The sequence below is a fragment of the Scytonema hofmannii PCC 7110 genome, assembly GCF_000346485.2.
Taxonomy (GTDB): Bacteria; Cyanobacteriota; Cyanobacteriia; order Cyanobacteriales; family Nostocaceae; genus Scytonema; species Scytonema hofmannii.
Window position 1 is genome coordinate 115,344 of the sequence record NZ_KQ976354.1, and the last position, 57,671, is coordinate 173,014.

The window sequence follows — 57,671 nt, forward strand, 5'->3', positions numbered from 1 at the left end:
AAACAATGCTGTGCAACTTGAGGAAGAGAGGGATCGCCCCAGGAAACAAATGCCGCCGGTTCATTCATATCATGCCAAAATCCTGCTACTCCTACATCCAGCAGATAAGCATATTGACGGCTCCACCAAGCCCGAACCTTGGGATTAGTAAAGTCAGGAAATACCAACGGACCTGCCCACACTGAGGCGATCGCTAGCTCTCCAGTGGGGTAGGTACAAAAGCCGTTCAGGACTTGTCCCTCTAGAAATAAGTTGCTCTTACGGGTAAATTTAATTCCAGGGTTATTAATTGCAATGAACCGCACACCTTTTTTTACCAGTTCTTGGGTAAAACTGTTGAGATTGGGAAAGCGTTTGGGGTCAATCGTAAAAGCTCGATACCCAACTTGACAATCGATATCGAGATGAATAGCACTCAAAGGTAAATTATGGGTTTGAAATGCCTTGACTTCTTGGCGAACGTTTGCTTCTGTGCGGTATCCCCAGCGTGACTGGTGATAGCCTAATGTCCAGCGAGGGGGTAACGGCGCACGTCCTGTTAACTGGGTATAGTGTTCCATCAGTTGTGACGGCTCACCCACTGTCATGTAGTAACGGAGCGAACCGCCTGCAAAAATAGCACTCGCTATATCGGCAAATGTAAATTCAGCGCGAAACGAGTTTTCATAAAAAATTAGGTAGCTACCTCTATCGTGCAATCCTAAGTAGACTGGAATGCAAATGTAGATTGGATCTGTACCTGGTGTGTACCTACCCCCAGGATCTTTATTCCACATCTGGTAAGTTTTATGCTTTTGCAGTTCATCCTTAGCGGCGCGTAAATTTAAAGAAGATGCCCGTTCTCCTAACCCATAAATGCGTTCTTCTGATTGTAAAGAAGCTTGATGTATCCATGTTTCTCCTTGTCGCTGGGGCGGTAGTTCTTCTCTGAGGATTTGCCCAGCGCGATCGCAAAACGTGAGGCTGCCATTTCTACCAACAATAACGCTCAAACCGTCACTGGCGATCGCCCAATCATTTCCCAATTCTGACAAGGTTGTTTCAACAGTCTCCCAATCCTGATTGGCAATTGCATAGGGGATGGGTGGAAGACCAGGAAACCAGTTCACTCGCACAAGCTCGGCAGTTAGAAAAGAAATTTCCAGTTCTGCCTGCTCGAAATAGAAGTCAGCACCTCGGTCTGTTGCTTGAGCCTGGAGTAATTTTCCCGGCTGAATGACCGGAGATGAAGATGAGTCAGGAAGATATTGGCGATTGATGCGATCGCGTTTAAAAGAATAGAAAAGTGCGTGTGGTATGTACTGTAAGAAAAATAGCGACTTCAGTACAAATGTTAATTTCAGCGATAGCTGTTCGAGAAACCTCATAATCAAAATATTTTGTCATTAATAATTTTTAATTTGTCATTATAAACCTATAAGTTAAGTCAAGGGAGCGAATCAAGAATGCTATAGCGTTTCCTAGTCTATTAAGGTACAAATTTATCAGCGTCCATCTGCGTTCATCTGCGGTTAATTCATTATTCTGTACCTCACGAAAGTGGGAATTACTATATGCATTTTTGATTCTCTATAAATTAATTCAAGCGGTTTAGCTCTTCAATTGCAATCTACGAATTACGAAGAATTTAGTCATTTTCCCCTAAAGACTAATTGCCGAATTACCGTAGTTCTTCTCCTGAAGGAATTAACTATTTTTCTATCTCAAGATAGAATTCATTTTGGACGCGACCTTTTAGCCTGGTTGATTGGGTAAATTGCCGCAATACTAACGAGATGGAATCACTCCATAGAACGATTCTGTTTGCTCAATAAGCTGAGTATCCTTAAGGGAGGAGTGTATTAGAGGTCATTATAAATCAGTTCTTAGTCTACACAGAGCAGCCAGTGAATAACTAAAAGGCGTATGCAATTCCCCTCTTCTTATTTAGCAATAACTAATCAACTGGCATCATTGGGAGTCAAGCCAAGATACATTACAGAACTTGACTCAGCGACGACGGCACTGCGTGCGACTGCCAGATACCTTCATGGCAAAGAGTTGCGATCGGGAGGTATTGCACCATCTTTAGTTGCTGCAATCACAGATGCTGTTAGCTATCTCCCCAAAAAACTTGGTAAAAATCTGTCTACTTGGTCGGGCTGGCTCAGTGCATCATCACCTAGCGTTCTCAACGACGTGCGGGCAGAAACTATTTCCCAATGGATAGTGAACCAATATCCTCAACGGCGTTATCCTGCTGCCATGATTGGTTCTTCCAATGGAGCTGCTGTGCATCTGTGTGCAGCACTTGGTATTCCTTGGTTGCCGCAAACGCTGCTGATTTCTTTGCGACACCCTGTCGATCCTGACGAACCAAAACAGGAACTAGAGTGGGCTAAAGCACCAGCACAAGAACTTCTGGCAAACAATCCTGACCTGTGCGTTTACCAAATGCATGACCCGAACCAGGAGCGCTTAAAGGTTCCTCGTGTCACTTACTTTCGGATTAAGCGCACCCGTCTCGGTACGAGATTCAAGCAGTTTCTCAAGGAGAGTTTAGAGCCTGGGTCAACACTATTCTTACTTGAGTGTCAATATAACTGGTTGTCAACACAAGTTGCAGATCGCCATGTCTTCCAGTTTGGTGGCAAAGGTAAATTAGCTCCAGAAGATTATTTTCAGCACAGCCAGCAGATTGCTGACTTTCTTCGACAGAACGGATCTAAGCACCGATATTGGGAACCGCCCGCCCCAGATGGTAAATTGCCAGAGTCAGAGTGGGGATTTGAACCAGCCTTACGTGACGATGTAGAGCAATTTGCCCATCAGCATGGGTTTCGCGTTCGTCGGATTGTTTTTGATTTTCCGCAAGATCTGAGTCCACTGGTTGCTGACTTATATCGTTGGTGGTATCAGGAACGCGGTTTACAAGCCGATCGCCTCTTGGTGGAATCGTTTGTTTACCTCCAGCCTTGGTGGGCGTTACGTCTTGGATTAGTACCATTTTGGACAGTATTCAACGATCGCATATCAGCAGATAAGCTCGGTAACTATTTGGATACTGCCAAGCCTTACGATGAAATTTACATAAATCTGTTCTCGAATGGTTTGCAAGCACTGGGTCAGGCTTCGCTTGATGAATGGCGGTCTATTCTCAATCGCGCTCGCGATCGCGGTCAGTTTATCGGTGTGAACGAGGAGACATATCCTGGAGATCTAGCATCGTATACCCGCCATTACACTGACTTGAAGAAACTCAATGGACATTACCCAATACCAGAACCACTGACAATACAAGAACTCGATAACTTTTTAGCGCAAGCAGACGATCTCTATCTGTAGCTGGATGCCTAAGCTAAGAAGTTACCTCGGATCATCGCTGGAACGTCTGAAGGCTTACTGTTTCTCAATTCCGAACGGCATTTTGAATTAGAAGATTATTCCATCACGGCGCTTGCCTCAAGCTCTGACAAATTGTGGGCGATCGCACCACTACTCAGTCCGATACCGACTGCCGTTGCTGATAGCCCAACCTGATTCACGAAATAGATTGGAACATAAAACAGCACAATTCCAGAGCCAATCTGTGAGAGAAATCGCCCTGCTACTAGCACCCAAACTTGTGGGCTAAGTTGGGGCAACCAAGCAGCACTCCACATATCCCAAAACTCCCTTCTAAGCCCAAGTATCTGCCATTGCAGGCATGGAAATTTCTTTAACACAGGAGGCAGGAGAGAGAGACAAAATGCATCGGGCGATCGCCACCACATCGTGAACCGGGATCTGAGTACCGTTGAACGTTTCACCGTTTTAAACGAGTCCGTTTCGGCTGCTTTGACCAAGGCGATCGCTCCGCAACTTAACCAGTAATCCAACTGTTCCAACAACAATAGCAGTGATTAACAATGGCACCAGATTGAATCGAATCCCAAATCCATCTGCGTCATTTTGCCAACGCAAAATCCACAACCAGCCACCCCCAATTGCAAATGAAGGAACGCGCAAGATTAAGAGAGGTGCTGGCAATCCCAGGAAAACGACAACTAGTATTAGAAACGTTATTACAGTAAGGCTTAACCATGTTTTCAAGTTTGGTTTGAAGCGATTCATAATATCCGTCTCTACTCTCTGGGTAGGTGTTCCACGCTACCCCTGTTAAGGTGTACTAACAAAGTACTAGCTCAAAGCGTGATTCTTACGTCGCACCCCCGTGGAAAAAACCTGCATAAAACGCGCAACCCTTTTGGGTTATTGGTTGTGCAGGATAAGATATCAAGGGGTTTCTCAAAATTCGCTTTGTTTTTCTCAGTAATATTGAGAATGGTCGCAACAGTCCCGCTCGTTTTGAGAAGGGTTGCGCGTTTTATGTGTATTAATGCGTCCCCAATCCTAAAATCTAAAATTGAGCGCAAATATTAACTTTTGGCTTCCAAATTTTAATGGGTGCGAAGCTGAAACCCTTATAAATCGTTAGTACAAGTGTTCACCTTAACAGGGGTAGTGTTCCACGCTTACAGCACCTGCGGCAATTTGGAATTATTCCAGTTAAACCAGTGGTTTAAAATTGTTTTAAGCATGATTCTACTGATATTCTTAAATCTCTACAGTACGGCATTAGCTTTTATTGTCTTCTTTTAGCGATCGCAGCGTTGATTGCGACTCCAATTGCCAAACCAATTGCAATTCCTAAAACAATGTTGTTCAATATCGATCCGATCGCGACTCCGGCTGCGACTCCAATCGCCAAAGTTATACCAGGATCGTGTTGTGAATTCCTCATGATTTATTTTTATAATTAAGTTGCGAAAAACTACCTGATCCTGTCTGAATTCAATATCTACTAAATTGTTTAACTTCAGGAGTGATGCGATAGCTTGCGCTGACTTGTCAGTTCGCGAGAATGTTTTACTGGAGTATCAACCAGAATGGAAATCAGCAGCGCACTAAAGCTAATCAACGTCAGCCCAAAGTTTGTCGCGTGAGCATACTCCCACTGATTCCGTAGCGCTACCCAGTTTGGTGGCAGGGATTGGGGCGTGGCTTGCTCAACGACTCGATTTACAGATTCAATGAACGAGAAATAGACGACTGGAAACGCGAGTGCCAGGAAAATTGTTCCAGCCAATGTCCATTGAAAGGCAGGACGACGTTTGCGGACGAGAAATACCAGTACGATTGCTGAAAGAAGCGCACCGACTGTGACAAATGCGCCAGGTCCGGGCATTCCAAAATAGGCATACAGTGTATTCTGAATGGTTACGTAAAGTGAGCCATCGTACTGTATTTTAGGAGGTAGTTCTAACGTATGGCTAAACTCCAATCCCATGTACAGTGCAACTAAAGTGAGCGTAATAAAGCGCCAGGTCTTCAAAAACATGATGATCAACCCCTTTAACGTCTGGTGAGTGGTGCCACTTCAGGAGTGACAGGATTGTGCAATCGCTCCATTACTGGAATCTCAACCAGCACAGAAATTAAGAACGCACCCAACCCCATCAAATGCAGGACAAAACGAGCCACGTGCGAGTATTCCCACTGGTTGCGTACCTGTGTCCAGTTTGCTGGCACTGATTGAGGAGTCCATTGGACAATCTCACGATTCATCGGTTCTGTGAACACCAGGAAAACAACAAAGAACGCTAACGCGAAGCAAACCGTTCCAGCTAGCGTCCACTGCAAAGCGGGTCGTCGCTTGCGAGCTAAAAACGTCAGCACTGGTGCTGCCAGAAAAACTGTAGCCGCCTCAAAGTATCCACCGATATGTCCAAAGCCCCAATACAAGCTTTGTTGAAGCGTCGTCCAGAGTGCCGCATCGTAGTTGATCTTGGCTGGCAGTTCCAACGTATGGGCAAATGAAGTTCCCATTGCGAGTGCAGCAAGAATGATGGTAATAAAGCGCCAGGTTCTTAAAAACATGATTAATCATTTCCCGTTTTATACATAGAAGCATGGTGGTCGTTTGCCTAATTGCGGAGATTAGACATTCATAAGCTATGTTCATGCCGCCTCAATTTGTGATGCTTCAAAGGCTTTCACCTCGGCAGATAAAACGCTGCCGACAGCTTATTTCAATTCCTTCTATGTTTGACTAGCATAGTTATCCTTATACTTCATCCTGATAGAAATACAAACGGAGCCCTACTATCTTTTGATAGAATTTGCAGATAATCAGGTAAGACATACTCTGTAGCTAGAAGGATAGCCTGTAGCTGGAAGGATAGGCAGCAGCCAATTTCGTTCGCTATGGTGAGAATGGTTTGGATCAATCGCGAACTCAATGGGTGGCTAGCCAACTGCTACTGACCAAGACTTTATTAAATCCCCCGCAATAAGCGCGTGGGGAACAATCAAGCCTCTGCCTTCTACTTGGTGCCTTCTTTAAGTAAAACCATTCCTTCGGTAGAGACTAATCGAGATCGGAGCCGCTAGGTTTGGAGGTATTCTCAAAGTTAGAGTTGGAGGTATCTTGTGCGGTTAGGGCAATGGTTTGGCTTTCTCGCTGTTGCAATTTCCCTCTACATTTTGTGGCAAATTCGGCAGGTGCTTTTGCTCGTATTTGCAGCGATTATTCTAGCGACTGTCCTAAACCGGATTGTGAGATTCCTTCAGCAACGGCACATCCAACGAGGGATTGCGGTTGCAATTAGTGTTATTCTTCTACTGACGCTCCTATCTGGCTTTCTTGCGATTGTCTTACCGCGTCTTGCCGATCAACTTCAACAATTGGCGAATATTTCGCCACAAATACTAGCTCAACTCCGCACAGGTTATGAGTGGATACAAAGCAAGCTTCCGGAACAATTGATATTAAATAACACTAGCTTTGGCGCTTTAGTCCAAAATTTTCAGTCTTCAGCAGCCCGATTGTTGGGTAGCTTTTTCACATTAGTTAAGTAACTCTATTACTGCAGTCTTGAGTTTGTTGCTGTTCGTAGCGTCAACCATCATGTTACTAATGAATCCCTCACAGTATCGACAAGTTTTTGTGTTGGCATTTCCAGCTTTTTATCGCCAACGAGTCAATGACATTCTGGATGAGTGTGAAACCTCATTGGTGGGTTGGATCAGAGGGACGCTGATTGCAATGGTTGTGATTGGTATCGTCAGCTATATTGGTTTGCTAATTTTAGGAGTGCCATTACCGTTAGTAAATGCGCTTCTAGCTGGTTTATTAGAATTCATTCCAAATGTTGGACCGACTTTGAGTGTAATTCCACCCGCGCTGCTTGCCCTGACTGATACACCCTGGAAAGCGGTTGCGGTGATTGTGCTGTACATTCTCATTCAACAGTTTGAAAGCCTGATCCTAGTTCCAACAGTGATGAGACGCGAGGTGTCTTTGCTGCCATTATTTACCGTGTTATCGGTTGCAGTCTTCTCGCTCTTTTTCGGATTCTTGGGATTATTTCTAGCGATTCCGTTGTTAATTGTACTACAAATTTGGCTGAAGGAAGTTTTAGTCAAGGACGTGCTTAACCATTGGCAAAGAAATGCAGGCGATCGCAGGCAAAATTTACACACTGCTGAGAGGAGCGGCGATTCCTCTCCTCCCAAGACCAGCGAGGATCGAGTCCCAAGGCCGCGATCTGATAAAGATGGACGTACTATTAAGAAGATTGAGCTAGGCGATCGCTCGGTACAGGCGCAAATTTAAGGTTATCTGTATTAAGGAGCAAAACTATGCGAATCAGCGTTGGTAAACCAATTTTGACGATTAATCACGGTAGTACCTTCATGGTGACTGACCTAAGCGGACAGATTAACCCAAATGCATATCTAGGCATTTTTTCTAATGATACTCGCTTTTTAAGTCACTATGTCTGCTACATCGACGGTCATAATTGGATTCGTCTGAGTTCAACTACAACAACGTACTATGCAGCGCGGGTTTACCTCACTAATCCAGAGTTTGTCAGCAGAAATGGCAAGACTCCAGAAGGTTCAATAGCTCTAATTATAAGTCGGGTTGTGGAGAACGGTATCTACGAAGAACTTGACTTGACTAATTATGGTCTCGAAGCAGTCAGCTTTAATCTAGAGATTGCTTTACGTTCAGACTTTGCCGATATTTTCGAGGTTCAGTCCTGTCAGTTTGTGCGGCGGGGATATGTCGAAACTGAATGGGATGCAGAGCATAACGAGCTACATACAAGCTACACCAACAGTGATTTTTATCGCTGCCTGATTTATCAACCCTATCAATTTACGTCCCAACCTCACTACGCCAATGGTCGTATTACTTTTGAGGTGAGGCTGAAACCTGGTGAAAAGTGGCAAGCCTGTTGCAAATATATCTTGGTGAACAATGAACGTATCCGGGAAGAGCCAATCAATTTGTCTTATGCGGCGGCTGTTAATCCAGATATTATTAATACTGAGGTTGAGCAGTTGTATTGTCAGTGGGTAAATAGTGCTACGGAGATTGCTTCTCCTGACGACCATTTGAATCAACTTTATCGCCAGTCTATAGAAGATATCGGGGCACTGCGGCTATATGCTTACGACTTTGCCCCCGATGTCTGGTTACCTGTCGCTGGTGTGCCTAAGTTTGTGACTCTGTTCGGGCGCGACAGTTTAATTATTAGCTTACAAAACGTTATTGTCCATCCTGGCTTTGCTCGCGGTGCTTTGAAGAAGCTAGCGCAGTTACAGGCAAAAGAAATTGAAGATTGGCGAGATGCCCAACCAGGGAAGATTTTGCACGAGATCCGTCATGGCGAATTAGCACATTTCAAGCAAATACCTCATACCCCCTACTACGGCACAGCTGATGCCACACCCTTGTTTTTGATTGTCCTCCACGAAACCTGGAAGTGGTTGGGAGATGACTCTATGTTACGCGATTACCGAGACGTGGCGCTGCGTTGCTTAGAATGGATTGACAAATATGGTGACTTAGACGGTGATGGGTTTCAGGAGTACAAAACGCGATCGCCACGGGGAATTGAAAACCAAGGCTGGAAAGACTCAGGGGATGCAGTTGTTTATGCCGACGGCAGTCAGGTAAAAGCACCCAAGGCGCTTTGTGAGTTGCAAGGTTATGTGTTTGATGCTTGGATGCGGATGGCAGAGGCGTTCGAGGTGCTGGGTGAAGGCGAATTTTCCACCGAATTACGCACCAAAGCTGCAAAACTACGTACCCAATTTGAAGAACGCTTTTGGTGTGAAGACATTGGTTTTTATGCCTTTGCTCTCGATCCAGATAAACGACCCGTTAAGACGATCGCCTCAAACCCAGGTCATTGTCTCTGGAGTGGCATTATCAGCCCAGAACGTGCTAAGTGCGTTGCCAAGCGCTTGTTTGCCCCAGATATGTGGAGTGGTTGGGGCATTCGCACTTTATCTACTCAAAATCAGGCTTACAATCCTTTTTCCTATCATCGCGGCTCAGTGTGGCCCCACGACAACAGTATCATTGCTCTAGGATTGAAGCGTTACGGTTTTGCCCAAGAGGCAGCCCATGTTGCCCGTGGCATTTTTGAGGCAGGCAGCTATTTTAGCAATTATCGTCTACCAGAACTTTATGCAGGTGTCGAGCGAGAACCAGGAAGTTTTCCAGTACCGTACATACAGGCAAACGTACCTCATGGATGGGCAGCAGCGTCAGTATTTCAGCTATTGCAAGCGATACTTGGTTTGCAAGCTGATGCTCCTAATAACTGCCTTTATGTCGATCCATATCTCCCCGAAAACCTACCTGAATTAACGCTGCGACATATGGAAGTTGGGAAGGCACACGTTGACTTGCGATTTTGGCGAGAGGGCGATACGACTTGCTGGGATGCTACTGTTCAATCCGGTAAGGTTGAGGTGAAGGAACAAGCTTGGCAACCTTGGACTTCCATCTCACTCGAAGAATATTCATTTTGATGTTGACTCTTTATGTTCATGAATGTCGAACCCCTAAATATCAATCTCTTCTGGTGCGATTTCTACTTCTTGTCAATCGTTCAGAATAAGACCTAAGCAATGGATGATCCTCTTTATTGATTCCCGATAGCGAAGGTTCGTTCTCATATCTGTTAGAACCTGTACCTGAACCTATGCCTCCCATGAGTTGCAACAGATAAATAACTGCAAATACGGCGAAAAATATTCCCGCGAGCGCAAGAGTCGATAAGCCATCAAGTTTTTTATCACAAACTCTTGAAAAATTTGAGTTCTTCAACTGTTTAAAGTAACCATGAAAAACTTGCTATGGTTGCAGCCTACATCTTAATAGTGGAAAACTAGTGGAAGACGTTAAAACATTTTCAAAATTATTACATATGAGCTAATATTACACAACTCAAGAATGATTTAAGTCATTAGCTAGATTAGATAGCTTTCACCAAAGGATAGTAAACAAGACATAAGGTTATGAGATAGCATGAACATAAATACTGAAAGACCAACAGAAGCTTGGTTATTTACTCTACTCGATCGCGGTCGTGCATTGTTTTGGTTATTTACTGGATACACCGGAGCCAGTTTAAACGCTTACTTTTCTTACGACCAACTAGAGAACCTCATTTAATAACAAGGGCATACATTATATGTCCTATTGACTATTGGAATTAGTATTAGATTGAGGTGGAAGTGGTACGGGTTGTAAAGTGAATTGCAAAGTCTGTCTGTTACGCTGCACTTCGATTTGCAAGTTGCTACCCACGCCATTCTTGTCAAGAATTTGTAGAATTTCGTTAGCAGTAGTAACAGGTTGGTTATTAATTTCTTGGATGACATCTCCTGCACGCAATCCGGCTTTGGCTGCCGGAGAATTAGGAATTACATTGGCAATTAGAAGTCCGCGATCGGCTTCAATACGAATATTACTGTTAGGAGAATTGTTAATTCTTTGTTTAACTTCAGGTGTTATGGGTAGCATCTCGATACCTATGTACGGGTATTCGACCTTCCCTTCAGTAATTAACTGCTGAGCAATTCTTTGAGCCGTATCAATAGGAATAGCAAAACCGATACCTTCTGCACCTTGAATAATTGCTGTATTAACTCCTAATACTTGACCGCGAGCATTGAGTAGTGGTCCGCCAGAGTTTCCAGGATTAATTGCGGCATCAGTTTGAATATAGTTGGAGGGTCTAGTGGAAAGATTTAAGGAGCGGTCTATAGCACTAATAACGCCTACTGTGACTGTTTGTTGCAAGCCTAAAGGATTACCGATCGCAACAACCCACTGTCCGGACTGCACTGAGTTAGAATTTGCGATTCCCACTGTTGGGAAATTATTATTGCCAGGAATTTGCACGACAGCAATATCACTTATGGGGTCTTGTCCCAATACCTTACCTTCAAAAGTACGACCATCGGAAAAAGATACTGTCACTGTATCCGCATTGTTAACAACGTGAGCATTAGTGAGAATTCGCCCACTAGAATCAATGACAAAACCAGAACCAAGACCCCGCACAACTCGTTCTTGAGGTTGTATTGGTACTTCACCAAAAAACCTTCTAAAGAATGGATCGTTAAACACACCGGGCAGTTGTGGTACTTGAGTTTTGATAGTTCGGGCAGTATTAATTTGAACTACGGCAGGCGAGACTTTTTTGACGACTTCAACCACAAAGTTAGTCCCCTCAGCAGTTGGTGTCAGAGGGCGATCGCTTTGATTTTGTGCCTCATTATTTGCTGAAGTTGGAGAAGAAGTTTCTGAAGGAGCGATCGGTTGAGACAAATCTGTTTGGCAACCGCTTAAAACTCCTACCGCTATACTAACTAAAGATAGCAAGAAATATGCTTTTCGTTTTTTCCATGAGAACTCGCCTATTAAATTAATTTTTTTAGCAAAAGCATTTGATGTTTGTTGATTAAGTTGTCTCCTAAGATTCATTAAATTTGACTCAGTACTAGCCTGGTAATTATGTATACTTCTTGTTTTCATAATATTTTCAATCGCTATTACAAAGACTGCAAGTAGATCTGGCTCTATCCATGCGATCGCTAAAAAACGTCTGTATTGATTATTGCTTTCTGCTATTCAAACTATTAATAATTTAAGGCGGTTCTTCAGTACTTGTTATGCTAAAATAACAAGTACTGAAGAGCCTTTAAGGCTTACAGCATAATGATACATACTTCATCTGTAAGCCTTGACTATGTTAGAAGCTTTTGTTCTCTATTGGACGACCATCTGTATCAATATCTAGCTCTTCCCGTCGAACCTTCTCTTGAGCTTCGACTGTATCCCGATCCACGACTTTCTTAACTCGGACTTCTTCTCGGACAACAGCTTCTTTACGAATGTCGGGTGTTTCCTCATAAATTTCCATACGAGCAACTTCACCTTCACGAAAGGCATCGCCAGGATTACCAGAGGTAGCACTTGTAGGATTTGTGCGCTCAATAACTACTCTCTCTTTCTCCACGGGTACAGCAACACGAGCATTTTCAGTTTCTATATGTTTGCCAATAGAAACCTCTCCTGCTTTATGGCGTTGTTTATTAGCAACTAACCTTTCTTCATAAAGTTTCAGATTTTGATTACTCTGTTCGTCAATATCGTACAATGACGGTTCAAGCGAATAGTTATAACTATCTCGGTCATAAGTAGTATCTTGTGCCGTGCCAGAACGAGCAGCCGTCGGACGATATATATTACGAACTTGTTCTTCATAGTCGTAATCAACTTTTTCTAAGTCGTCAAAGTTAGGCAGGTTTTCGACCTGCTGCTTAGTTAGACCGCGAACAGATATCTCTTTGTCATCATAATCAACATTAATGAGACCGACAGGAAGCAAGATTTTTTTGCCAAAAACCCAGAATCCAGTATCTACTACGAGATAGCGGAAAGAACCTGTACTTTCATCAACTAAAATATCGGCAACTGAACCAACTTTTTTGTCATCACTATCGGTATAAACACTAAAGTTCTTGAAGTTACTTGCATCGTTATCTTCACGATGTTCGGGATAAAAATCATCAATTTTTACAAGAGCCATTTGTATCAACTCCTATTTAAACAAGTATCTACGTTTCTGTTAGACGGATATTTGATAAATCTCCAATCTCCTTGAATTGAAAGGAATATTATCAAAAAATCCTCATCAGATGCTAGTTAACTGATTAACTGCATTTAGCTAGAGGATATCTTCAAAAAGTGGAAAACTTGTGGAGCGATAAACTGTTTAAAATATGGAAAATGGAAGCAAGCCAAATCGATCGCACACCGCAAGACCGAAAACTGCAAGACCAATCAGAAAATAGACCGCATCCCAAAAGTCGATAGCTCCTAGTTGCACGCGACCCCTTCTAAATCCTCGCATCTGGAGTGCAGACATCAGTGTAGGAGCACGCCGCACGACAGCAAACAGCAACGGCAGTGAAATTCTTAAAGAATTCCAAATGAAACGGAAGAAATGCTTGGGGTCTAAGTCAACGCCTTTGATCCTCATCGCATCAGCAATTCGGAAGGCTTCTCCTAAAGTGGTATATAACAGCCGATACGACAAACCGAACGCTAAAGCAACGACTGGTGGGAGATGAAGCCCCCGAATACCTTTGGTTAAATCCTCAGCGTCCATAGTAGAGAGCATACTGACACTGACAATGATCGCTGCTGTCCACGCTAGAATCAGACGTAGTTCGGCAGAAGCCACTTCCGCCACTTTTGCAAAGTTACCTGCTAATAAAGGACCGGCAGCTGGGATAAGAATTAGTGCCAGGAAAGTTGGTATGTGAATTGCCCATAATACAGCCATCCATTTCCAGGGAGTGCGTGCGATCGCTGCTTGGATAAGTCCTAAGATGACTAACACTAGCATCCATTGCCAACTTCCTGCCAAAAATAAGAAAAAGAAAAGCAAAATGAGCAACAAAATCTTTACACGCGGATCTCGGCGGTGGACAAATGTATTGCGCTCTTGGTAAAGGGTAGGTACGCTAGAAGTCATGACTTTTTCCCACTTCAGTTGAGGTTGTGAGTATTTGAGAGTTGCGAGGCAAGCTCATCATGGGTTAAGGCATTCACGTTTAGGTGATGAGCCAGTTGTGCAACATCTGGAGGTTGTATATGTAACTCAGCAAGTTTAGCCCAATTATTTTCTGCAAAAACATCATGAATTGGGCTTTGCATGACAATTTGTCCTTGCTCTAATACGGTCACTGTATCAGCTACCTCAGCGACAAAATTGACATTATTACTAACTAAAAGCACCGCTTTGCCTTGCTCGCACAAGTGTTTAAGCATTTGTTTAACTTTTTTAATAGATGTCGCACCAAGACCAAGTGTTGGTTCATCAAGAAGAATGACCTTTGGCTCGACAACTAAGGCACCTGCCATCGCAACGAGTTTTCGCAGTCCGCGTGAAAGCAGAAGTGGATCGCGATCGAACATATCCTCCCCAATTCCCACTAGTTGACAGACTTGTAATACCTGGTTCTCAATGTAGTCATCGTCATAGCGTTTTTGCTTGGAGAATAAACCTGTTCTGTTATACTGGCGCTGCTTGAGTGGAAAAGCAACTTCTTCCTTGACGGTTTTTTCACTGAGTTGCTCGTCGGGGTTTTGAAGGATAGTTCCTACTGTTAGCCCAAGTTCGGGAACACTTTTGTCTTTTGTATTTACACCCCAGATGGTAACTCTACCCTCACTGGGCTTCACTAATCCTGCGATATGCTTAACTACAGTTGTCTTTCCCGCACCACTACGTCCAATCAGTGCATGTACTTCACCTTCATGAATTGCGATGTTGATATCTTTCAGCACTTTAGGTTCTTTGTTCGAGTAGCAAAATGTTACCCTCTCCATAGAAACTGCTAACTTACCAAAATCGTTTTTGGCTTGGAATGATTTTTCTAAACAGTGCTGACTTTTTTTAACTCCAAGAGATGAAAGTTGTTGCATGCGACTCGCTTTGTATGCTTGTTGAAACTCTTCAATCGTCAGTGGTGAAGAGGACATACCCAAAACTTTAGCAAGGGGTAGGGTAACAGGAGGCTCAATATCAGCACGAGACAAAAGTTCTTCATTGCGAAGAATCTCTTCTGGCGTACCTTCAGCGATCGCTTTACCATCAACCAATACAAGGAGCCGATCGACGACTCGCAAGAGAAAATTAGGATCTCGCTCAACAACTATCAGTGTTTTTTTCCTGGACAAGTCGTTAATGATGCTGCTGACTCGATCTTGCCCTATGGGATCGAGCTTGTCCATCACATTATCAAAAATGAGTATGTGCGGATCGATCGCAAGAGTTGCTGCAATTGCTAACCTTTGTTGTTGACCTCCTGATAAATCCCAAACTCGCCTATTATCCTCTACATCACCCAATCCTACTTGCTCCAGAAGCTGGCGTGCTCGATTGGTAGATTCTTGTTGTGAAGTTCCATTATTTTCCAGAGGGACTTTGACTTCCTCTATCATTTTTAACTGCACGAGCTGCGAAGCAAACTCTTCAAAAACCATACCAACGTGTTTTCTGTTTGCACCATTGTCATCCCAATTCTTATCTTGAGATTCCTCTTTTCTGCGACTGTTAGTATTGACTTCAAGCTCACCAGAAGTTTCACCGCCTGTAATACTTGGTGCTAATCCTGCGATCGCCATACCAAGTGTTGTTTTTCCAGATCCTAATGGTCCAATAATACCGATCGTTTCACCATTTTTGATTTCAAAAGAGATTTCTTTTAAAGCACTTTCATCAGCACCAGGGTAGGTGAACGTAAAGTTTTTTGCATTCACTATTGACATAAATCACTCCTTTTAATTGGAGAAAAATAATTAACCCTAACTCGCATGAATCTGTTTTTGTCTTCGATTGCGTCGCTCTTTGCCACGAGGTGCATAACCCAAGTAGCGTTCAATTCGACCATAGAGTTGTGGTACAATAAAGGGAGTCGGGATAGCACCTAGAATTATGCCATCAGTAATTGTATTTCCGATAGCAGACAAGATGGCGATTCTAAAGGTTTCTTCGTCAAAGAGAATGAATGCTGTAGCTTCAATTGCTGCATGAAAAAATCCTGCGACTATAGCAGCGATCGCAACACGAATTTTATTTAGAGGATGGTTACCAATAAGATAACCAGCAGCCATAAAGCCTATAACGTAGCCTACCGCTCCAATAGGATCGTCGATCTCGTAACCTTCAAGCAAATCGCGAAGAAATTCTCCGAGCATCCCTCCCAAGGAAACAGCAAAGAGAGGCCAACCCTTTGGAACCAGGGCAACAAACGACAAGGGGATAAAAAACGGTTTAAAATCTATATCTACAGGGATTTCGGGAATTGCTTCAAAAAGTGTCAGTCCGAGGAAGAAAGTAACTGTAGTAATAACAGTAAGCACTGTTAGTTTAATTGTCTTTGTACTCTCCATTTCCTAATAACCTATCTCGAAATTTTCATTAAGTAAGAAACAATTCATTTTTTGCTTGAACATCCTTAAAAGAGACAAAACAATAACTCAAGGAAAAACTTTAATATTTCTACTTAGTGGGTTGGCACAAGTAAATTTTACTCATCACAATTATCCTTTATCATTTACCCGTGGTAAACGTTTTAACTAAAATTAATGCAGTTGTGATTATTCTGATTGACCTACCTACAACACACTAACTATTAACACTTTCGTAAATTTGTATATATATTTTTTTGACGATACAGATGGAGCGCATTAGTTATAATGCGATAAAATTGTGTATGAGAAACACTAACATTTTCTATATGAATAAATGTACGATCTTGTATCTTAAGGAATAATTTTTCGCTAGTTTTTTGTTTTAACCTTATGTTAAACAATAATTAACTTTATCTTTAAATACTTAATTTAACATTAACAAAAATAACTTATATAGCAATCCGTGTGGGAGTTACAAACAGTTAGATCCCCGACTTCTTTAAGAAGTCGGGGATCTGGGCAACCGAATATTCACGAATCAGATAGGATTGCTATATGCTACTTAAAAACATAAAAATTTCCAAGAGAGTTAAAATTATCTAAATCCTAAAAACTACTTTAAAATTAGTCATTTTTATTCCTTGGATCGCGCATCAGAAATAAGAAAAAGAAAGCCAATTAAGAAATTCTAGCATTCTCCACTAGTTTTCCACCTTTGAGATATAGGCTTAGGTATGTTAATTTAACTTCTACGACGCGAACTTTCTCAATTTCAGAACTATATTACTACTACTAAGGAGGCTTTGATTTATTTAGCTGTACTTTTGAGATTCCATATTTAAATTGGTAATCTTAGTATTCAGAAAAGAGCAAAGGAGGAAAAATAATGACGTTGAATAAATATCATAATCGCAAAAGAAGTTGGAGTATTCGTGGAAGCGCTATAACCGTTGTCTTAACAGCTTTACTTCTTCCTGCTTGTGCTAACAATGAGCAACAAGCAACTACTCCTGAACCGACAGCAGACACGGGAGCTTCTACTGGATCTAAACCTGTAGCAGAGAAAGAAAACATTACTGCACCAGAAGTTAGCCAAAAGACAGATGCGCTTATCGGGAAACTCGTTACTATTAGAAGCCAACCTATCAATAGAGTGAGTGATAACGTATTTACAATTACCGATCGGGAAGTTTTTAGTGGCGAAAGAATTGCAGTTGTGAATAATACAGGTAAGCCTGTTAACTTACCCGAACCTCAAGACGCAAGATTACAAATCACAGGTACAGTTGCTAAGTTTAACACCAATGCTATTAAGCAAGAGTATGGCTTGGATTTAGGTCAACAAGATGTGTATCGAGAATATGAAAATAAACCTGCAATTATTGCACGGTCAATTGCACTAGCTCCAGTACCAGGTGAAATCGCTGAAAATCCAAAGACGTATTACAACAAAGTTATTGCTGTACCTGCTGATATTGCAAGAGTTTATGGTCCTAGTGCATTTACTCTTGAAGATGATACACTTCTTGGCAATAACCCATTGTTAGTCTTAGTTACAAATCAACTAAAGGATAAAGCTCCCATTACACAAGGCGAAAAGATTGTTGCTACTGGTACACTTCGCCCATTCGTTATCGCTGAGCTTGAGAGAGACTACAGTTTTACTTTTGACCCACAGTTGCGAAAACAGCTAGAAGCAGACTATAACACAAAGCCTGTGTTGGTTGTCGAAGGTATATATCCATCAGCTTTGCCACAAAGCGCTAAATAGTTGCTTACACCAGGAACTGAAACTTGCTTGATACTTAATAAACAACATATTTGGCTGCAAGTCGTTCTAGGAACTTTAAACGCTTGCCTCATACCTATTTTGACCGCTCATCCTGCCTCAAGTGCAGAACGTATTGAGTTATCTTATGGCATCTTGGAGCGGTCTATTGCTATTAATTCTCTTGAAACCTATGCTAAGACAGGTATTGTGAATGATGACTTGTCTGTGTATGCACGATACGTAAGTTCTCAAGAACTTAGCGAACTACGGCAGATTTTGCTGACTCCTATTCCCTTGAATGTAGTAGAAGTTTCACAGTTTCTTTATACGCCCATCGGCGAGCAATTATTAGAACGTTTGGGAGAATTCATTCAGACAGAATCTGGCTTATCGGGATTTCACGCAGTTCGAGCAGCGCTAATTTTAGCGGCAGCAGATCCACAAGGTTTAACGCTGTTGAATGTACTACGTAAGTTTCCTTCAAATGCGATTTCGATTGATTTAGCCCGCAGTCTCAAAATTGCTCGGGCGTTACAGGATTTGGTCAATCAAACTCAAGATGCGATAGCAAAGCTAACGGCTAAAGCCGTATCGCACTCATCAATAAACAATTCCTTGCAGCCGCTACCCCTGCACTCACTACTTTTGAAAAGCCTTCTTTCCAACAGCCAGGACGCTTTACTTGGAAAAAAATAACCATCGCGCTCAATGATTTATCTCGCGATCGCACTTTTCCCGCCGACATTTACTTGCCACAAACTTCAGATCCTAGTCCAATTATTGTTATCTCCCACGGGCTTGGTTCTGACCGAACAAGTTTTGCTTACTTGGCTCGTCACCTTGCTTCTTATGGTTTTGTAGTTGCCGTTCCAGAACATCCCGGCAGTAATGCACAACAGTTGCAAGCCTTATTAGCAGGTACGGTGGATCGAGTGACTAGCCCAAGAGAATTTGTTGACCGACCATTAGATGTTAAGTATTTGTTGGATGAACTTACTCGTCTATCTAAGGAGAACCCAGCATTTGCAGGACGTTTGAATTTGCAACAAATTGGTGTTGTGCGACAATCGTTTGGTGGATATACAGCATTAGCGTTAGCAGGCGCACCGATAAATTTTCAACAACTTCAAAAGAACTGCCCTGCTTTAGAGGATACACTTAATATTTCGCAATTGCTTCAGTGTTTAGCTCTGCGTTTGCCATCATCTCAGTATAATCTCTTCGATCCACGAGTGAAAGCAGTCATTGCCATTAATCCTATTGACAGCAGCATTATGGGGCGAGATAGTCTCAGCCAAATCAAAATGCCAGTCATGATTATCAGTAGTAGTGCTGACACAATTGCTCCAGCTTTATTAGAACAAATTCAACCTTTTACTTGGTTAACAACGCCAAACAAGTATTTGGTGCTTATTAATGGTGGTACACACTTTTCTGCGATCGCAGAGTCACCAAACGCTGCTATTCCCGTTCCCACAGAGGTTGCTGGTTCTAGTCCTTCCTTAGCACGTAGCTACGTTCAAGCTCTGAGTGTCCCTTTTTTTAGAACTTACGTTGTCGAGCAGCCAAGTTTTCGTCCCTACTTGAGTGCAGATTACGTTAATGCTATCAGTCAGAAGCCACTTCCGCTCTCGTTAGTGACATCTCTGACCTCTAGTCAACTCGGACAAACCGCTCGCTAATATTATTTTTCTTAAAATCCTGTAAAGTTGTAGCCAACTCCCAGCACTAACCCCACATCAGTTTCATCCAAAAAGGCTGCATTCAATGCAGCATTTGCCGTGAAGTTGTTATTCAAGGGAACATCTAAACCACCAGTTAACAGTAAGCCAACATCTGCATCATCGCTCGTTTCGATCACTACACCAGCTCCGACATATGGTGCCACAGAAAAAGTTTCTTCAAAAACATCCTCCCCTCGTAAGGTAAAATCGTAGGTGAGAGGAACAAGCACAACGGGGTCATCTTCAATCGCTACAGATGGTCGCAAAGATACAGACCGTGTTAGCCCGATTTTGCTAATCGCCATAAAGCTGCCCTCACCTATAGCTGAGTCACCGCCAAGACCAATGTTACCTGCAATTCCGATATAACTAGAGCCTCCACGTGTAGTTCGACCTGGGGCAACATCGACTTGAGCTACCTCCTGAGAAGGCTCATTTGTAGTTTTTGCTGGTGGTTGTGGAGGTAACAAATCAGCAGCCTTAGTTGAGATTTTACTGGGAGTCGGTACAGTTTGTGCTCGAGCAGATAATCCGCTTCCAAGAATTGTCGTTGTAGAAAAAATTAGCAACCCCAAAAGCTTCTGTGACCAAATATTCTTCATTTTCAATCCTCTAAAATCATTTTGGAAAAAAGACGTTCTCCAGCAATTCAATTTGTATTGGTTGAGTGCTATTGCCTTTAGCAGTCAAGCGGGTAATATTTATGACCTAGTTCAAATAGACTTGACCGTCTCTTTGAATTCTCAGTACACCTTGGTTATTATCTAAGGTCGTCTCTTCATCGAGCGAAACTGCTAACGCCCCTGAATCCGATTTAGATACGGGCATGACTTTGAGCAGTCCTCCATCTTCACGCACCATCGTAATTGTCACGGGTGTTGGTAAATCTTGCAGGACAATTTCTTCTCCACCTGGAAGAATTCGGGGCTGAGTATGTGCGATCGCTTGATAGGTAACGCGAGCGTTAGTGTTGTTTTTCAATCTCACATCCACAGTACCTGCTGTCGGCGTGACAGTAGCAATAGGTTCTTGTCGGCTTTCTGGGTAAGGTATTGGTTGGCGATTAACAGGTAAACCTCCGGGCTTCACCACAATTCCTGGTTGTACAACAACTACCCCTTGTCCACTCAGTTTTTGAGTTGCAGCATTAGGAGGACAACCCTGCGGAACCAAGACTCGATTATTATGTGGTTCTTCATAGAAAATACTAGGACAGGGATTAACTTTGGAAGTAGGTTGCTGTGCTACTGCTGCTTGAGGAATTGCTGAAATACCAATCAGTAAGCTTCCAAAGATTGTTCCTAATATCCCAATTTTTTGAGGCCAGCGATCAAGTATCTGTATTGATAAACTCTTAGCAACAACATTCTGACCGTCAAAAACTTTGTTACGGGAATTGGGATAATATTCATCGAACTTATGCCAACACATATTTTTCTCCTCGTTACTAACATGATTGTTTTATAAGGCAAAAGCCTCTGTCTTCCGAGCAAAGGGAAGTCTGTTCATCGTACTACTTGAGTCGATTGTGTTACGATTACAGGTAAATTACGATAATACGATGTAATTGGTCGAACTAAGCTCGGATTTACGCCAAATTCTTGCACTAACTTGTCTTTATTAAATTGACGGACTGTTCCCGTCACTTGAACCCGGTTACCTACAGAAACGTCTTTCACTGGAGCTGTACTCAGAACTAGCAGGTATTCTTGACTAGAAGTCTGTGGATCGTCTAACGTAAACGTGTTTGGAGTCAAAAAGGATTGAACTTGACCAGTGAAAGTGACAGTTTTTCCCAAAAATTCACTGGGGTTAACATGAATATTGTCAATTGTAGCAACCTTTCTCTGACTTCCAAAACTCGGTGATTGTGCTGTTTGTGGTGAGTATTTATTTAAGTTGTTTGTAGGTACAGATGATGTAAGACTATCGGCATTAATTAGTGCTTCCCAAGTTTGTTTGTTAACAGCACCGTTGGCAGTTAAGTTTCTAGATTTCTGAAAGCTAATAACTGCTGAAACTGTCCTCGAACCATAGATACTATCAGCATTTCCATTGTAAAACCCTAGTTCCTTTAAAAGAATTTGAACATCTTTTACGGCTGGTGTTACAGTACCACGTACAAGTAATGGTGCTGTTGCAGGAGAGTACTCATTGAGATTGCCATCAGCAGCTATGTCTATGTATCCGTTAGGAGTTTGAGCGCGTGTGGGTTGATGGCTGAAAGATAAAGCAGTTAATGAAATTGCTGAGAGAAAACCAAAAGACAACAGACTCGCTTGAATAAAATTGTTTTTCATATGTTCCTCTTGAATAATGAATCTAAAAATTCCTTACCTTATTTTGCTCAAGGTAAATCAGGTCAATCGTATTCGTATAATGCATCTTAATTTAGGTAGAATTCGTTATATTTTGTATTTGGAGTAGGTAGCTGAGGTGAAATTGATGATTTTCAAGAGTTATGCAACTCAATCGCTTCTATAGTCAAGATAGGTTAAAAAAGTGGATAAGTCGTGGAGAAAGGTGTAATTTATTTTTATCGGAGAGAGAAGTTACAAACTATTTCTGTAGAAAGAGTTTATCTGGATTGAGCATACATAGAATATTTTAACCGATCACGCTATTGTATAATACTGAAAATGTATAATAAAAACTCTATCTTCAGCTAGAATATCTACTTAACTAAAGTAAGAAGAAGATAGAGAAAAAAATCACTCTCGAACTGAACGGTATTTTGTTTTGCAACAGTCTTAGATTCTTAAATGTAGTGAATCAATTTAATATTTATGTGTTCGCGATCGCTTTTTCTAAGGTTTAACCCTCCGAGGGAAGTTGAAGAACAGCGCAATTGTTTACAGTAGGTTCAAAGAACAAAAGTGATAAAAGGAGGGAAATATGATCGATCGAGCTAAACAGGCTGTAGGTGTTTTTCCCAATCGTCAGACGAGTGAATCAGCTTTAAATGCCCTACAAAATTCTGATTTTCCAATGCAAAAGGTATCTTTAATAGTAAAAGATGCATCTGTGGATAAGGATCGACAGCTTCATGAAGATTTCAGTGATTCTATAGAGTGGAGAATACAGAAAGGTGGGGCGAGAGGTGCAATTACAGGCACTGCTCTCGGAGGACTAAGTGGCTTACTTGTTGGACTGAGCATGGTCGCAATTCCTGGAGTCGGACCTGTGCTTGTAGGAGGAGCTTTAGGAACTACTCTGGCGACCACTTTAGCAGGCGGTGGTGCTGGTGCTTTAGTCGGTGAAATGGTTGGGGCATTTAGGAGTTTTGGTATTCCTAAGGATCGCGCCCAAGAGTATGCTAATTGTGTTTCTCAAGGCAAATATGTTGTTTTGGTTGAAGGTAACGAACAAGAAATTCATCGGGCGGAGTCAATACTGAGCGAAAGTGGCATTCAGGAATGGGGTATTTACTAACCGAAAGAGAAGATTTGCAAATATGATTTGGAAACAAGCAAAACAAATCTCTTATCGACTGAAACTGGGAGTCTTTACCAATATGATTCCTTGTTTTTTAAGGATGTTTTTTTATCTTTTACAAGAAAATAAATAATCAGAGCAGTTTCTTGCTTCTTCAGTCATAACAATCGTAGGGTTAACAGCACATGGTAAATATTTATTTGCTGAAAAGAAGTAACATTTTTTACAGGGTAAATTACCAGGATAACTATAATTACTACTATAATTGTATTCTTCTAAACTACTTAAAAAAACATCTGATGTTTCTTTTGAAGTTTTACTATTTAAAAATACTAGTAGCCCACTCAAAAAAACAATCAAAGCTAGAGTAGTTCCCCCTTGTTCAATATATTTATCAAAGACTTTGACATCATTATTATATTGTGTTTGCTGAAGTTCAACTGTTTTATAATTTGATTTATAATTTGTGTCTGTGGATTGATAATATTTTTGTATTATTTCTGGAAAATACATATAACTAAACCTCATTTTTTTATAATTATCATCAACTTTTCACAACTCAAATAGATCTGCTATTTTTCTCTAACTTAACAATTAAATAGTGGAAAACTCGTGGAGAGTTAATATGATTATTTAGAATTCCGAAACTTTTTGGCGAGACGAGGAACGACTGCAATTAACTCAGTTACCTAACTGATTTAGCTATAGCTTGGCAGCCTTCTGCGACAACCTCTCTTTAATCTCATTTCACCTCATACCATTTCACTTTTTTAGTGATACGAATACCCCGGTAGGGGTGCAAGGCATTGCGCTCCTACGACCAATGTATATGTATCATGCATTTCGTAAATTGGTATCAAGGAAGAAATGCACTTTCCCACCGACTTTAGATCGCTGCGGATGGACGCGGATAAATTTGTATTTTTTCCTTCACAACTTTTCCACTATTCAAGCTTATCTTATACAGATATAGCAATTCCCACTCTCGTAAGGTACAGAATAATAATTTAACCGCAGATGAACGCAGATGCACGCAGATAAATTTGTACCTCAACAGACTAGAAAACGCTATAGTTCCTCAGCGTTCTGATACACGTGTAGCTATTCAATTTTTTCTTTTTACTTTAAAACTTTACACTAATTGCAAGCAAAGTGACTGACCCATAAATCTATTAAGATGAAGATATTAAAATGAAGATACTCAAATTGCTATCAATAAACCTACGTTTAATAAAACTCCAAAGGTTTTTAGGGTCGTTGATATATCCACTACAACGCGATCGCCTAGAACGCCAATTTCGTAATTCCAAAACTTTAGAAGCTTCTGAAAAAGCTGGAAACATCATTCGGGCTGAGCAAACGGCTAAGGGCAGACACTTTTATTTTAAAGATCTCGAACTTGAAATTAGTTTTCTACGAGATGATTTTGTAAGAGTAGATTGGAAACCAGGTGTTTCTCCCATTCCTTATGCCATTGCCTGTGATGACTGGTCAACTATTGAAACGACATTTCAACAACAGGACGAGCGTTGGGTAATATCTAGTGCTGTCCTGAAAGTTAATGTAAGTGCAGATGGTGGTTTAGAATTTCAAGACGCCAATGGGGTAATTTTACGAAAAGAACTGTCACCCCGAAGACAGGTCAGGGTATCGCCACGATTCAAAAATGAAGGTTGGGTGCATCAAGCAAAGAAGTGCAGCTTCACCTCCACGGTTTTGAACTTCAGGAAGCTTGGATAGATGGTAAGTCGGTTGGTTCTCAAGAAAATCATTTAAATGTTGATAGGTTTGAGCACGTTCGATTGCAAGGAAAGTTCCAAGAGGTTCAGAATTCGCAAGTTGATTTATGAAACAGATTATCAAAACAATTAAATACTTTTTACTGGGCTTATTGGGATTAGTTGGCGCACTCTTAATTTATGGCTTCATCGAACCCTACATCATTGATATAGAACCACAAGTTGCTGTTATTCCCGGTCTTCCTACTGCTTGGGAAGGAAAAAGAATTGCTGTGATGGGCGACTGGCAAGTGGGAATGTGGTTAGGCAATACTCCTACCATTCGCCGGATTGTCCATCGACTGGTTCAAGACCGTCCTGCTGCGGTGTTAATAATCGGTGACTTTATTTACGCTGCAGGTGACGATCCAAGTGAGGAAATCGATCGCGTTATTGAGCTTGTTCGTCCACTGCCTTCTTCAGGTATCCCCACCTATGCTGTTTTGGGAAATCACGACTATGGAATGAAATCCAAAAACGGTAACCCAGACGTGGCACAAGCCAGCAAATTAGCTACAGAGCTTGAATCTGCGGGCGTGCAAGTACTAGACAATGAAGCTGTTGCTCTTGCACTACCAAGTAAAACCGAACAAAAAGAGATTTTATACTTGCTTGGTGTTGATGCACACTGGTCTAATAATGATCGCCCAGCATTAGCGCTAAAACAATTACCAGACAAGGCATCTAGGTTTGTGATGATGCACCATCCAAACTCCTTTGCAGCATTTCCTGCAAACACTGCACCTATAGCCGTAGCAGGACACACTCATGGTGGGCAAATTCGTCTGCCTTTCCTTCCAGAATGGTCTTGGTTGACTTTCATCAAAGAAGATGAAGTGCATACTGACGGTTGGATTGATGATTATGGAAAGTCAGGAAACCATCTTTATGTGAACCGAGGGATTGGTTTCAGCATTTTACCTATACGGATTAACTGTCCTCCAGAGGTTACATTATTTACGCTTCGGCGAGATTAGTAACTCTAAACAAGCTACACTTAGATCCCCGACTTCTTTAAGGATACAGCTGGCGAATGGGGGGTCAGACCCCCTATTCTCTAATGAGAATATAGAATCAGGATTTACGAAACTCGAATCAAGTGCGGGCGGGCTACCTTGGCAAACGCATTCTTGATATGACTTGCGCGGTGGTGGGGATGTGCTCAATACCCAATCCGATAGACAGGCGATCGTACTCAACCCAATCCGATAGACAGGCGATCGTACTCAACCCAATCCGATAGACAGGCGATCGTACTCAACCGATTTTGAGAGACACCAGAGTCAACATCAGATTCTGACAGACAAGAGGGCACCTGAGAGCAAATGAAATGAGAGCAAATAGAGTCTGAAGTCGGGAAATTATCATTGCTGAATTCAATCATGAGAAATTTAGAGGATAAACGGAACAAGAAACGCGTCAGTTGTGGGCGATTGGAACAACAGTTTGATTTGTTTGAAAAGGCGAATGTATGGAATCTCAGCCTAGACGAGCAACATGGTGGGGTTGAAAGTCATCAGGTTTATCAAGTTTCTGTTGTTGGACCTGTGGCTGTTGATACTTCTTGGCAAGCCAAGTTAAACACAGGGTTTGATGTAAGTGCGTTTGTCATTGATTGGGACAATCAAGTTGTTCAATGTCCACAAGGTTTTTGGAGTCGAATTTGGCGCAAAACTCGTGACAGCAATCACAATCCTTTAATTGAAGTTGTCTTTGAGCGCAAGACTTGCGCGAAATGTCCTGTGAGAAGTGATTGTACTTCTGCTCAAACTGCTCCCAGAAAAATTAAGTTGCGACCTCGTGAAGAATATGATGCACTCCAACAGCGTCGCGATCAACAACAAACTCCAGAGTTTCAGCAACACTACGCACGCAGATCTGGTGTTGAGGGTACCATCTCCCAAGCTGTTGGTAGATTTGATTTGCGACGAACGCGATATTTTGGACTAGCTAAAACACATTTACAACACGTTGCCACTGCTTGTGCAATCAATTTAACGCGTTTTTTTGCTTGGTCAAATCATCCCATTAAAGCAAAAACTCGTACTAGTTCATTTGCTACTTTACGTGTTGAGCCTGCTTAAGTTATTCGTGACCAGAAATTGAGTTGGCTGACAGACATTCATCTCTATTTGGTCTCATTTCAATAACTGCATAGCGATCGCCTGTCTATCGGATTGGGTTGAGTACGATCGCCTGTCTATCGGATTGGGTTGAGTACGATCGCCTGTCTATCGGATTGGGTTGAGTACGATCGCCTGTCTATCGGATTGGGTTGAGTACGATCGCCTGTCTATCGGATTGGGTTGAGTACGATCGCCTGTCTATCGGATTGGGTATTGAGCACATCCCCACCACCGCGCAAGTCATATCAAGAATGCGTTTGCCAAGGTAGCCCGCCCGCACTTGATTCGAGTTTCGTAAATCCTGATTCTATATTCTCATTAAAGAATAGGGGGTCTGACCCCCCATTCGCCAGCTGTATCCTTTAAGAAGTCGGGGATCTGGACAACCGAATGTTCACAAATCAGATATGATTGCTATAGTTGGTTGAAATCAAGTCTATGCATGACTTTCTCAATCCAACATCTAAAATCCAAAATGGTATTAGTTGTAAAAACCATAATAGTCAAATGAACTTCGGTTCGACAAAACCTGCCAAGTATTCTCTCCAACAACACCATCCACTCTTAAACCATTTACAAATTGAAAATTTCTAATGGATCGAGCTGTTCTTCGACCATAGATACCGTCGATGCGACCAAAGTAGTATCCTCTATCCCGTAAAAAAACTTGAATATCTCTAATGACTGGTCCGACATCGCCAGAATTTAAAACAGGAGCTGTATCAGGATTATATTCAGCGAGATACCCATCAACATTAATTCGAGCACTTGCTGGTGAAATGCCAATAAATACAGGGGCTACGGCAAAAGCAGAAACTACGCCAATTGACATGAAATGGTTGCGAAAAAATTTCTTGATTTTAGCTAACATGATGGTTAAATCCTCTTTAATGCAACGCAAAAATTTTCAGTCTATTTATAATTAATTCGTCCGAGTGCGTTTTAGTCTAGAGTTCTGTTGAATAGGTTCATCAGTCTGAATGTCTAGTTCTTCTCGACGAATTATTTCTTGAGTCTCAACGGTATCCCGTTCAACAACTTTCTTAATTTTCACTTCTTCACTCACTACAGGTTGCTTTTGAATCTGAGGTATTTCTTCATATATTTCTATGCGTACAACTTCTGCATCGCGAAAGTTAGCTTTGCTAGGAGAAACAACTTGACCAGCGTCTGCAGGAGTTGTACGTTCAACAATCACTCGTTCTTTTTCAACTGGTACAGAAATTTGTACTGTCTCAGTTTTCACTTGTTTAGCAACCGTTACTTCTCCTCTCTTCACAAGATTTGTATTGGCAACGAGTTGTTCTTCATATAGCTTGAGCGTTTGATGATCCTGCTCATTCACTTCGTACAAAGAAGGTTCTCGTTCATAAAGATCGCTGTAAGCATCACTTTTATAAATAGGTGTTGTTACAGGCTTGCTAATAGGTTTTTCTTTAGGTTCAGCATAAACTGGTGGAAGATCTAAAGGTGCTGATGCTTCTAATGGCACTGATGTTTCTAAAGGTGTTGATGTTTCTAAAGGAATTTCTACTATTGGAGTGCGGTAAACTTCGCTTACCAATTGTTCGTAATTGTAATCGATCTTTTCAAGCTCTTGAAACTCAGGTAAATGTTCTACTTGGTTTTTAGTTAGCCCTTTAGCATAAACACGCCTTGCATTGTAATCTATACGAGAACGACCAATTGGCAACAAGACTTGCTTGCCAAAAACCCAAAATCCTGTATCAACTACTAAATAGCGTATACGACCTGTTTCATCAACTAAAATATCTTTGACGTTGCCAACTTTATCGTTGTTTATATCTGAATATACGTCAATATCCTTGATATCGCTATTTTGGAAATTCTCATGATAATTTGCATCAAAGTCTTGGAGTCGATAAAGAACCATATTAATAACCTCGCACTAATAGAGATTGCTATAATTTGAAGATAGATCTAAATAGTGGAAAACTGGTGGAAAAGCATTTGAAGATAGATCTAAATAGTGGAAAAATGGTGGAAAAGCAAGCGATAAGCCGGGTACGGCTTGCGCCAAAGGTGATTGCAAAAAAATGCGAAGAGTCAATAATTAGATTTTTGAGATTTGTGTCATCAATCTATTTCATTTGATAGAAAAATTTTGTTTCAAAATTCGTTAAAAAGAAAATAATTACGAACACGATCGTTTTGAGATTAATAAAAATATTCCCAATAGACATCTCCGTTCAATACTTATTCCTTCTTCTGCCCTCTGCCCTCTGCCTCTTGCCTTTCTCCGATAATTAATTTCTAGAGATGTCTAATAATTTGTCTTGAATTAATCGTGTTTACTACCAAGTCGTCAAGTAAGGAGGTTGTAACTCTGATGAAACTTCAATACTTAACCAATGTAATGCTTGCTAGCTCTGTGTTAGCTTCTTTTGCAGTGGCTCCTGTTGCTGCTAAAGCTGAAACTGTTCGGCTAGCACAACACTCCTCATCAATTTACCCCCAAAGTCTAGACAATGATTTACCCAGACCAATTGCTATTGCTGTAATTGAAGATCTATCTGAACGTACAAGACAACCAGTAAAGAATTTCCGGATTATTCAAGCAGAATCCCATGCCTGGTCTGATAGTTGTCTTGGTTTATCTCAACCTGGCACTTCTTGCGCTCAAAGGATAGTACCTGGTTGGCAAGTGCTAGTTACTAATGGTTCGCAAAACTGGATCTATCGCACAAATGCTTCCGGTAATCTCATCAGACTTGCTAGCGTACCTACTTTACCGAGTCAAATAGGTTCAAATATAAACTTTTCTGAAGAAGACAGACAACGCCAACAGGGTTGGGATACCGTCTTAGAACTGGGGCGACTTGAGGAAACCGACACAGACAGATCCGCTCTCGTTGCACAGCTTGCTATCCTTGACAAACCAGTCACAACTTATGCAAATGCTGTCTATCAAGTAGAAGCTCGTCGAAATGGTCGTTGGATTCCAGTTTATACCAATACAGGAGCACGACTCATTCCTAATAGTTCTGGCAGAGTAATCTTACCGCCGGAAGTCATTCCTGTCGAGCGGTTAAACTTGAGGCGCTTGAATTCTAATGTGAATCTTGAGGATTTAGACTTAAGAACCATTGTGCGTATACGCTACGATCTCCCAAGTGGTTCGCGAGATCTCAAACTACAGTTAGAGAAAACTGAAGAATTTGATGATATTGCTCAGACTTCTTCTCCACAGTTAATCAGCACCCGTGGAGGATACATTCAATAAGTTTTGAACGGGAAAAGTTGATACCATTTCACTTTATTGGTGATACAAATACTTCGGTAAGGGCGCAAGGTTGCTGCGCCCCTACAAGCTATATCCCCTGTTAAAACAGAGGAGTTTTCGCTTTTCTAGTATTGCTTTTGATAGAATTTCTTATCAAAATATTAAATGTATGTTCCATGTCCTTACCCATCACGCAGAAATTATGTTTGCAGTAACAGAGCAAACGGTTTTCAACTCTAATATTCTCTTGTTATCAGCATTCTGTGCGCTCGCATTTGCGCTCATACATATGTTATCGGGTAAACTACACTTGCTTAGAGAAACACCGCGCAATCAGTGGCTATCGTTTGGCAGTGGTGTGTCTGTTGCTTATGTGTTCGTCCATATTTTGCCAGAATTAAATAAGGCACAAAAAACTGTTAAAAGTAGTCTGGAAAACGGGCTGGTTTTCTTGGAACATCATGTTTACCTGGTCGCACTTTTGGGTCTAGCTGTCTTTTATGGGCTAGAGAGATTTGCTATAGAATCACGTCAGCGCAATCAAAAAGTAGGTAAAGGAGATGTCACCGCTTCAGGTGTTTTTTGGATACACATCGCTTCTTTTGCTATTTACAATGCCTTCATAGGTTACTTATTACTCCACCGAGAAGAAAAGGGTATCCAGAGTTTGTTCCTCTTTTTCTTTGCAATGGCATTGCATTTTGTAGTCAACGATTACGGTTTGCGCGAGCATCATAAAGCAATTTACGATCGCATAGGACGTTGGATATTGGCTACAGCAATTATTGTTGGTTGGGTTATTGGCAGTGCAACAGTAATCGATAAGGCTGCAGTTGCCGTTTTATTTGCCTTTTTAGCCGGAGGTGTTGTCCTTAACATCCTTAAGGAAGAACTGCCAGAAGAACGAGAAAGCCGCTTTTGGTCTTTTGCTCTAGGTGCTGGAGCTTATACAATCTTACTTCTGGCCATTTAACTGATTCCGCACAATTCTCTCCATTTTGTATCCCCATAATAGAGCTGACAAGACAGGCGTTCATTAGCGCTTGATGCTTCGTCCAACAATATAATTAGAAGCTGGTCTAGTGCTTTGAAGAGGCTCTAATCTTCCTTGATTAACCAATGCTTGATAAATAAAAGCAGCAATATCTCCACGAGTGGCATTCTTATTTGGATTAAGAATTCTAGTATTGGGATAATTGACCACAAGAGCAGCTTGAGTGGCTGTCGCAACATCATCAACCGCATATTGAGGAATTTTTTCCGCATCTGCATAGTAATTAGTAACTACAGTTGATGCGGGAGGCTGAGGTGCGCTTTTCATTGTGGCTTTTGTAGCCATTATCGGCTGCATTAAAGAAGTCATTGCTAGGGGAAAGAAAAACAATTTCTTAGCTGTTTGACTCTTAGCAGGCTGAGCGTTTCCTTGGGGAGGAGATTGTTTCAAGTTTAAGTTTTGAGTCAAAGACACTAACGCCTCAACTCTAGAAACTGGCTGCTGAGGTTTAAAATACCCTCCCGGATAACCATGCATAAATCCGGCTTCATAGGCTTCTTCAATTGCTGGTGCTGCCCAATAACCAGCAGGAACATCCTTATAAACGCTGCCACTTGCTATCCGCCGCTCTTGGTTTTGGTTAAAAGCTTGGCGAAGGACAGCGGCAAATTCATCTCGATTCACGGGACGGTTTGGTCTATAAGTGCCATCCAGATATCCAGTAACAATATTCCGTTCTGCTAGTGCTTCAATGAATGGCTGCGCCCAGTGGTCTTGAGTATCGGGAAAGTTGGCTGTTGGATCTGGTGCGGCAATCGCTGCCTTAGGTACTGAAACAACAAAGCGAACTACAGCAGCTGTTGCTAGTCCTGTAAATAACAAACTTGCACTTGCTAATGACCAATAAGAAAGGTTAAACACAGTAATTCTCCAACAGGTTTTAGCTTCTTCTTATAAAGAAGTTTAACAATCGTATTTTCTAAAAAATTCTATCCCTTGGTACAAAATTTGTTTTTACTTATTTCTATTAGATTGAGAAATGCATTTGATTGCATCAAAAAATTTCTTACCAACTTCTCCACGAGTTTTCCACTATTTAAGATTAATATATAATACTGAAGAGTAACCAAATACCCCAAGGCTGTTTCATTCCTTAAAAGGTGCTGATTTCCAAGGGGTTCAATTTATCCGAAAGCTTAGAATCGCTACGTCAATACTCTTGAGATCGCCTTCTTTTTAGGCACTGATGAAAATTTAAGCCTATAAGCTAGTCAAAACTACTTAACTTTTCTACCTGAGTTCGACGTAAGAAAAAGTCTGAAAACGAAGCGGCGTAAAGAGTGTAGTAACATATGGTCATCTGAGTGAAAGTCTAGTATCTATTGTATTTTGATTAAACAACTGTTTCTAGTAATTTTTTCTCTGCCTACTCTCCAAATTATCCACGCTCATATTTTATCTGGATATACACTGACTTTTCTCTACCTGCTTTCTCCTTTAGAGGTTGTGCCAATCTCATTGCACAACCGTCTCACATCCTTTTGAAACAGTGAGCTTCACTGCTCTAGAATTGCTTTGAATTGCGCTGGGGTAATAATTGGGATACCCCTGAAAGGTAGACTTCACAAAAGTGTTCAGAGCCGGAATGTATGATTTTGCAAAGATATCGGCTTAATGGCTATTTAGTTAAGCTCGGTGAGCTAAATTTTTAGATATGTAAAGACTGAGCATGGCTAGTCTCTACAAAATTATCCCAGCAGTATTGGGACGGGTAAGGTTTTTGTATTTCATGTATGAGAACCACTACAAAAACGTCCTCTGGGCGCACCAATGACTTGTCCGCGATCGCAAATTTTGTTTCCACGTAAAAAAGTTGTTTTGACCCGTCCTGTTAACTCCAATCCTTCAAACGGGGTATAGCCTTGCTGTGACTCCGACTCAGTCGCACGCACAACAAAAGTCTCATTGGGGTCTAGCAGTGCTAGATCCGCATCATAACCAACTGCAACATTACCTTTTGAACGCAACCCAAACCTTTGGGCTGGATTTAAGCTTAATAACTCAGCCATGTGATTGTAGGACATACCGCGCTTGCTACCTTCACTAAAAACACCAGAAAGGAGGTATTCTGTACCACCAAATCCGGATTTGGCAAGCCAAATGTTATTTGGGTCTTTCAAATTTACTTTTTGTTCGGCTGAACAACAAGCGTGATCGCTAACAATCCAATCAATTTGGCGATCAAGTACAGCCTGCCACAAGTATTCTACATCTGCACGAGAACGGATCGGAGGGTTGACCTTCGCCCATTTGCCTGTAGGTGTATCTATATCTAACAAAAGGTGTCCAACAGTGACTTCCCGTCGGAAATTGATGTGAGGAAAGACAGTTTGCATCATCAAAGCAGCTTCCACTGCTTTGCGAGAACTGAGGTGTAATAGATTTATATTGAGACAATTGGTTTCGTGTGCCAAGTAGGAAGCAATGCAGATAGCTAACCCTTCAGAATGGGGCGGACGAGCAGCACTGTATGCTTTTAAACCGGTAAGGGTGGAATCTTGCTGGACAATTTTAGTGTAGGCGTTGAGGATTTCCGCTACTTCGCAATGAAGACTCAGGCTAATGCGATCGCTTGCTTCTGGGTGACTTTCCCTGAGCTTACTCAAACCGCGCATGATAAATTCAAAGTGAGCTAGATCGTACCTTTCCTCTTTGTTAATCATTAGGAAAAGATTTTGTTGGTCAGAAAGACCATGCAAACCATAGCCCCCATAAAACATAAAGATTTTGAACGAGCCAATCCCATACTCCTCAAACAGCATCTGCATCTCATCAATATGTTGAGCGCTAATTGGGGCGATATGATAGCCGTAATCAACAAAAAAATTGCCCTGCGATCGCGCCAACACCTCTGGAAAAAAATCTTTATACGAGCCACCCTTATTGAGATAATACTGCCCTGTACGAATATAATTCAAACTGGTAGTCACGCCCCCCATTGCAGCTGCTTTAGTTTCAGTCACAGCATCTCGGTCCAGAGGTTGATAAATCCCGACGTGCATATGAGCATCCACAATCCCAGGAAAACCCAGCAGATTTTGGGCATCAAAGACCTCTTTGCTTATGTCTGGGCTAATATGAGGAGCAATCTCGGCAAATTTCCCATCCTTAATTCCCAAATCCAGCAGTTCAACTGCATTTTGATGGGGACGCACGACCCGCACATTTTTGATAATTAGATCTAATACAGGAACTTCAGACACAGTAGACCTCACGTTAAAATAGTTGTTACGCATTGAATTTACATATTTGGCGTGAAGGCTGTTAGTAGTTAGTGGTTACTGGTTAGTGGTGAAATGCTGAGTAACTATGCGATCTAGCTACTAACTACTAACCGATAACAGCCCTCATGAAAAATGTGCAACTTCTACGCGCATAAAATTAATACCCTGGTTTAGTTAGGAATTTTAACATCGTTCCGGGACGCAGAATGAATTCCACCCTCATGTAACGTTTTTTTAATACAATTATTTTCAGGAGAAAAGACAATGGAAATTTTTAATGAGTATCATCTGGACCCAAAGCAATTTCCTTTTCTCAACAGCTTTCAAGATAATTGGCTAGTAATTCGAGATGAATTTACACGCTTTATTAAGGATGCATCTGATGAGGAGTTAAAATTCACTTACGATGTTCTAGGACCAAAAAGTCAAACAATTAAAACCAAGGGAAATGCGAAATACAGTGCCTTTGGTATCTTATTTCAAGGGATTTTTATTGAAAAATATATTCAAGTACATCAAATAAAATATCCTGATTATAATTCCTATGAAGCATCAGAAAAAGCACTTGCGTTAAGAGAGAAATATTTCCCAAATTTAGCTAAAGTCATAGAAACAGTAAACTTAAGCGATGATAATCTCATCAGAAATGTATATTTTGGTACATTCCATCCCGGTTTAGATATCAAACTGCACGTAAACTATAACCCTCATATGAATCGCGGTTATTTAGGATTGATCGTACCAGAGGGGGATGTGGCGATGAAAATATGTCACGAGCAACTTTACTGGTATGAAGGAGAAGTTATGGTTTTAGACCATAGCTATCCACACTGTCCGCATAATTACACCAATTATGACAGAACAGTCTTAGTGATAGACTTTTTTAAACCAGAACAGTCTAGAGAAGAAGCAATACGATTTGAAAAAGAACTCGTTACACAACGAATGCAAGATAATCCATACAGCTTAGGTGTGTTTGGTAAAAGCGATAAAGCTAAAGAAGAAGATTTTATCAAGTATGGTTTAGCTCATCAGCTGGAGTGGGATAAAGCTTTGTAAGTAAACCCTCCCCTTTCCAAGGGGAGGGTTAGGGTGGGGTAAAACTGACGCTAAAACTGGCGTTTGTAAGCTATTTCAGACTTGTGTATACACCGTATCCTTAAAAAGGGGAGAAAATACTCTTAAAGTCCCCTTTTTAAGAGGAGATTTAGAGGGATCTAAAAAGCGATATTTGCGCCATAGATTAAAGCCAAGAATACAGACAATTAACCACAGCAACCCAACTGCATAGCCAGCTGCAACATCAGTAGGCCAGTGTACACCTAGATAAAGCCGACTAAAACCGATCGCCGCAATTAAGAGAATGGTCAAGGCAAAAATTTGCTTTCTTTGGTGAGGAAATTCTTTTGCCAAGGTGTAGCCAATAAAGCCGTAAATCACCATTGACATCATGGCATGTCCGCTAGGAAAGCTGTAGTGACCCACATTCACAATCCAATCCCACAGCGCTGGACGTGCTCTACCAAACCGTTGTTTCAACAAATAATTTAACGCGATCGCACCAACTGTGGCTATGCCAAAAGTCGTTACTTCTGAACGACGATTGTAGTAGATCGGGCTAGTTGCAAATGCCAAACAAATCCATGGCAAACCGACCGATCCACCTAGAGAAGTTATACCAATCATAATGCGATCGAGAAGTGGCGTATGCAATCTCTGAATTGCTAGCAAAATGCTTTCGTCAAGCCCCAATCTGTGTAGCAACAAAGTGCTCACAATCAAAGTACCAACAGCCGTTCCCGACACCAGAATAAGTTGTCTACCCGCTTTGTCTATCGGTTGCTGCAAGGGCATTTCTGCCAATATGGCTTTGCTCGCAACTTCTGGAATTTTTTCTGCTTCTGTCTTGATTGATGATTTTCCAATTTGTTGTCTGTAATCAAAGACAATGTTTTGGATAAGTAATGCGATCGCATTTGGGCTGCGATCGTTCGTAAAAAGAACGAGAACATTTCCTGTATATTGATTAGCACTCACTTGCTGAATGCCTTTCTCATTTGACAATTTGAGTTCAAGGTATCTTTTAAAAGCTTCCGAACGGTAAAGCCCATTGACTTTATATCTTGCTCTTCCTTTGACAGCAGTATGTAGTGCTTGAACTAAAGGATTTTGCTCGGGGAGTTTGTTGAAATGAGGAATTCCCATTTTTCTACTTCATCAAAGGCTATAAATCACCCTCCCCAACAGCTTGTAGTTTTAAAGGCTGCAAACCTACCTCATCGGGCTTGCTATGCTTTTGCCATCGTTTGTTGGGCAGGATAAACATGGTAGCAGATTTTAGCCTTTTGATGATATTTCTTGTGGTAGACAGTACTCGCTCCCAAGTATCTTCTCTATATCGTTGGTATTTAATAGCATTATGCGCTTGGTTGATGTTACGTGTTGTGTCAATGAGATGGATGGCAGCATCAAAAACGGTTCCCACAATTGATTTAGCTGTAACTCTCGTTGGTACTACTATATCTGGAGCGGTTTGTATCAGATGGACTAAATGCGCTCGCACTTGCTCATCTTTTATTATCCCTATTGAATAATCGATAACAATGGAAGCTGCTGTAGGGTTAACACGTACTTTCGTAATTCTAGAGTCAGATTCCATAACCAGCTTCAGTTTCTCGGCATAGGTAGAATCCTTTACTAGCCGAGGAATGCGAAAACGAATGCGTCCGGGAATTGCATGAGCAACACTATAGGATATCCTTTCAGGTGACGTAGTTTTATTAGCTACACTTGAGTTTGTCTTGTTAGCTCGCCGAGCCTGATTGGGGATAATATTTTTGTTAGACTTCTCTCTTTTTCTAGGAGTCATAATCTCTTATTTCGATTTTCAAACATACAATAACTGAGGTTGATTTTTTTCTAAGAAAAATTAAGCACAAAGAACAAATAACCATCGTAGTTTCTCATCTTACAACTTTGATAGCATTGCTATATCTAACTTTTGGAACATAAAAATATGGTAGGGGATGACGCAACAAGATTTGCTTTGAAAACAGAGCTTTGGGAACGAGTAGAAGCACTAGGCGTTCATCGTTCCTTATTTCCGTCCTCTGAAGAGACCATCAATAAAATTGTGGATCAGCTTGAGAGCATGAATCCAATCCCATACCCTTTAAGTACAAACCATCTCTCTACTCTACTCGGACATTGGCAGTTGGTCTACGCCTCTCGCGGAACAATTGTTACACGCACCGTCGCATCAATTCCTGATTTTTGGGGGAGCATCAAAATCAAACAAGTATGGCAACAGCTTGAGAGGGGTGGTGACGAGAGCATTTCTGCCTCCAACGGTGCTCTTTTTGACTTATCTCTCCTTGGGGAATGGCAGATACAGGCTAATGGAGTGTGGCGGTGGAGTGGCGATCGCGAGAAAGCTGCTAAGGTAAAGTTTGGCACATTTTCGATGCAAGCAACCAAGCCATTTGGTATATCTCTTTGGAGTTTTCCTAAAATAAAAATTCCGGTGTTGGAATTCTTTCAGAATGAAGCCTTATGGATCACCTCGTATCTAGATGAGGAAATGAGGGTAGGACGAGGCGCTACAGGTAATTTGTTTGTGTTTCGTCGTCGGGAGTAATTGCCGATCGCTTGCCACCTGTTACAACGTAAAATGAGTAAAAATACAGGCAAAGCAGAGTATGGTAGCCGATCTCGAAACTACAGAATCCTTTCGAGCCTTAGCACTGCAAGTGACTTGTCATGCTATTAACCAGGTAACTGACTGTCAGGAAGTACGCTCGTTGATGCAAGACACTATCAACCGTCTGGCAAAACAAATTGCTGCCAGTATTGCGTTTATTGGTGGTGACTGTCGTTTGATTGTTCTACCAGAGTATTTCCTCACAGGTTTTCCCATGGGAGAATCACTACCTGTGTGGGCAGAAAAAGCGTGTCTCGAAATGGCAGGTGCAGAGTACGAAGCGCTTGGTAAGATTGCACAGCATTATAATATTTTTCTCGCAGGTAATGCTTACGAGGTTGACCCCAACTTTCCAGGACTGTATTTTCAAACTTGCTTTGTCATTGACCCCTCTGGAACAGTGGTCTTGCGGTATCGACGGTTAAATTCTATGTTTGCACCAACTCCTCATGATGTTTGGGATAAGTATCTCGACTGCTACGGGCTAGAGGGTGTTTTTCCAGTTGCCAAAACAGCAATTGGTAATTTGGCAGCGCTAGCTTCAGAAGAAATTCTATATCCGGAAGTGGCGAGATGTTTGACAATGCGGGGGGCAGAAATTTTTCTGCATTCAACTTCAGAAGTTTATAGCAAAGAACGCGCACCCAAAGAAGCCGCAAAAATCTGCCGCGCAGTAGAAAATATGGCATATGTAGTGTCCGCAAATAGTGCAGGTATAGCTAACACTGCTATTCCCAGTGCTTCTACTGATGGGGGATCAAAAATTGTTGACTATAGGGGATTAATCTTAGCTGAAACTGCTTCCGGGGAGAGTATGGCAGCATTTGCAGAGATTGATTTAGCTGCTTTACGCCGCTATCGCCGCCGACCTGGGTTAAATAATTTACTTTCCCGACAGCGTTTGGAACTCTACGCACAAAGTTATTCTCAATCCCACTTCTACCCAGCAAATACTATGCTGGATAAAGAAGTAGACCGCAAACATTTTATCCAGACCCAGCAAGAAACTATAGAACGTTTAGCTCAATTAGGAGTTATATAGGATCTCGTAGCAACCAACCACCAACAACCAACCACTAACAACTAACAACTAACAAAATTATTATGTCAAAAGCAATAGAAGTCCGCAATCCTCGGACTGGAAAATTTGATTATGTAATTATACCGCCACCAGCAAAGCTACTCGCACAGCAATGCAGTCGCTTGCGGCGATCGCAAAAAAATTGGCAACAGCTTAGTATAGAAGGTAGAATCGAAGCCCTTCAGCAGTGGAAGCAAGTCATATTATCTGGACGAGAGAAACTGACTGAGGCTTTGGTGAATGATACGGGAAGGTTATCAATATCAGTTATGGAAATTGATTCATTCCTTTCTAGTATCGATCGCTGGTGTAAACTAGCTCCAGAACTGCTCCAAGAATCGCCAAAAAATACAGCTATTCCTTTTATTGAACTACAGCAAACAGCAGTTCCCTATCCTTTAGTCGGTGTCATTAGCCCGTGGAATTTTCCCTTATTACTTTCAACAATTGATACTATTCCCGCCTTGTTAGCTGGTTGTGCTGTCATCGTTAAACCTAGTGAGATAGCACCTCGGTTTGTTGCACCTCTATTAGCTGCACTCAATAACGTTCCAAAGTTACGAGATGTATTAACTTTTGTAGAAGGAGCAGCAGAAACCGGAGCGGCTCTGATAGAGAATGTAGATTTAATTTGTTTTACGGGAGGTGTAGAAACAGGACGAAAAGTTGCCGAAATTGCAGCAAAATACTTTATACCTGCTTTTCTGGAATTGGGAGGGAAAGACCCAGCAATTGTTTTAGAATCCGCTGACTTAGATTTGGCAACATCAGCAATTTTGTGGGGTTCGGTCGTGAATACCGGACAGTCTTGTCAATCCATTGAGCGAATTTATGTTGCTGAATCTATAATGGAACCATTCGTGAAACAACTTGTAGACAAAGCGCAACGTCTTAAGTTAGCTTATCCCACAGCCGATAGCGGAGAAATTGGTCCTATTATTGCAGAAAGACAGGCTGCGATCGTTAGCGACCATCTGTTAGATGCAGTAGAACTAGGCGCTGTTGTGCATTGTGGCGGTGAAATTGAGAGCCATGGTGGAGGTTGGTGGTGTTGTCCTACAGTTCTCACTCAAGTTAACCATGGTATGAAGGTTATGACTGAAGAAACATTTGGTCCGATTATGCCCGTAATGTCCTTTTCCACAGTTGAAGAAGCAATAACTTTGGCAAATGATTCTATCTACGGATTGAGTGCAGCCGTTTTTGCAGGCTCAGATGCAGAAGCGATAGAAGTTGCCCGTCATATAGATGCAGGTGGTATTAGTATTAATGATGCTGCTCTCACTGCTTTGGTGCATGAGGGAGAGAAAAATTCTTTTAAGTTTTCTGGTTTAGGCGGTTCGCGTATGGGAACAACAGCACTGACACGTTTTATGCGAAAAAAAGCATTTTTGGTGAAAACTAACTCTATGAGTGACCCTTGGTGGTTTAAATAGGGGGTAGGGAGTAGGGAGTAGGGAGTAGGGAGTAGGGAGTAGGGGCGCAAGGCCTTGCGCCCGTACAGTGGTTAGTAGGGGCGCAAGGCCTTGCGCCCGTACAGTGGTTAGTTGTTAGTAGAACAATCCAAAATCCAAAATCCAAAATCCAAAATTGAAGGAGCTTTATCATGTCACTTATTCGCGAAGAAATGCCTGTTCTGGTACGTCATGAAGGAGATTGGGTAGGTACGTACACAGTGGTTGATGTAGAAGGAAAAATTATCGACAAGCATGAGTCGCATTTGACCTGTCAGTTTCCAGAAGATGATGCTTATTCCTACTATCAAATTAATCGTTACAAGTGGTCTAATGGTAAACAAGAAGAGCATCAGTTTCCAGGGACTTATCGAGACAAAGCATTATGGTTTAATACAGACCGTATTGATGGGAAAGCTTGGGAAGTTGACAATGCAACAATTATTTTGTGGTTTTCTTATAAAACTGCACCGGATATGTATTTATATGAAATGATTAATCTCAGCCCCTGCAATAACTACCGTTTCCGCACCTGGCATTGGTTTAAAAATCATCAACTCTTCCAACGGACTTTGATTCAAGAAGAACGGTTGCGTTGAAACAAGCAAAACCTTGCTCTCATGAAGTAGGCAAAGATTTACAGAATATGCAACAATGATACAAGAGTTCCTTTAAATTAGAAGTTGAAGAGCAATTATGACTGATACTAAACCTTTGCGGACAGCACGTCGGGGAAGAATATTTCCTGAAATTCAGTGGACAGAAGAACAAATAGCTCAATGGAGAGCCAGACAGGAAGCATTTTATCAACGCTGTAAAGTGATTTTTGACAGAGTTCAACCAGAGTTAGTTAAAACTCACTATAACTGGTACATGGCAGTTGAACCGGAGAGTGGAGATTATTTTATTGATAAAGATGAAATAGTTGCGATGAATATGTCTCGTCAAAAGCATCCAAATAACATTTTTTTCCTGTTTAGGATTAATGAAACAGGAGTATCGGGGACAATATGATTGAGGGCAGATTTGGCGATGTGGACGAGTTATTCTTTGAAATTCAGTTAATTGCTAGCGATCAATTAGAACTGACTGTAGATGCAATGCTAGATACAGGTTTTTCTGGCTGGTTAGCAATTGATAAACAAGATTTGGATGGTCTTGATTGGATTTTAATAGGTGAGCGAGATATGTTAATGGCAAGGGGAGAAACAAAATTTGATATTTATGCTGGAAAAGTGAGAATAGAGGAAAAAGAATTTGATATTCCAGTCCATATTGGTACAGGATTAACAGAAGTTTTACTTGGTCGTCAGTGGCTCAAAGATAGACGGTTAGTAGTTGATATACCGTCGGGAGTTTTAACACTTGGATAATCAAAAAAATTTGTATGGCAAAATCTGAAAAAATTAACTTTTCGACCCCTAGCGGTTTTCCTGAATTTCTTCCCGGTGAGAAACGTTTGGAAGTATACTTACTCGATACAATCCGAAAAGTTTATGAAAGTTATGGATTTACACCTATAGAAACTCCAGCTGTAGAACGTTTGGAAGTTTTACAAGCAAAAGGCAATCAAGGTGACAATATAATTTACGGTATTAATCCTATCTTACCACCAAACCGACAAGCAGAAAAGGATAAGGCAGGAGAGACAGGCTCGGAAGCAAGAGCTTTAAAATTTGACCAAACGGTTCCTCTAGCAGCATATATTGCTCGTCACCTTAATGATTTGAGTTTTCCATTTGCTCGTTACCAAATGGATCTTGTGTTTCGAGGGGAGAGGGCAAAAGATGGACGATTTCGTCAGTTTAGGCAATGTGATATAGACGTTGTAGGGCGTCGTGAACTCAGTTTATTTTATGATGCTCAAATGCCTGCTATTATTGCTGAGATATTTGATGCGATTAACATTGGTGATTTCCTTATTCGTATTAATAATCGTAAAGTTCTCACGGGATTCTTTAGCTCGGTGGGGGTGGAAGCAGAGAAAATTAAATCTTGCATCGGTATTATTGATACTTTAGAAAAAGTTGGGGAAGCGAAGGTTATACAAGAGTTTGAAAAAGAAGGAGTTTTAGCAGAGCAAACTCAAAAAATTATTGATTTCATTAATATTAAAGGTTCCGTTGATGAAGTATTAGATAAACTTAAATACTTAGCTCAATCGGCACAAGAAGCTGAGATATTTAACTTGGGAGTTACAGAGTTAGAAACGGTGATTTCCGGTGTTCGCAATCTGGGAGTTGCGGAAAATCGTTTTTGTCTTGATTTATCTATTGCTCGCGGTCTTGATTATTATACAGGAACTGTTTACGAAACAAGTTTAGTAGGACATGAAGCGCTAGGAAGTATTTGTTCCGGTGGTAGGTATGAAGAATTAGTGGGAGTATTTTTAGGCGAAAAAATGCCTGGAGTAGGAATTTCTATTGGTTTAACTCGCTTAATGAGCCGTTTGTTAAAAGCTGGTATTTTGAACCCACTCGCAGCAACTCCAACTCAGGTAATAGTGGTGAATGTGCAAGAGGACTTGATGCCAGTTTATCTCAATGTGTCTCAAACGTTGCGGAAAGCAGGAATTAATGTTGTCACAAATTTTGAGCAACGACCTTTAGGTAAACAATTCCAACAAGCTGAAAAACAGGGAATTCAATTTTGTGTCATTATTGGCTCTGAGGAAGCAGCAGCACAAAAGGCAGCTCTCAAGGATTTGAAAACACGGGAGCAAATAGAAGTCCCGTTAGAAAATTTGGCTGAAGCAATTAAACAGAGACTCGCTCCTTAAGTAAGTGTTCAGTTCTTTGGCAAATATAGCGTTTCGGGCTTTTTGTGCAATATCATGAGCGACTATTAGTAGTGTAGGTATCTTGCCCATATTATAAGCGGACAAAATACCCGTAATACAAGAGGCGTACTTTGTAAAACTGAAAACTGCGGTTCTTCAGTACTTGTTATGCTAAAATAACAAGTACTGAAGAGGGAACAGGGAACAGGGAACAGGGAACAGTGAAGAAAGGAAAAAGGAAAAAGGAAAAAAGGGAAGAGAGCGTTATTCTAGCTTCTTAATGAGGGCAATAATCATTCGACTCTCTTCTCGTAGCAAAGAAATAATTGGTTCTATATCTTCTTGTTTAGATAGACCTACCCGATGCGATAGAATAACGTGTGTTTCTAATTCATTAACCGAGCCTTGAGCAATATTCAGAAATCTAATGTATTCAAGTGTCGATCTTCTTCCATATCCCTCGGCTATATTGGCTGGAATAGAGACAGCGGATTTCCTAATTTGTTGTACCATGCCATATAACTCGTCTTTGGGAAAAGGTTTAGTCAAAAAATAGCACTTTTCGGCTATATCCATACCTTTTTGCCAGATTTTTAAGTCTTTAAAATCATTAATCTCTGCCATGAAAACCCTCAAGATTATCAAAATTCATCAATGTTTAGTTAGCAATTGAAATGCCAAGTTAATAGGCACCGAATTCGAAAGTTGTCAAAATTTCTAAAACCATAAGCAGCGCGTTTGATGAGCTTGAGTTTGTTATTAATACCTTCTACAACTCCGCTTGTTGTCCTATTATCAAAGTAAGCAACGATCTCATCTAGCCAACGAAGTATTGTGTTATAGCTCTTAGGAAAATGTTTTTTCGCTTTAAATAACCATGTTCCTAGTTTAAATAATCCGGCTTCCCAATTACTTATTGTTTCAAAAATTTGTCGAATTTCCTCTTTTAATTCATGCATGATTTTTAGACTAGGAGAAACTTGTTTGACTTCAATTAATTTCTCTTGTTGGACTTGATTTAGATCTTCTTCATTCTTAAGTAAAATATATTTACTTTTTGTAAGTCCTTGTAAAATTTTTTCACTGTCTGCTTTATCTTGAGGAGATTCCGCTTTTTTTATAACTGATTCTATTTGACTTTTTTCTCTCTTTCTTTGTGTATCTAGTTCCTTGTTTATCTGTACCATTACATGAAATCTGTCAGCCACTACTTGTGCATGAGGCATTAATTCTTTCACTAAACTTTTATAACCTTGCCATAAATCTATACTCACTTCTTCTATTTTATCTAAAACATCATTCCCCCATTCAATTAAGATTTCTCTTATGACTTCTTGTGTGCGCCCATGTAAAATTGTAATTGGTTTAGATGTATCCAAATCTGTTAAGACTGCACAGTAATTTCCATGACCTTTCACCAAAGCTATTTCGTCAATTCCCAGTCTTTTTAATCCGTCATGTTTTGATGAAGATAATCCTGTAGATGCATCTTTTAACATTCTTTCTATTTCTTCTGTCGTCACAATTCCTTTGGATGCAACACTGTGAATATCGTTTTCTAAAACGTCTTGTATTATTTTTTGAGCTAATCTTTTTGTATATGTCCTTTTTCGGCTTACGAAATCTAATTCTTCACTAAAAGGTTTTTTACACACCTCACATTTGAATTGTATAAAAGTTTATTTCTAAAAAAACTGGTTTTTCTCCAAATGGTAAGTCTTTTACTATGTATCGATGATTTTGATGTAATCTATGACTTACGGTTCCACAACGTAGGCAAATACTATAATCAGAAATTGATTCGGTTTGTAGTATAAGTCCAATTCCAGCATGAAGCCGATGGGATATGACTTTTACCCCTTCTATATCCAGAATTTCCGTTAAAGCTTTAATACCTTTTTTCCTTACCATAACTGTTAGATTTACAAAAATGTTATCAGGCAAGGCAAACAGAAAACTTCGTTTCTTTCTTCACTGTTCCCCGTTCCCTGTTCCCTGTTCCCTCTTCAGTACTTGTTATTTTAGCATAACAAGTACTGAAGAGCCAAACTGCTATATGCTCAAAGGTTATCAGTCCTAAGTTTATCGGGGGGAATTATATGAACACACCAATAAAGCGAGCTTTTTTAGATACAGAAGATGGTCAGATTCTCTACTGTATCAGTGGGGAAGGATCTGCTTTGGTTTTACTGCATCAAAATTTCAGAAGTATTGACGAATTTCGCGAGCTAATACCAATTTTTGCTCGAGAAAGACGTGTCATTGCTATGGATTTGTTAGGGTTAGGAGGTTCTGACAAACCTCCACGAATGTATTCAGTTGAAGAATATGCTAAAACTGTTATCTGGCTTCTAGATGAATTAGGTATAAAAACAGCTAGTATTTTGGGAAACCACACGGGTGCTTACATAGCAGGAGAAGTGGCAGCTGCATATCCAGAGCGCGTCGAAAAACTTATAATCTGTAACGTAGATGATTTTAACGAATATGCACCATCTTTTCGTTACTACTCAAGTCCTGATCCCGAATATGAATCCGGGACATATGAGACGTAACGCCCCGTACTGCCATCGCGTAAAAATCGGGTTCGACGATTGTGTTCGTGCTTGGCGCAAGCACCCCGAATTTCTTTCGCCATCCTAACGTGTCTGTCATTGTAAAAGTCAATGTATCCTGCTACTGGGTGACAAATAATTTTCATGATTTCACATTTTTGAAATTTTTAGCTAATTTATGAGCTTTTATATCATTGTTTTCAAACCAATTCGCCAATAGTATCCTAGAAGAGGATGGGCTTTCTGCTCTCATACTGTAATTACTAAATTAAAAACAGAAATGGTTAAAGCACATGAAGACAATAAAAGCTCAGATTCACTCCATAATAATGTGAATCTTTTACACACAGACACGGGTATTCAAATGAACAAAAATATCTCTGTAGGGCGCAAACATGTAGAAAGTGAAGAGTCACTTAACTCAGTTCTCAACTTTCCACAAGTGCCGTTTGAGGTCAAAAACTTTGTTAGCGATCGACACGCTACTGCTCAAGTTTTATCCGTCAACGAAGGTACAGGTGAATCTACACAGCGAGTAGTCCTGAAAAAGGGTTGGAACGCACCTGTTGGTCACTTTACTACGGATGTGGAAATTTTTGTGTTAACAGGTGTACTTTGCCAGGGTGGGTTTTTACTACGCAATCTCAGTTACTCTTTTATCCCGGCTGGCATACCTACTGGTCCTTGGAAAACAGAACAAGACACCATTCTTTTGTGGATGCCAGATGCCGTCCCCACTTACATAACAGAAGATTACGCAAATCTTCAGCAAATCCCGGAAAATTCTGTATATCATCCAAATATGCAGACCCATGAACGGATGACTGAGTATGTTCCATTGCAAGAACTCCACGCAATGAAATGGGAAAGCACAACCTTTTTACCTCCTGGGTCAGCGCGTAAAAGCCTGTATACCAATAAAAAAACTGGACGCGCTACATGGATTCTCGGTCTAGTCCCTATGTGGACTGAAGGCAACTTTTATGCTGGTCATCCTACTACTGAGGAAGCATATGTCATTTGTGGAGATGTGCTTGGACATTGGTCTATGAACGACGATCCTTTTAATAGACGCTACACAGCAATGTGCAAAGACGGCTATTACTGGCGACCTGCACATATTCCACACGGTCCGTTCTGGACAGAAAGTGGAGCACTACTTTTATTTCGTACTAATGACCGCCTGGACTGTTATTGGATACTGCATAACCCAGATATTACTCAGCAAGATCAGTCACGTCTCCGGGCTGCACTTGATAAGGGACTTCCAAAGAATTAATTTCTAGGCATTACATAAATAATAATAATTATTATTAATAGAAGAAAGCGGCTGCTGCTTTCTTCCCCAATATACGCATGAAAAGTCTACACTCATAATCCATTCGTGACAGGTTATTATGACAGATAATACTTTAAAAATTGCTCATCAAGCATTTGAACACTTTAAGCACGGTTTGGAAACGGGCGATTGGAACCAGTTTTTAGAAATGGTTACCGATGACTTTAATTTCTGGTTTCCTATGGGGAAATATCACGGCTTGCATGAGGGAAAAGAAAAAGCAAGAGAATTTTTTCAATATGTTGCTGAAGCTTTCAGAGGTGGGCTAGCTGTGACATTAGATCGCGTGACAAGCAATGAAACAACGGTGGTTTTTGAATTTCGAGATGAAGGGCAGTTATTTGGAGAACCTTATAAAAATCGGGTAGCTGTTTCTTTTGATGTGCGGGAGGATAAAATTTGCAGCTATCGAGAATACTTTGGTAGCGATGGCAAATCCTATTGATTAACATAGATCTCACTCTTCATCAGAAATTTTTCTACCCTTCAATCAGAGCCTCATCCTTTGCATTGCCGTTTTGCACAATTACCTTTTCAATGGAAAACCCCAGCTATCAAGCCAGGGTGAGAATGGGAAGTCCAAATGTCGATAAGAGTTTTTGATAGCGAAATCCACTCGTCTTAACCAGCTGCAAAAGCAACTAGAACTAAAGTCGTGACAAGTAATGTAGCAAACACGCCTTGAATAACGTATTGACGCTGCTCCCAAATAGCGGGGTATTCAGCAAATTGCATTTTTGGCTCGGTTGGGTAGTTATTGAGGATACCGTCTTCGTTAACAGTGGTATACATAGCTCGTTTCTTTGTTTGTTATCTTATGTAAATAAATATAACGATATTATTACAAAACATCAAGAGTGCTTGACGTAGAAAAAGAAATAGTATCCATAAGATGAGCTAATCAGTGAGTTGTTGCGATACGGCTATATTGCCGTAATCGTTCGCTTATCGCAATTAACATATCTTGTCTCCATTCGTCACAGGTTCCCTAGATCTACGCCTGATTGATAGAAGCGCAACTCCTTGCGCCCCTACTAAAGGACTTCCAAGAAATAAATTATCCATCTTGTGGGATGGGCGTCCTCGCCCGTCCTATGCTGGTGGCGGGCGGGGACGCCCGCACCACAAGAAATTTTGGGATATTTTTTATTTGGAAGTCCCTAACCACTAACCATTCCCTCTTTTTGCCTTTGATATCTTTCTTTAAATAGTCGTTGCTGTTTGTTGTGATCCACAATCGGGTCGGGATAGCCCACAGCGCGACGTTCTATAGGAGTGATTTTACCTGTCACCAAATATTCTGTGTCTATAGATCGCAATTCAGGAACCCATTTCCGTATATATTCGCCTTCGGCGTCAAATTTTTGTGTTTGGCTAGCTGGGTTGAATATTCGTATGGGTTTTGGGTCCATACCACTAGAAGCACTCCACTGCCAACCACCATTATTCGCAGATAGATCGCCATCAATTAATCTATGCATAAAGTATTTTTCTCCCTGTCTGGGATCGATGAGCAAATCTTTAGTCAGAAAATTGGCGACAATCATCCGACATCGGTTGTGCATCCAACCTAGTTCGTTCATTTGGCGCATTGCTGCATCAACAATTGGGTAACCAGTCCTTCCCTCGCACCAAGCGAGTAAGTATTCTTCGTTATTATCATAAGGAAAGTTTTTAAAAGGTTGGCGAAAGGCTCCATCTGCTAGTTCTGGGAAGTTATACATTGCGTGTTGATAAAATTCTCGCCACGCTAACTCTTGTTGCCATGCACGAATGCTAGTTTCTGTTTCTTCGCTGCGACTATTTTTTAACGCGTCTAGAGTTGCTTGCCAAACAGTGCGAATGCTAATGACACCAAATTTCAAAGCTGCACTCAGTCGGGATGTACCGTCGATGGCTGGAAAGTTACGCTGTTCTTTATATTCTTCAATAGCACGGGTGCAAAATTCTTCTAACCGTTCTTGTGCGGCGGCTTCTCCTGGTTCGATGATTAATTCTCCATCCCATTGTTTGCCTAAATCTTTTGCAGTGGGTAGTTTTATTGCCCCAGCTTGCTTTGCGATTTCTTGTTCGGCTTCTGTTAATCCTGTCAAATCGTGTTCAGAATCGCCGAGATTTTGTTTAGACGCGCCATGGCGCGTCTCTACAGGGGATGATTTTGGTTTGCTAATCCAATTTTTCCAAAAGGGAGTGTATACGGTGTAAGGCTGGTTTGAACCAGTGCGTATACTGTCTGGAGGATGTAATAGCTGATCCCAGTTTTTTTCAAGAAACTCAATGCCATTTTCCTTTAACCCATCTATTGTGATGCGATCGCGTTCTTGAGAATAGGGTTCTACATCCCAATTCCAGAATACAGCCTTTGCACCCAAAGCTACTGCCAATTTTGGAATGGCTTGGGTAGGTTCGCCATGAACAATGAGTAATTGGCTACCCATTTGAGCATATCGTTCTTGTAGCGATCGCAAACAGCCAATCATGTAAGTCACTCTGACTGTAGCAACATCATCCCGTTCGAGAATATTTGGATCGAGACAGAAAACACCTACAACCTTTGGGCTTTTTTGTCTTGCTGCAGCAAGTCCCGTATTATCAGAAATGCGTAAATCGCGGCGATGCCAAAACAGAATTAAATCAGACATTCCATCCCACTGGCTAGTTCCACTGTACTAGCTTAACAGTTATTTGTTATTTGTTATTTGTTATTTGTTACTGGTCACTGGTCACTGGTTACTGGTCACTGATTACTGGTCACTGATTACTGGTCACTGATTAAAACTGCATATAGTCTATCGGGTATGGGTGGATTTTTTTATCAGATTTTATTATAATTTTTAGAGTAATTTAACAAATATATAATGGCTAGTCTACTTTTAGAAAACGGTACAGTCGAAAGCAATTTAGTTGAAATCACTCGCGAACTCTCTCCACTTGGGATCTACCTCAGACACTACGATCCCGGTACTTCCATATTTTTGCCAGACTTGATTTCACAAGAAATCCTGACGAATAAAGAGAAAGATTATATTTTAGAAATCCATGACAGTCTTTTTGAATTTCTCAAAACAGAAGGAAACTATCTTTGGAGTGACTTGTTAACCCTGCATCCTGGGTTATCCCAACTTCAGATGCTGATCGACACATATAATCGTTACCATGTACATATTGCTCCTGAAGCCCTCTACATACTAGCAGGGGAAATGATTTTCGGATTTGTACGTCCTGACGGCAGTCAGGTACAGCTTCTAGTTCAATCACAAGATTACATCCACATTCCAGCCAGAGTCGAGCATTGGTCAAGCCCCGCAGCATCATTACATTGTAAAGCAGTACGCTATTTTACAACTGCAGACGGTTGGATACCACAGTATACTGGAACTTCAGTGACCAGTGACCAGTGACCAGTGACCAGTGACCAGTGACCAGTGACCAGTGACCAGTGACCATCAACAACTAACAACTAACAACTAACAACTAACAACTAACCAATTATTCAACATCTTCACATCGGACTAACAACTGTTCCATAGCTTCTGCTAGAGATATCAACTCTGTCCAAGAAGAACCACTGACTAAATCTTGAGCATGAGCTAATCGGTTTCGCAAGTGTTCGGCGGATTTTAAAAAACGCTCTCCAGAACGCTTGGACTTAATCCCAAGCTGTTTGAGAAGTTCTGGTTGATGTAAAACTAATTCTCGCTTGTCACAAAATTGAATGTAATCAAGTAAATCTGTGGCTTCGTTTCTTTCTTGACTCTCTTGCCACAGCCGTCTGGCAATTTCTATCCTTTCTGATTTTAGCACTTGTTGCCAGGAATCTTGGGAATAGTAACGCCTTACTAAACGAAGCAGATTCATCTCCAATAGGGTTAACAAACCAAATAGGAGCATTCTGACTGGTGCTTTTTGCAAGTCCCCACAGGTGACAATTCCACTGACGCGGTTGCAGTCTAGCACAAAAAGTCTGGAAGTTTGTTGCAGGATAGGTAATAACTTCATCAGAGGCGTAGAGATAGCAATCAATTCTTTTGGATGAAAAACTTGCTGGTAATCGCTGCACTTACCTTGTTTAACTTTAAGACTGTTCCGCTCTAAATAACCACTAACAGCACCTTCTGACTCTACTCCAACGACATCAAAATCTTGCATTACCATCCAGTGCCATACTTCTGCTACGTCTGCATCTGCTGGAACTGCTTTGAGGGGTTCGGCTACATACTCAATGGTAATGCTGTTTTCAAACAGATTTCTTAAATCTTGAGAACGGGATTTTAGATGTTTCATTTTTATGCTTAGTTGTTAGTTGTTAGTTGTTAGTGGTTTGAAGGTGTACAGTCTTGAGTTTTCACCACTAACTACTGTACGGGCGCGATCGCATTGCACCCCTACTAACTAATAACAATCTTGAGATAAAATATGCCGATCGCCGATCAAACGTCAAGCGCCCAGGCCAAAAATAGCCCAGGCGCTTGAATATTAGGTTGCAGATCGCCTTCTGCTAGGTCGAAAGAATTAGGCGTGCATCATTCCCATCATCTTGCAGCTTTCAGCACACTTGTGGCAAGCAGCTGCACATTCCATCATCTTGGAATCGTCGCTCATTTGTTCGCACATCATTCCACACTTCTCGCACATTTCAGCACAAAGCATACAGGTGCGATGCATGAACTCAGAGCCACTCATCATCATATTCATTGCCATCATGCACATTTCAGAACAATCACGCATCATGCTCATCATGCCCATGTCCATGTGCTTGCCACTTTTTGTCATGCAGTGAGTCATGGTTTCCATACACATTTTGTGGCAGTCCATGCAAGCCTGCATGCAAGTTTGCATTTCAGCAGTCATGTTTTCATTCATCATCATCATCATCATACGTAAATTCCTCCATTAGTAGGCTTATTTCATACGTTAATGGGGTCTTTTTCAAAAGTCAATCAGGACATTATGACAGAATTTGAAACATGACTTTCTCGATAAATTTATGGGAGATTTATCAGGAATTTCTCATAGTCAAGTGTGCTTTTTCTATTAAACTATGACAAATGCTTACTACTTCAAGAAAAGAATCTCCGCTGACAAGAAGGGGATTATTAGCACCATTCGTTTTATTGGAATGTACGGTAAATTTAAGTTGAATTTTTTGTAATATTGTCTTGACAATTAACCTATTTTTGTAACGAATAAGGGCTTCTTTATCACACAAATCTTAAACAAATTTAAACTCAGAAATTGTCAGATTGCTTGTACTTGAGTCAATCATTGGCTACCAATGGGTGAAGTGCTACAATATCATAGCCCTGTGCGTAATCAATACTACATTGGATACAGGGGTTGCTATTTTTATGCTTTTAGCTACAAAATATTAGCAGAAAATATTGTCTTTACTAAATTTTGATTGAAAAAAGACAATAAAAATTTGCTAAGATATTTTTCTAAAAAAGATTATGAATAACACTTTCCTAGTACAGGTCGGCGGAAATAAAGCTACCATTCACTCCGTGATGAAAATCTTATGCTGTAAGGGGTTTGACTTTTGAACGCGTGACTTTTAACGAACGCGAAACGGTACTAGTTAAGAGTGATTGCCAGCGAATAGTTTCTTTGGCTACAAAAACTATTTACAAGAAAATAAAATCTTTAACAACTTTACAAAAATAATTATGAGCAAAATAAGAGCAGAAACGACGACTGATGATTCATGCTCGGAGAGAATTAATGGTTGCGCTCGCAGAGAACGCCCAAAAAAGGCTAACTATACAAACTGTTGAAATAGCCCCTAATACAACTGCCATTCGCTGTCTCGACTGGGACCGCGATCGCTTTGACATTGAATTTGGATTGCAGAATGGTACGACTTACAACTCGTACCTGATTAAAGGTGACAGGATAGCATTAGTTGATACCGCTCACACCAAGTTTCGCGAACAGTATTTAAATACGCTCAAAAGCCTTGTTAACCCGAAGGCAATTGATTACATCATTGTCAGCCATACAGAACCAGACCACAGTGGCTTAGTGGAAGATGTGCTTCAATTAGCTCCAAGAGCGACTGTTCTGGCTTCAAAAGTTGCCCTGCAATTTTTGGACAACCTAGTACAAGACAGGTTTACACTATCAAGTAAATTTTTCCAGAGCTAGCAAAAAAGTTGGTATTCTAGTGGGTTGGGTATTTAGCATTTGTCCGTCGCACAACCCAATAACAGATAGAAAGGGCGATAATGGCGGCAGCAAGAGCAAGTAGTTCTGAGTCAGAAATTTTTTGAAAGTCGAGAAGGATGATTTTACGGGCTACGGCAATCAAGGAAGTAATAATGACCATCTCAATTTGAATAATATGGCTTTTGAGATATGATGTAATGTTTTGCGTAATTTCTAGCGCAATCAAAATGTTTAAAAATAGCCCGAATATTTTCAATAATGTACTAGAAAAACTACCAATAGGTGGTTTAATAAGCATCTCTTGTGCCAAAACAATACCGAGGTCTAATATAGCGAATAGAACCACTGCTATCATCGCCAGAGAGAGGATTTTAGCAAAAAAATCTTCTACTTTATCTACAAATATCATAAACCTCTCATTCTGATGATTATCAACTAAAAGTATCAATGTTTTTCGTAATAACCGCATTGTTTTGTTTAATTATAAAGAGTAGTTAATTGTAATCCATCCAAACAGCTTATTATTTTCAACCATCAGATTCTCCAGTATGAGGAAAAGGTATCAAATGAGCTTTTATCTGGATTTTATTAAGTTCTCTGACTAAACGTTGTGCTTGGAATTTGTAAAGAGGGAGCCGCAATACTCCAGGCAAATTATCCATTAATTCTGCTGCAACATTTATACCACATCCCGAAATTCTGGCAATAGTTCTTGCACCTTCAAATACAGCATCTTTAGTTAGGGCTTTATCAATCTGCACTTTCCAGAGTCGAGGTAGTATCTCACCGCGTTCTAGCCGTTGCAAACTGTTAATCGTTTGCAAAACAACTAGACGATCGCCCTCTTTGAGTTGTGTATCATCAGAGGGCATTAACTCAGCAGTAAATTGAGTTGATTTGTGGTAAAGAACTGGCATCATACCGTATCCATAGGCAACTTCAGCTAAGAGTAATCCACAGAGAGGATCGTTTAACTGAATATTGTACTCTGCTACTAGGATAGTCTGGTCATGAAGTCGAAATAGGTTCAGGATGTTTTCGCCAAATGCAGCTGCGGTAAAAGCTTCTGCTGCTAGAGAGTAAACGCATAGAACTTCGGCACTTGGCAAGATTTGGGCGAGATTATCACTAAAACGGGGATCAAAAGTGCGGATGACCAAACTGCTTTCTGGATTGGTGGTATGAGCCATCAAACTCATTTCTAAGTTTGCTATCTCATCATCCGTTGTCACAACAATGCTTTTGGCAGTAGCAAGATTCACTTTGGTAAATGCATTTGTCAAGTCACCCAGCACAAAAGGCATCTGTGGTAAGACATTCGGCTCTAGTGCTGTATGGCTGACTCCTACCAAAGGCTGTTGAAGTTGCAGCAACAAAGTAGCAACTTGCCGTCCCAGATTCCCTAAGCCAATCAGGACAATATGATTTCCTTGCGGAGTCGGTGGACGCCTATTGACTAACTGGAACTTTGCTGCTAGAAGACTTTCAGTCAATAAAGCATATAAAACTGCGATCGAGGCAGTACCTGCGAGCATATAGCCCAAGTTCATCAACCGCATCCACAATGGTGTAGTGTCAGACGAGTTAAGAGCTCCAAATACAGCGTCATAGGAACCTAGTAGCATCACACTTGTTACATACAAAGTCCTCAGCCAACTCTCCTGTGGATGAGTAGCTTTCAAAACACTTGTGCCAAGAGTCAGCAAACTTAACAGGGCAATGCCAACAATGATGGCAACTCGTTTAGTCTGCTGTTGAGCCATTGATTGCCACCATCTAGTTAGAATCACCAGCCAACTACGACCAAAGAAACGATTGCTAATTTCCTGCCAAAGCTTTCTAAAGTTGCGTTTTGTTTTCGTTTGCAAAAAACTTATGACTGGTGCTGCAGATGAATCAGCTATTCTCTGTGACTCTATATAGGTTACTATATCTCCTAATTGAATTCTGGCATCTGTCTCCCACTGATATAAGTCTGTAGGCTGTTTTGAGGTGTGAGAAATATGACTGAGAACGCGACGATGTCGATTATTCAATTCATAGATAAGACGGCGATCGCACCAACGGTGATTGGCAGTAATTTGACACTTAACTACACAAAGCAAATGTTCGTTCAGGTCGATCAATCCTTGAATTTCACTGCCCAAAGCAGCAATCGCAAATGCAGAAGCGGTTATTTGAGTTGCGTCCAAAGCCGCAAAGTTACCTAAACTTTGAGCCAAAAGTTCATTCAGATTCTGTTTAGAAGAGCGTATAACTAGGCGAACGTGTTGATTAAGCACCCTAACAGCAAAAGCAGTGTCTATATTCACCCTCTCATCATTAGTAACTACTAAGACAGCTTGACACTGTTGAATCTTTGCTCTTGCCAGAACATCCGGTTGTCGGCAATCACCAATCGCGAGTTCTTCCAATAAATTTGGTACATTGTTAACTTCCCAAATACTAGGCAAAGCGATATCGATCGCACTGACACTTACACCAAACTCTTTGAGTTTAGCGACACAGTACTGACCCAAACTGCCTAATCCACAGACTAAGAAGTGCGATCGTGGAGTTTCTGTTTGGACAGTATCAACGATATCAATTTCTGTAAATGACTCAAACATCACAATAATTGGTAATTGTAAATAGGTAATTTGTTATTGATGACAAATTACCCATTCTTTAGATAGCGGTCATGACGAATTTTTCACCAGAACAAATGAAAAATTTCTTACCCCCACTCCCCACTCCCTATTCCCTACTCCCTATTTTTCTTGCAGACCTTTCTGTCCTACACCGATTACAGAACCTTTCCCTCCCAGTACAGAACCAGTAAGACCTTTGTTGAATCGGGAATTAGCTGATTGTAGGGTGATGTTTGGTAGCGGTACATAACCAACTTGTAATACCAAGTTAGCATTCTCTGGCGCTAAATAGAAGTTAGTAAAGGCTTTGACATCTGGACGAATGGCTGATGATTTCTTCACATAAATAAAAATTGGACGGGAAAGGGGTTGATAGCTCGAATTTGCTACTGTTTGAGCGCTGGGCTGTACGCAGCCATAACCATTGTCGATGCTGACTAGTTTGAGCTTATCTCTATTTGCAGCATAATAGGCATAGCCAAAAAATCCCAGTGCATTCGGATCTTGAGAGATTCCCTGGACTAGAGCATTGTCATTTTCGCTCTTGGTGTAATCACCTCGACTTTTTCCTTCTTGACCTATAGTTGCTAAAGTGAAATAGTCGTAAGTTCCAGAGTCACTACCAGGACCAAATAACTTTAATGGTTGATTGGGGAAGCTAGAGCGAATTTGATTCCAATTAGTGACTTTGCCTTCAGCTGCTGGCTCCCACATCTTTTTCAGTTCACTCACTTTGAGACACTGAACGAAGTCATTTTTTGCGTTGACAACAACAGAGAGACTATCAAAAGCCACAGGTAATTCGATGTATTCTATGTTGTTTGTTTGGCAAAGATTCACTTCTTCTTCATTAATCGGGCGGGAAGCGTCTGTAATGTCAGTTTCGCCTGCACAAAATTTCTTAAAACCACCACCAGTACCGGAAAAAGCTACATTAATTTGCACTCCAGAGTTGGCTTTTTGGAACTCTTGTGCCATCACCTTAGAAACAGGAAACACGGTACTAGAGCCGTCTATTTTTATAATGCCTGACAAATTTCTCGCGCTAGTAGAACTAACATTTTCCGCCTGATTCACGGCTTCAGGAAAACTAGCAGTTGTATCATTATCCTGATTGTTACTGCAAGCAGATGCTCCCAACAGCAGAGTCGCTATATAGCCAACCAATGCAATACGAATATTTTGAACAAACATCCTCTTTTCAACCTATTTGAATATATGAAGGAATCAGAACTAGAATTTTCTGTCAAAAGGCGGCTTCTAATTCCACCAAACAATCTGCTTTATCTTGCTG

General features: G+C 41.0%; 55 protein-coding genes and 4 pseudogenes (2 of these 59 cut by a window edge). 27 read left to right on the top strand and 32 right to left on the bottom strand.

The genetic code is table 11. The annotated features are described in order from the left end of the window. Positions 1-1,367: the 5' portion of a glycoside hydrolase family 31 protein gene (locus tag WA1_RS00545; RefSeq protein ID WP_017742182.1), read on the bottom strand. Its footprint begins 1,078 nt before the window's first position; the window shows 1,367 of its 2,445 coding nt (coding positions 1-1,367); its start codon is at positions 1,365-1,367; the stop codon falls past the left edge of the window. Between the two features lie 538 nt (positions 1,368-1,905). Here WA1_RS00545 and WA1_RS00550 point away from each other — a divergent pair. After that, positions 1,906-3,324 carry a hypothetical protein gene (locus WA1_RS00550; RefSeq protein WP_017742181.1) on the top strand — a complete coding sequence of 473 codons (1,419 nt, stop codon included), beginning with the start codon at positions 1,906-1,908 and terminating at the stop codon, positions 3,322-3,324. A gap of 95 nt (positions 3,325-3,419) precedes the next feature. On the opposite strand, the gene WA1_RS58475 is transcribed toward WA1_RS00550, so the two are convergent. The 5 genes from WA1_RS58475 to WA1_RS00570 all read right to left on the bottom strand — a co-directional run bounded on the left by WA1_RS58475 (position 3,420) and on the right by WA1_RS00570 (position 5,898). Then, positions 3,420-3,788: a hypothetical protein gene (locus WA1_RS58475; protein ID WP_201789056.1), complete on the bottom strand. Its 369-nt coding sequence runs from the start codon at positions 3,786-3,788 to the stop codon at positions 3,420-3,422. Between the two features lie 4 nt (positions 3,789-3,792). Further along, entirely contained in the window at positions 3,793-4,092 is a 300-nt protein-coding gene (locus WA1_RS00560) for a hypothetical protein (protein WP_017742179.1), read from the bottom strand. A gap of 511 nt (positions 4,093-4,603) precedes the next feature. Then, positions 4,604-4,762 carry a glycine zipper domain-containing protein gene (locus WA1_RS58005; RefSeq protein WP_017742178.1) on the bottom strand — a complete coding sequence of 53 codons (159 nt, stop codon included), beginning with the start codon at positions 4,760-4,762 and terminating at the stop codon, positions 4,604-4,606. Positions 4,763-4,837: 75 nt separating this feature from the next. Further along, complete coding sequence (locus WA1_RS00565) at positions 4,838-5,359, bottom strand: hypothetical protein (protein WP_017742177.1); 522 nt, start codon at positions 5,357-5,359, stop codon at positions 4,838-4,840. 14 nt (positions 5,360-5,373) lie between these two features. After that, positions 5,374-5,898: an anthrone oxygenase family protein gene (locus tag WA1_RS00570; RefSeq protein WP_017742176.1), complete on the bottom strand. Its 525-nt coding sequence runs from the start codon at positions 5,896-5,898 to the stop codon at positions 5,374-5,376. A gap of 552 nt (positions 5,899-6,450) precedes the next feature. Between WA1_RS00570 and WA1_RS61260 the strand changes: the two genes are divergently transcribed. From WA1_RS61260 to WA1_RS54485, 4 genes are all read left to right on the top strand, one after another. Further along, positions 6,451-6,879, top strand: coding sequence for an AI-2E family transporter (locus tag WA1_RS61260; protein ID WP_017742175.1), 429 nt, complete (start codon positions 6,451-6,453; stop codon positions 6,877-6,879). Between the two features lie 58 nt (positions 6,880-6,937). Beyond that, positions 6,938-7,636, top strand: a complete 699-nt coding sequence (locus tag WA1_RS61265) for an AI-2E family transporter (RefSeq protein ID WP_336389791.1) — start codon at positions 6,938-6,940, stop codon at positions 7,634-7,636. Positions 7,637-7,662: 26 nt separating this feature from the next. Continuing rightward, the gene (locus WA1_RS00585; RefSeq protein ID WP_017742173.1) at positions 7,663-9,852 is read left to right on the top strand and encodes an amylo-alpha-1,6-glucosidase; all 2,190 of its coding nucleotides are present in this window, start codon (positions 7,663-7,665) and stop codon (positions 9,850-9,852) included. Between the two features lie 499 nt (positions 9,853-10,351). Further along, on the top strand, positions 10,352-10,498 hold the full coding sequence (locus WA1_RS54485; RefSeq protein ID WP_017742172.1) for a hypothetical protein: 147 nt from the start codon (positions 10,352-10,354) through the stop codon (positions 10,496-10,498). A 24-nt stretch (positions 10,499-10,522) separates the two neighbouring features. On the opposite strand, the gene WA1_RS00590 is transcribed toward WA1_RS54485, so the two are convergent. The 5 genes from WA1_RS00590 to WA1_RS00610 all read right to left on the bottom strand — a co-directional run bounded on the left by WA1_RS00590 (position 10,523) and on the right by WA1_RS00610 (position 16,267). Continuing rightward, complete coding sequence (locus tag WA1_RS00590; protein ID WP_033334835.1) at positions 10,523-11,866, bottom strand: HhoA/HhoB/HtrA family serine endopeptidase; 1,344 nt, start codon at positions 11,864-11,866, stop codon at positions 10,523-10,525. A 217-nt stretch (positions 11,867-12,083) separates the two neighbouring features. Further along, a complete protein-coding gene (locus WA1_RS00595; RefSeq protein ID WP_017742170.1) occupies positions 12,084-12,923 on the bottom strand; it encodes a DUF2382 domain-containing protein in 840 nt (279 codons plus the stop codon). 186 nt (positions 12,924-13,109) lie between these two features. After that, positions 13,110-13,874 (bottom strand): energy-coupling factor transporter transmembrane component T family protein, encoded by a 765-nt coding sequence (locus tag WA1_RS00600; protein WP_017742169.1) that lies wholly within the window; start codon positions 13,872-13,874, stop codon positions 13,110-13,112. A 14-nt stretch (positions 13,875-13,888) separates the two neighbouring features. Then, entirely contained in the window at positions 13,889-15,673 is a 1,785-nt protein-coding gene (locus tag WA1_RS00605; RefSeq protein WP_017742168.1) for an ABC transporter ATP-binding protein, read from the bottom strand. A gap of 36 nt (positions 15,674-15,709) precedes the next feature. Then, positions 15,710-16,267 carry a DUF8171 family membrane protein gene (locus tag WA1_RS00610; protein WP_272819038.1) on the bottom strand — a complete coding sequence of 186 codons (558 nt, stop codon included), beginning with the start codon at positions 16,265-16,267 and terminating at the stop codon, positions 15,710-15,712. Between the two features lie 937 nt (positions 16,268-17,204). Here WA1_RS00610 and WA1_RS00615 point away from each other — a divergent pair. Both WA1_RS00615 and WA1_RS61530 read left to right on the top strand, forming a co-directional pair. Beyond that, on the top strand, positions 17,205-18,089 hold the full coding sequence (locus WA1_RS00615) for a hypothetical protein (protein WP_017742166.1): 885 nt from the start codon (positions 17,205-17,207) through the stop codon (positions 18,087-18,089). Positions 18,090-18,137: 48 nt separating this feature from the next. Further along, positions 18,138-19,771: pseudogene (locus WA1_RS61530) on the top strand (alpha/beta hydrolase). 11 nt (positions 19,772-19,782) lie between these two features. Here WA1_RS61530 and WA1_RS00625 read toward each other — a convergent pair. From WA1_RS00625 to WA1_RS00635, 3 genes are all read right to left on the bottom strand, one after another. Then, positions 19,783-20,415: a hypothetical protein gene (locus WA1_RS00625; RefSeq protein ID WP_017742165.1), complete on the bottom strand. Its 633-nt coding sequence runs from the start codon at positions 20,413-20,415 to the stop codon at positions 19,783-19,785. Positions 20,416-20,521: 106 nt separating this feature from the next. Further along, the gene (locus WA1_RS00630) at positions 20,522-21,244 is read right to left on the bottom strand and encodes a hypothetical protein (RefSeq protein WP_017742164.1); all 723 of its coding nucleotides are present in this window, start codon (positions 21,242-21,244) and stop codon (positions 20,522-20,524) included. 74 nt (positions 21,245-21,318) lie between these two features. Beyond that, positions 21,319-22,113, bottom strand: coding sequence for a peptidoglycan-binding protein (locus tag WA1_RS00635; protein WP_017742163.1), 795 nt, complete (start codon positions 22,111-22,113; stop codon positions 21,319-21,321). 595 nt (positions 22,114-22,708) lie between these two features. On the opposite strand from WA1_RS00635, the gene WA1_RS00640 reads away from it, so the two are divergent. Further along, complete coding sequence (locus tag WA1_RS00640) at positions 22,709-23,245, top strand: hypothetical protein (RefSeq protein ID WP_017742162.1); 537 nt, start codon at positions 22,709-22,711, stop codon at positions 23,243-23,245. Between the two features lie 111 nt (positions 23,246-23,356). Here the strand turns inward: WA1_RS00640 and WA1_RS00645 are convergent, their stop codons facing one another. Next, a complete protein-coding gene (locus tag WA1_RS00645; protein WP_017742161.1) occupies positions 23,357-23,761 on the bottom strand; it encodes a hypothetical protein in 405 nt (134 codons plus the stop codon). A gap of 678 nt (positions 23,762-24,439) precedes the next feature. Here WA1_RS00645 and WA1_RS00650 point away from each other — a divergent pair. Next, a complete protein-coding gene (locus WA1_RS00650; protein ID WP_017742160.1) occupies positions 24,440-24,988 on the top strand; it encodes an alpha-glucosidase domain-containing protein in 549 nt (182 codons plus the stop codon). 106 nt (positions 24,989-25,094) lie between these two features. Next, entirely contained in the window at positions 25,095-26,003 is a 909-nt protein-coding gene (locus WA1_RS00655) for a metallophosphoesterase (protein WP_017742159.1), read from the top strand. A gap of 218 nt (positions 26,004-26,221) precedes the next feature. Here the strand turns inward: WA1_RS00655 and WA1_RS56500 are convergent, their stop codons facing one another. Continuing rightward, positions 26,222-26,410, bottom strand: coding sequence for a hypothetical protein (locus WA1_RS56500; RefSeq protein WP_158516574.1), 189 nt, complete (start codon positions 26,408-26,410; stop codon positions 26,222-26,224). Here WA1_RS56500 and WA1_RS00660 point away from each other — a divergent pair. Next, positions 26,409-27,110: a transposase gene (locus WA1_RS00660; RefSeq protein WP_017750206.1), complete on the top strand. Its 702-nt coding sequence runs from the start codon at positions 26,409-26,411 to the stop codon at positions 27,108-27,110. The genes WA1_RS56500 and WA1_RS00660 overlap by 2 nt on opposite strands. Before the next feature lie 523 nt (positions 27,111-27,633). Here WA1_RS00660 and WA1_RS00665 read toward each other — a convergent pair. Together WA1_RS00665 and WA1_RS00670 are read right to left on the bottom strand one after the other, a co-directional pair. Next, positions 27,634-28,023 carry a peptidoglycan-binding domain-containing protein gene (locus WA1_RS00665; RefSeq protein WP_272819041.1) on the bottom strand — a complete coding sequence of 130 codons (390 nt, stop codon included), beginning with the start codon at positions 28,021-28,023 and terminating at the stop codon, positions 27,634-27,636. A gap of 51 nt (positions 28,024-28,074) precedes the next feature. Then, the gene (locus tag WA1_RS00670; protein WP_017742156.1) at positions 28,075-29,046 is read right to left on the bottom strand and encodes a DUF2382 domain-containing protein; all 972 of its coding nucleotides are present in this window, start codon (positions 29,044-29,046) and stop codon (positions 28,075-28,077) included. A 456-nt stretch (positions 29,047-29,502) separates the two neighbouring features. On the opposite strand from WA1_RS00670, the gene WA1_RS00675 reads away from it, so the two are divergent. After that, positions 29,503-30,396 (top strand): hypothetical protein, encoded by an 894-nt coding sequence (locus WA1_RS00675; RefSeq protein ID WP_017742155.1) that lies wholly within the window; start codon positions 29,503-29,505, stop codon positions 30,394-30,396. Between the two features lie 202 nt (positions 30,397-30,598). Beyond that, positions 30,599-31,369, top strand: a complete 771-nt coding sequence (locus WA1_RS00680; RefSeq protein ID WP_017742154.1) for a hypothetical protein — start codon at positions 30,599-30,601, stop codon at positions 31,367-31,369. Between the two features lie 63 nt (positions 31,370-31,432). Here WA1_RS00680 and WA1_RS00685 read toward each other — a convergent pair whose 3' ends face one another. Together WA1_RS00685 and WA1_RS00690 are read right to left on the bottom strand one after the other, a co-directional pair. Further along, positions 31,433-32,311 carry an S-layer homology domain-containing protein gene (locus WA1_RS00685; RefSeq protein WP_017742153.1) on the bottom strand — a complete coding sequence of 293 codons (879 nt, stop codon included), beginning with the start codon at positions 32,309-32,311 and terminating at the stop codon, positions 31,433-31,435. Positions 32,312-33,177: 866 nt separating this feature from the next. Beyond that, positions 33,178-34,653 (bottom strand): amidohydrolase family protein, encoded by a 1,476-nt coding sequence (locus WA1_RS00690; RefSeq protein ID WP_017742152.1) that lies wholly within the window; start codon positions 34,651-34,653, stop codon positions 33,178-33,180. Positions 34,654-34,938: 285 nt separating this feature from the next. On the opposite strand from WA1_RS00690, the gene WA1_RS00695 reads away from it, so the two are divergent. Then, positions 34,939-35,733, top strand: a complete 795-nt coding sequence (locus WA1_RS00695; RefSeq protein WP_017742151.1) for an aspartyl/asparaginyl beta-hydroxylase domain-containing protein — start codon at positions 34,939-34,941, stop codon at positions 35,731-35,733. Positions 35,734-35,808: 75 nt separating this feature from the next. Here WA1_RS00695 and WA1_RS00700 read toward each other — a convergent pair whose 3' ends face one another. After that, positions 35,809-36,879 carry a phosphatase PAP2 family protein gene (locus WA1_RS00700; RefSeq protein WP_017742150.1) on the bottom strand — a complete coding sequence of 357 codons (1,071 nt, stop codon included), beginning with the start codon at positions 36,877-36,879 and terminating at the stop codon, positions 35,809-35,811. A 19-nt stretch (positions 36,880-36,898) separates the two neighbouring features. Beyond that, a complete protein-coding gene (locus WA1_RS00705) occupies positions 36,899-37,543 on the bottom strand; it encodes an HMA2 domain-containing protein (RefSeq protein WP_017742149.1) in 645 nt (214 codons plus the stop codon). 147 nt (positions 37,544-37,690) lie between these two features. Between WA1_RS00705 and WA1_RS00710 the strand changes: the two genes are divergently transcribed. The 7 genes from WA1_RS00710 (at position 37,691) to hisS (ending at position 43,688) form a co-directional block, all read left to right on the top strand. After that, positions 37,691-38,311, top strand: a complete 621-nt coding sequence (locus tag WA1_RS00710) for a PAP/fibrillin family protein (protein ID WP_017742148.1) — start codon at positions 37,691-37,693, stop codon at positions 38,309-38,311. Between the two features lie 61 nt (positions 38,312-38,372). Continuing rightward, the gene (locus WA1_RS00715; RefSeq protein WP_017742147.1) at positions 38,373-39,416 is read left to right on the top strand and encodes a nitrilase-related carbon-nitrogen hydrolase; all 1,044 of its coding nucleotides are present in this window, start codon (positions 38,373-38,375) and stop codon (positions 39,414-39,416) included. 62 nt (positions 39,417-39,478) lie between these two features. Continuing rightward, positions 39,479-40,891, top strand: a complete 1,413-nt coding sequence (locus WA1_RS00720; protein ID WP_017742146.1) for an aldehyde dehydrogenase family protein — start codon at positions 39,479-39,481, stop codon at positions 40,889-40,891. A gap of 170 nt (positions 40,892-41,061) precedes the next feature. Then, positions 41,062-41,508, top strand: coding sequence for a DUF3598 family protein (locus tag WA1_RS00725; RefSeq protein ID WP_017742145.1), 447 nt, complete (start codon positions 41,062-41,064; stop codon positions 41,506-41,508). A 97-nt stretch (positions 41,509-41,605) separates the two neighbouring features. Then, positions 41,606-41,923 (top strand): hypothetical protein, encoded by a 318-nt coding sequence (locus tag WA1_RS00730; RefSeq protein ID WP_017742144.1) that lies wholly within the window; start codon positions 41,606-41,608, stop codon positions 41,921-41,923. Then, complete coding sequence (locus WA1_RS00735; RefSeq protein ID WP_017742143.1) at positions 41,920-42,282, top strand: hypothetical protein; 363 nt, start codon at positions 41,920-41,922, stop codon at positions 42,280-42,282. The genes WA1_RS00730 and WA1_RS00735 overlap by 4 nt, the downstream gene beginning before the upstream one ends. A 14-nt stretch (positions 42,283-42,296) precedes the next feature. Continuing rightward, positions 42,297-43,688, top strand: a complete 1,392-nt coding sequence (gene hisS / locus WA1_RS00740) for a histidine--tRNA ligase (protein WP_017742142.1) — start codon at positions 42,297-42,299, stop codon at positions 43,686-43,688. Positions 43,689-43,952: 264 nt separating this feature from the next. On the opposite strand, the gene WA1_RS00745 is transcribed toward hisS, so the two are convergent. Next, entirely contained in the window at positions 43,953-44,312 is a 360-nt protein-coding gene (locus tag WA1_RS00745) for a four helix bundle protein (protein ID WP_017750197.1), read from the bottom strand. Positions 44,313-44,350: 38 nt separating this feature from the next. Continuing rightward, positions 44,351-45,599 (bottom strand): annotated as a pseudogene (locus tag WA1_RS00750) (ISL3 family transposase). Positions 45,600-45,787: 188 nt separating this feature from the next. On the opposite strand from WA1_RS00750, the pseudogene WA1_RS00755 reads away from it, so the two are divergent. The 3 genes and pseudogenes from WA1_RS00755 to WA1_RS00765 all read left to right on the top strand — a co-directional run. Further along, positions 45,788-46,174: pseudogene (locus WA1_RS00755) on the top strand (alpha/beta fold hydrolase); the annotation flags it as partial. A 349-nt stretch (positions 46,175-46,523) separates the two neighbouring features. Next, the gene (locus tag WA1_RS00760) at positions 46,524-47,522 is read left to right on the top strand and encodes a DUF4437 domain-containing protein (protein ID WP_017742140.1); all 999 of its coding nucleotides are present in this window, start codon (positions 46,524-46,526) and stop codon (positions 47,520-47,522) included. 118 nt (positions 47,523-47,640) lie between these two features. Next, positions 47,641-48,027 (top strand): nuclear transport factor 2 family protein, encoded by a 387-nt coding sequence (locus WA1_RS00765; protein ID WP_017742139.1) that lies wholly within the window; start codon positions 47,641-47,643, stop codon positions 48,025-48,027. Positions 48,028-48,203: 176 nt separating this feature from the next. Here the strand turns inward: WA1_RS00765 and psb34 are convergent, their stop codons facing one another. Then, a complete protein-coding gene (gene psb34, locus WA1_RS54490) occupies positions 48,204-48,374 on the bottom strand; it encodes a photosystem II assembly protein Psb34 (protein ID WP_017742138.1) in 171 nt (56 codons plus the stop codon). A gap of 172 nt (positions 48,375-48,546) precedes the next feature. Here psb34 and WA1_RS56505 point away from each other — a divergent pair, with 172 nt between their 5' ends. Beyond that, on the top strand, positions 48,547-48,753 hold the full coding sequence (locus WA1_RS56505; protein WP_158516575.1) for a hypothetical protein: 207 nt from the start codon (positions 48,547-48,549) through the stop codon (positions 48,751-48,753). On the opposite strand, the gene WA1_RS00770 is transcribed toward WA1_RS56505, so the two are convergent. Further along, positions 48,743-50,224, bottom strand: a complete 1,482-nt coding sequence (locus WA1_RS00770; protein ID WP_017742137.1) for a cryptochrome/photolyase family protein — start codon at positions 50,222-50,224, stop codon at positions 48,743-48,745. The two genes, WA1_RS56505 and WA1_RS00770, sit on opposite strands and share 11 nt — an antisense overlap. Positions 50,225-50,440: 216 nt before the next feature. On the opposite strand from WA1_RS00770, the gene WA1_RS00775 reads away from it, so the two are divergent. Then, positions 50,441-50,983 carry a hypothetical protein gene (locus tag WA1_RS00775; protein WP_017742136.1) on the top strand — a complete coding sequence of 181 codons (543 nt, stop codon included), beginning with the start codon at positions 50,441-50,443 and terminating at the stop codon, positions 50,981-50,983. Positions 50,984-51,071: 88 nt separating this feature from the next. Here the strand turns inward: WA1_RS00775 and WA1_RS00780 are convergent, their stop codons facing one another. After that, complete coding sequence (locus tag WA1_RS00780; protein WP_017742135.1) at positions 51,072-51,866, bottom strand: CBS domain-containing protein; 795 nt, start codon at positions 51,864-51,866, stop codon at positions 51,072-51,074. A 228-nt stretch (positions 51,867-52,094) separates the two neighbouring features. Then, the gene (locus WA1_RS00785; RefSeq protein ID WP_026134512.1) at positions 52,095-52,457 is read right to left on the bottom strand and encodes a four-helix bundle copper-binding protein; all 363 of its coding nucleotides are present in this window, start codon (positions 52,455-52,457) and stop codon (positions 52,095-52,097) included. Between the two features lie 846 nt (positions 52,458-53,303). Between WA1_RS00785 and WA1_RS00790 the strand changes: the two are divergent. Further along, positions 53,304-53,699: pseudogene (locus tag WA1_RS00790) on the top strand (oxygen-binding di-iron domain-containing protein); the annotation flags it as partial. A 43-nt stretch (positions 53,700-53,742) separates the two neighbouring features. Here the strand turns inward: WA1_RS00790 and WA1_RS00795 are convergent. The 4 genes from WA1_RS00795 to WA1_RS00810 form a co-directional block, all read right to left on the bottom strand. Then, on the bottom strand, positions 53,743-54,216 hold the full coding sequence (locus WA1_RS00795; RefSeq protein WP_017742132.1) for a phosphate-starvation-inducible PsiE family protein: 474 nt from the start codon (positions 54,214-54,216) through the stop codon (positions 53,743-53,745). A gap of 58 nt (positions 54,217-54,274) precedes the next feature. Continuing rightward, the gene (locus WA1_RS00800) at positions 54,275-56,356 is read right to left on the bottom strand and encodes a potassium channel family protein (RefSeq protein ID WP_017742131.1); all 2,082 of its coding nucleotides are present in this window, start codon (positions 56,354-56,356) and stop codon (positions 54,275-54,277) included. Between the two features lie 141 nt (positions 56,357-56,497). Continuing rightward, complete coding sequence (locus WA1_RS00805; RefSeq protein ID WP_017742130.1) at positions 56,498-57,571, bottom strand: PstS family phosphate ABC transporter substrate-binding protein; 1,074 nt, start codon at positions 57,569-57,571, stop codon at positions 56,498-56,500. 89 nt (positions 57,572-57,660) lie between these two features. Further along, positions 57,661-57,671, bottom strand: the end of a protein-coding gene (locus WA1_RS00810; RefSeq protein ID WP_017742129.1) for a Na/Pi cotransporter family protein. Its footprint extends 1,228 nt past the window's final position; the window shows 11 of its 1,239 coding nt (coding positions 1,229-1,239); its start codon lies beyond the right edge, outside the window; its stop codon occupies positions 57,661-57,663.

Bases quoted from the DNA above. Each gene is read 5' to 3' on its own strand.
- WA1_RS00785 (WP_026134512.1), bottom strand. From the start codon at position 52,457: ATGATGATGATGATGAATGAAAACATGACTGCTGAAATGCAAACTTGC.
- WA1_RS00695 (WP_017742151.1), top strand. From the start codon at position 34,939: ATGGAAATTTTTAATGAGTATCATCTGGACCCAAAGCAATTTCCTTTT.
- WA1_RS00625 (WP_017742165.1), bottom strand. From the start codon at position 20,415: ATGAAGAATATTTGGTCACAGAAGCTTTTGGGGTTGCTAATTTTTTCT.
- WA1_RS00655 (WP_017742159.1), top strand. From the start codon at position 25,095: ATGAAACAGATTATCAAAACAATTAAATACTTTTTACTGGGCTTATTG.
- WA1_RS00710 (WP_017742148.1), top strand. From the start codon at position 37,691: ATGGTAGGGGATGACGCAACAAGATTTGCTTTGAAAACAGAGCTTTGG.
- WA1_RS00715 (WP_017742147.1), top strand. From the start codon at position 38,373: ATGGTAGCCGATCTCGAAACTACAGAATCCTTTCGAGCCTTAGCACTG.
- WA1_RS00795 (WP_017742132.1), bottom strand. From the start codon at position 54,216: ATGCGGTTATTACGAAAAACATTGATACTTTTAGTTGATAATCATCAG.
- WA1_RS00630 (WP_017742164.1), bottom strand. From the start codon at position 21,244: ATGTGTTGGCATAAGTTCGATGAATATTATCCCAATTCCCGTAACAAA.
- WA1_RS00670 (WP_017742156.1), bottom strand. From the start codon at position 29,046: ATGGTTCTTTATCGACTCCAAGACTTTGATGCAAATTATCATGAGAAT.
- WA1_RS00700 (WP_017742150.1), bottom strand. From the start codon at position 36,879: ATGGGAATTCCTCATTTCAACAAACTCCCCGAGCAAAATCCTTTAGTT.
- WA1_RS00640 (WP_017742162.1), top strand. From the start codon at position 22,709: ATGATCGATCGAGCTAAACAGGCTGTAGGTGTTTTTCCCAATCGTCAG.
- WA1_RS00650 (WP_017742160.1), top strand. From the start codon at position 24,440: ATGAAGATACTCAAATTGCTATCAATAAACCTACGTTTAATAAAACTC.
- WA1_RS00745 (WP_017750197.1), bottom strand. From the start codon at position 44,312: ATGGCAGAGATTAATGATTTTAAAGACTTAAAAATCTGGCAAAAAGGT.
- WA1_RS00675 (WP_017742155.1), top strand. From the start codon at position 29,503: ATGAAACTTCAATACTTAACCAATGTAATGCTTGCTAGCTCTGTGTTA.
- psb34 (WP_017742138.1), bottom strand. From the start codon at position 48,374: ATGTATACCACTGTTAACGAAGACGGTATCCTCAATAACTACCCAACC.
- WA1_RS00665 (WP_272819041.1), bottom strand. From the start codon at position 28,023: ATGTTAGCTAAAATCAAGAAATTTTTTCGCAACCATTTCATGTCAATT.
- WA1_RS00730 (WP_017742144.1), top strand. From the start codon at position 41,606: ATGACTGATACTAAACCTTTGCGGACAGCACGTCGGGGAAGAATATTT.
- WA1_RS00660 (WP_017750206.1), top strand. From the start codon at position 26,409: ATGAGAAATTTAGAGGATAAACGGAACAAGAAACGCGTCAGTTGTGGG.
- WA1_RS00805 (WP_017742130.1), bottom strand. From the start codon at position 57,571: ATGTTTGTTCAAAATATTCGTATTGCATTGGTTGGCTATATAGCGACT.
- WA1_RS00775 (WP_017742136.1), top strand. From the start codon at position 50,441: ATGGCTAGTCTACTTTTAGAAAACGGTACAGTCGAAAGCAATTTAGTT.
- WA1_RS00605 (WP_017742168.1), bottom strand. From the start codon at position 15,673: ATGTCAATAGTGAATGCAAAAAACTTTACGTTCACCTACCCTGGTGCT.
- WA1_RS00780 (WP_017742135.1), bottom strand. From the start codon at position 51,866: ATGAAACATCTAAAATCCCGTTCTCAAGATTTAAGAAATCTGTTTGAA.
- WA1_RS56500 (WP_158516574.1), bottom strand. From the start codon at position 26,410: ATGATTGAATTCAGCAATGATAATTTCCCGACTTCAGACTCTATTTGC.
- WA1_RS61265 (WP_336389791.1), top strand. From the start codon at position 6,938: ATGAATCCCTCACAGTATCGACAAGTTTTTGTGTTGGCATTTCCAGCT.
- WA1_RS00600 (WP_017742169.1), bottom strand. From the start codon at position 13,874: ATGACTTCTAGCGTACCTACCCTTTACCAAGAGCGCAATACATTTGTC.
- WA1_RS00705 (WP_017742149.1), bottom strand. From the start codon at position 37,543: ATGACTCCTAGAAAAAGAGAGAAGTCTAACAAAAATATTATCCCCAAT.
- WA1_RS58005 (WP_017742178.1), bottom strand. From the start codon at position 4,762: ATGAGGAATTCACAACACGATCCTGGTATAACTTTGGCGATTGGAGTC.
- WA1_RS00615 (WP_017742166.1), top strand. From the start codon at position 17,205: ATGACGTTGAATAAATATCATAATCGCAAAAGAAGTTGGAGTATTCGT.
- WA1_RS00570 (WP_017742176.1), bottom strand. From the start codon at position 5,898: ATGTTTTTAAGAACCTGGCGCTTTATTACCATCATTCTTGCTGCACTC.
- WA1_RS00770 (WP_017742137.1), bottom strand. From the start codon at position 50,224: ATGTCTGATTTAATTCTGTTTTGGCATCGCCGCGATTTACGCATTTCT.
- WA1_RS00765 (WP_017742139.1), top strand. From the start codon at position 47,641: ATGACAGATAATACTTTAAAAATTGCTCATCAAGCATTTGAACACTTT.
- WA1_RS00585 (WP_017742173.1), top strand. From the start codon at position 7,663: ATGCGAATCAGCGTTGGTAAACCAATTTTGACGATTAATCACGGTAGT.
- WA1_RS00800 (WP_017742131.1), bottom strand. From the start codon at position 56,356: ATGTTTGAGTCATTTACAGAAATTGATATCGTTGATACTGTCCAAACA.
- WA1_RS00760 (WP_017742140.1), top strand. From the start codon at position 46,524: ATGGTTAAAGCACATGAAGACAATAAAAGCTCAGATTCACTCCATAAT.
- WA1_RS00565 (WP_017742177.1), bottom strand. From the start codon at position 5,359: ATGTTTTTGAAGACCTGGCGCTTTATTACGCTCACTTTAGTTGCACTG.
- hisS (WP_017742142.1), top strand. From the start codon at position 42,297: ATGGCAAAATCTGAAAAAATTAACTTTTCGACCCCTAGCGGTTTTCCT.
- WA1_RS00725 (WP_017742145.1), top strand. From the start codon at position 41,062: ATGTCACTTATTCGCGAAGAAATGCCTGTTCTGGTACGTCATGAAGGA.
- WA1_RS54485 (WP_017742172.1), top strand. From the start codon at position 10,352: ATGAACATAAATACTGAAAGACCAACAGAAGCTTGGTTATTTACTCTA.
- WA1_RS00595 (WP_017742170.1), bottom strand. From the start codon at position 12,923: ATGGCTCTTGTAAAAATTGATGATTTTTATCCCGAACATCGTGAAGAT.
- WA1_RS00635 (WP_017742163.1), bottom strand. From the start codon at position 22,113: ATGAAAAACAATTTTATTCAAGCGAGTCTGTTGTCTTTTGGTTTTCTC.
- WA1_RS00680 (WP_017742154.1), top strand. From the start codon at position 30,599: ATGTTTGCAGTAACAGAGCAAACGGTTTTCAACTCTAATATTCTCTTG.
- WA1_RS00645 (WP_017742161.1), bottom strand. From the start codon at position 23,761: ATGTATTTTCCAGAAATAATACAAAAATATTATCAATCCACAGACACA.
- WA1_RS00550 (WP_017742181.1), top strand. From the start codon at position 1,906: ATGCAATTCCCCTCTTCTTATTTAGCAATAACTAATCAACTGGCATCA.
- WA1_RS00735 (WP_017742143.1), top strand. From the start codon at position 41,920: ATGATTGAGGGCAGATTTGGCGATGTGGACGAGTTATTCTTTGAAATT.
- WA1_RS00720 (WP_017742146.1), top strand. From the start codon at position 39,479: ATGTCAAAAGCAATAGAAGTCCGCAATCCTCGGACTGGAAAATTTGAT.
- WA1_RS00590 (WP_033334835.1), bottom strand. From the start codon at position 11,866: ATGAAAACAAGAAGTATACATAATTACCAGGCTAGTACTGAGTCAAAT.
- WA1_RS00560 (WP_017742179.1), bottom strand. From the start codon at position 4,092: ATGAATCGCTTCAAACCAAACTTGAAAACATGGTTAAGCCTTACTGTA.